This window comes from Bradyrhizobium sp. CCGUVB4N, from assembly GCF_024199945.1.
Lineage (GTDB): Bacteria > Pseudomonadota > Alphaproteobacteria > Rhizobiales > Xanthobacteraceae > Bradyrhizobium.
Window position 1 is genome coordinate 57,672 of record NZ_JANADP010000001.1, and the last position, 57,436, is coordinate 115,107.

51 protein-coding genes and 1 tRNA gene (2 of these 52 only partly in view) are annotated in these 57,436 nt (G+C 65.1%); 28 read left to right on the top strand and 24 right to left on the bottom strand.

Translation table 11 applies throughout. The features are described from left to right. The 3 genes from truB to pnp all read left to right on the top strand — a co-directional run. On the top strand, positions 1-979 hold the 3' portion of the coding sequence (gene truB / locus NLM31_RS00245; RefSeq protein WP_254127155.1) for a tRNA pseudouridine(55) synthase TruB. Its footprint begins 140 nt before the window's first position; the window shows 979 of its 1,119 coding nt (coding positions 141-1,119); the start codon falls outside the window, past its left edge; it ends in the stop codon at positions 977-979. 2 nt (positions 980-981) lie between these two features. Beyond that, positions 982-1,251, top strand: a complete 270-nt coding sequence (gene rpsO, locus NLM31_RS00250) for a 30S ribosomal protein S15 (protein ID WP_018644188.1) — start codon at positions 982-984, stop codon at positions 1,249-1,251. A gap of 378 nt (positions 1,252-1,629) precedes the next feature. After that, on the top strand, positions 1,630-3,792 hold the full coding sequence (gene pnp, locus NLM31_RS00255) for a polyribonucleotide nucleotidyltransferase (protein WP_254191140.1): 2,163 nt from the start codon (positions 1,630-1,632) through the stop codon (positions 3,790-3,792). Between the two features lie 113 nt (positions 3,793-3,905). On the opposite strand, the gene katG is transcribed toward pnp, so the two are convergent. Then, a complete protein-coding gene (katG, locus tag NLM31_RS00260) occupies positions 3,906-6,065 on the bottom strand; it encodes a catalase/peroxidase HPI (RefSeq protein ID WP_254191141.1) in 2,160 nt (719 codons plus the stop codon). A gap of 114 nt (positions 6,066-6,179) precedes the next feature. Here katG and NLM31_RS00265 point away from each other — a divergent pair, with 114 nt between their 5' ends. The 3 genes from NLM31_RS00265 (at position 6,180) to NLM31_RS00275 (ending at position 8,313) form a co-directional block, all read left to right on the top strand. Beyond that, complete coding sequence (locus NLM31_RS00265) at positions 6,180-7,106, top strand: hydrogen peroxide-inducible genes activator (RefSeq protein WP_254127161.1); 927 nt, start codon at positions 6,180-6,182, stop codon at positions 7,104-7,106. A gap of 7 nt (positions 7,107-7,113) precedes the next feature. After that, the gene (locus NLM31_RS00270; protein WP_254127164.1) at positions 7,114-7,572 is read left to right on the top strand and encodes a GNAT family N-acetyltransferase; all 459 of its coding nucleotides are present in this window, start codon (positions 7,114-7,116) and stop codon (positions 7,570-7,572) included. A 144-nt stretch (positions 7,573-7,716) separates the two neighbouring features. Beyond that, entirely contained in the window at positions 7,717-8,313 is a 597-nt protein-coding gene (locus tag NLM31_RS00275; protein WP_254127166.1) for a glutathione S-transferase family protein, read from the top strand. Between the two features lie 113 nt (positions 8,314-8,426). Here the strand turns inward: NLM31_RS00275 and fabI are convergent, their stop codons facing one another. The 3 genes from fabI to fabA form a co-directional block, all read right to left on the bottom strand. Further along, positions 8,427-9,227, bottom strand: a complete 801-nt coding sequence (fabI, locus tag NLM31_RS00280) for an enoyl-ACP reductase FabI (protein WP_254127168.1) — start codon at positions 9,225-9,227, stop codon at positions 8,427-8,429. Between the two features lie 174 nt (positions 9,228-9,401). Continuing rightward, positions 9,402-10,625: a beta-ketoacyl-ACP synthase I gene (gene fabB / locus NLM31_RS00285; protein ID WP_254127170.1), complete on the bottom strand. Its 1,224-nt coding sequence runs from the start codon at positions 10,623-10,625 to the stop codon at positions 9,402-9,404. A gap of 40 nt (positions 10,626-10,665) precedes the next feature. Continuing rightward, positions 10,666-11,187 carry a bifunctional 3-hydroxydecanoyl-ACP dehydratase/trans-2-decenoyl-ACP isomerase gene (gene fabA / locus NLM31_RS00290; RefSeq protein WP_254135172.1) on the bottom strand — a complete coding sequence of 174 codons (522 nt, stop codon included), beginning with the start codon at positions 11,185-11,187 and terminating at the stop codon, positions 10,666-10,668. 346 nt (positions 11,188-11,533) lie between these two features. On the opposite strand from fabA, the gene irrA reads away from it, so the two are divergent. Beyond that, positions 11,534-12,025 (top strand): iron response transcriptional regulator IrrA, encoded by a 492-nt coding sequence (gene irrA, locus NLM31_RS00295; protein ID WP_283047396.1) that lies wholly within the window; start codon positions 11,534-11,536, stop codon positions 12,023-12,025. 68 nt (positions 12,026-12,093) lie between these two features. On the opposite strand, the gene NLM31_RS00300 is transcribed toward irrA, so the two are convergent. After that, entirely contained in the window at positions 12,094-12,624 is a 531-nt protein-coding gene (locus NLM31_RS00300; protein WP_254191142.1) for an SH3 domain-containing protein, read from the bottom strand. Positions 12,625-12,939: 315 nt separating this feature from the next. On the opposite strand from NLM31_RS00300, the gene NLM31_RS00305 reads away from it, so the two are divergent. After that, a complete protein-coding gene (locus NLM31_RS00305; protein ID WP_254191143.1) occupies positions 12,940-13,941 on the top strand; it encodes a D-glycerate dehydrogenase in 1,002 nt (333 codons plus the stop codon). 135 nt (positions 13,942-14,076) lie between these two features. Here the strand turns inward: NLM31_RS00305 and NLM31_RS00310 are convergent, their stop codons facing one another. After that, on the bottom strand, positions 14,077-14,988 hold the full coding sequence (locus tag NLM31_RS00310) for a LysR family transcriptional regulator (RefSeq protein WP_254191144.1): 912 nt from the start codon (positions 14,986-14,988) through the stop codon (positions 14,077-14,079). Between the two features lie 117 nt (positions 14,989-15,105). On the opposite strand from NLM31_RS00310, the gene NLM31_RS00315 reads away from it, so the two are divergent. Then, entirely contained in the window at positions 15,106-16,113 is a 1,008-nt protein-coding gene (locus NLM31_RS00315) for an aldo/keto reductase (RefSeq protein WP_254191145.1), read from the top strand. A gap of 6 nt (positions 16,114-16,119) precedes the next feature. Here the strand turns inward: NLM31_RS00315 and NLM31_RS00320 are convergent, their stop codons facing one another. Beyond that, positions 16,120-16,923 (bottom strand): molybdopterin-synthase adenylyltransferase MoeB, encoded by an 804-nt coding sequence (locus tag NLM31_RS00320; RefSeq protein ID WP_254191146.1) that lies wholly within the window; start codon positions 16,921-16,923, stop codon positions 16,120-16,122. A gap of 214 nt (positions 16,924-17,137) precedes the next feature. Here NLM31_RS00320 and NLM31_RS00325 point away from each other — a divergent pair, with 214 nt between their 5' ends. Beyond that, positions 17,138-18,499: a serine protease gene (locus NLM31_RS00325; protein WP_254127182.1), complete on the top strand. Its 1,362-nt coding sequence runs from the start codon at positions 17,138-17,140 to the stop codon at positions 18,497-18,499. A gap of 162 nt (positions 18,500-18,661) precedes the next feature. Here the strand turns inward: NLM31_RS00325 and ggt are convergent, their stop codons facing one another. After that, positions 18,662-20,329, bottom strand: coding sequence for a gamma-glutamyltransferase (ggt, locus tag NLM31_RS00330; RefSeq protein WP_254191147.1), 1,668 nt, complete (start codon positions 20,327-20,329; stop codon positions 18,662-18,664). A gap of 243 nt (positions 20,330-20,572) precedes the next feature. Here ggt and NLM31_RS00335 point away from each other — a divergent pair, with 243 nt between their 5' ends. Then, positions 20,573-21,310, top strand: a complete 738-nt coding sequence (locus tag NLM31_RS00335) for a ParA family protein (protein ID WP_254127186.1) — start codon at positions 20,573-20,575, stop codon at positions 21,308-21,310. Between the two features lie 309 nt (positions 21,311-21,619). Here NLM31_RS00335 and NLM31_RS00340 read toward each other — a convergent pair whose 3' ends face one another. Together NLM31_RS00340 and mutM are read right to left on the bottom strand one after the other, a co-directional pair. Continuing rightward, entirely contained in the window at positions 21,620-22,177 is a 558-nt protein-coding gene (locus tag NLM31_RS00340) for a GNAT family N-acetyltransferase (protein WP_254127188.1), read from the bottom strand. 6 nt (positions 22,178-22,183) lie between these two features. After that, positions 22,184-23,065, bottom strand: a complete 882-nt coding sequence (gene mutM, locus NLM31_RS00345; RefSeq protein WP_254127192.1) for a bifunctional DNA-formamidopyrimidine glycosylase/DNA-(apurinic or apyrimidinic site) lyase — start codon at positions 23,063-23,065, stop codon at positions 22,184-22,186. Positions 23,066-23,146: 81 nt separating this feature from the next. On the opposite strand from mutM, the gene ubiE reads away from it, so the two are divergent. From ubiE to trxA, 11 genes are all read left to right on the top strand, one after another. Further along, positions 23,147-23,908 carry a bifunctional demethylmenaquinone methyltransferase/2-methoxy-6-polyprenyl-1,4-benzoquinol methylase UbiE gene (gene ubiE / locus NLM31_RS00350; RefSeq protein ID WP_254127194.1) on the top strand — a complete coding sequence of 254 codons (762 nt, stop codon included), beginning with the start codon at positions 23,147-23,149 and terminating at the stop codon, positions 23,906-23,908. Continuing rightward, positions 23,905-25,479 (top strand): 2-polyprenylphenol 6-hydroxylase, encoded by a 1,575-nt coding sequence (gene ubiB, locus NLM31_RS00355; protein WP_254127202.1) that lies wholly within the window; start codon positions 23,905-23,907, stop codon positions 25,477-25,479. The genes ubiE and ubiB overlap by 4 nt, the downstream gene beginning before the upstream one ends. Before the next feature lie 71 nt (positions 25,480-25,550). After that, positions 25,551-26,999: a bifunctional phosphopantothenoylcysteine decarboxylase/phosphopantothenate--cysteine ligase CoaBC gene (gene coaBC, locus NLM31_RS00360; protein WP_254191148.1), complete on the top strand. Its 1,449-nt coding sequence runs from the start codon at positions 25,551-25,553 to the stop codon at positions 26,997-26,999. Next, positions 26,996-27,454 (top strand): dUTP diphosphatase, encoded by a 459-nt coding sequence (gene dut / locus NLM31_RS00365; RefSeq protein WP_254127207.1) that lies wholly within the window; start codon positions 26,996-26,998, stop codon positions 27,452-27,454. The genes coaBC and dut overlap by 4 nt, the downstream gene beginning before the upstream one ends. A 404-nt stretch (positions 27,455-27,858) precedes the next feature. Then, complete coding sequence (locus NLM31_RS00370; protein ID WP_254127209.1) at positions 27,859-30,363, top strand: PAS domain-containing sensor histidine kinase; 2,505 nt, start codon at positions 27,859-27,861, stop codon at positions 30,361-30,363. Further along, positions 30,360-31,880 (top strand): tRNA (adenosine(37)-N6)-threonylcarbamoyltransferase complex ATPase subunit type 1 TsaE, encoded by a 1,521-nt coding sequence (tsaE, locus tag NLM31_RS00375; RefSeq protein ID WP_254127211.1) that lies wholly within the window; start codon positions 30,360-30,362, stop codon positions 31,878-31,880. Before NLM31_RS00370 ends, tsaE begins: the two co-directional genes overlap by 4 nt. 87 nt (positions 31,881-31,967) lie before the next feature. Further along, on the top strand, positions 31,968-32,282 hold the full coding sequence (locus NLM31_RS00380) for a PilZ domain-containing protein (protein ID WP_254127213.1): 315 nt from the start codon (positions 31,968-31,970) through the stop codon (positions 32,280-32,282). 126 nt (positions 32,283-32,408) lie between these two features. Further along, entirely contained in the window at positions 32,409-33,131 is a 723-nt protein-coding gene (locus NLM31_RS00385; RefSeq protein ID WP_254191149.1) for a nucleotidyltransferase family protein, read from the top strand. Between the two features lie 242 nt (positions 33,132-33,373). Beyond that, the gene (gene addB, locus NLM31_RS00390) at positions 33,374-36,520 is read left to right on the top strand and encodes a double-strand break repair protein AddB (RefSeq protein WP_254127217.1); all 3,147 of its coding nucleotides are present in this window, start codon (positions 33,374-33,376) and stop codon (positions 36,518-36,520) included. Continuing rightward, positions 36,514-40,023: a double-strand break repair helicase AddA gene (addA, locus tag NLM31_RS00395; RefSeq protein ID WP_254191150.1), complete on the top strand. Its 3,510-nt coding sequence runs from the start codon at positions 36,514-36,516 to the stop codon at positions 40,021-40,023. The genes addB and addA overlap by 7 nt, the downstream gene beginning before the upstream one ends. A 69-nt stretch (positions 40,024-40,092) precedes the next feature. Then, positions 40,093-40,413 (top strand): thioredoxin, encoded by a 321-nt coding sequence (gene trxA, locus NLM31_RS00400; protein ID WP_007598398.1) that lies wholly within the window; start codon positions 40,093-40,095, stop codon positions 40,411-40,413. Between the two features lie 81 nt (positions 40,414-40,494). On the opposite strand, the gene NLM31_RS00405 is transcribed toward trxA, so the two are convergent. The 13 genes from NLM31_RS00405 to aroA all read right to left on the bottom strand — a co-directional run bounded on the left by NLM31_RS00405 (position 40,495) and on the right by aroA (position 53,079). Then, the gene (locus NLM31_RS00405; RefSeq protein WP_254127221.1) at positions 40,495-40,908 is read right to left on the bottom strand and encodes an SRPBCC family protein; all 414 of its coding nucleotides are present in this window, start codon (positions 40,906-40,908) and stop codon (positions 40,495-40,497) included. 60 nt (positions 40,909-40,968) lie between these two features. Further along, the gene (locus NLM31_RS00410) at positions 40,969-41,709 is read right to left on the bottom strand and encodes a metallophosphoesterase (protein ID WP_254127223.1); all 741 of its coding nucleotides are present in this window, start codon (positions 41,707-41,709) and stop codon (positions 40,969-40,971) included. Positions 41,710-41,844: 135 nt separating this feature from the next. Continuing rightward, positions 41,845-43,188, bottom strand: coding sequence for a Mur ligase family protein (locus tag NLM31_RS00415; RefSeq protein ID WP_254127225.1), 1,344 nt, complete (start codon positions 43,186-43,188; stop codon positions 41,845-41,847). Beyond that, positions 43,185-44,126 carry an acetyl-CoA carboxylase, carboxyltransferase subunit beta gene (gene accD, locus NLM31_RS00420; RefSeq protein ID WP_254127227.1) on the bottom strand — a complete coding sequence of 314 codons (942 nt, stop codon included), beginning with the start codon at positions 44,124-44,126 and terminating at the stop codon, positions 43,185-43,187. The genes NLM31_RS00415 and accD overlap by 4 nt, the downstream gene beginning before the upstream one ends. A 110-nt stretch (positions 44,127-44,236) precedes the next feature. Continuing rightward, entirely contained in the window at positions 44,237-45,073 is an 837-nt protein-coding gene (gene trpA / locus NLM31_RS00425) for a tryptophan synthase subunit alpha (RefSeq protein WP_254127230.1), read from the bottom strand. Next, complete coding sequence (gene trpB, locus NLM31_RS00430; protein WP_254127232.1) at positions 45,070-46,287, bottom strand: tryptophan synthase subunit beta; 1,218 nt, start codon at positions 46,285-46,287, stop codon at positions 45,070-45,072. The genes trpA and trpB overlap by 4 nt, the downstream gene beginning before the upstream one ends. Continuing rightward, entirely contained in the window at positions 46,284-46,943 is a 660-nt protein-coding gene (locus tag NLM31_RS00435; protein ID WP_254127241.1) for a phosphoribosylanthranilate isomerase, read from the bottom strand. Before NLM31_RS00435 ends, trpB begins: the two co-directional genes overlap by 4 nt. Before the next feature lie 65 nt (positions 46,944-47,008). Next, on the bottom strand, positions 47,009-47,401 hold the full coding sequence (locus tag NLM31_RS00440) for a lipopolysaccharide assembly protein LapA domain-containing protein (protein ID WP_254127243.1): 393 nt from the start codon (positions 47,399-47,401) through the stop codon (positions 47,009-47,011). Positions 47,402-47,472: 71 nt separating this feature from the next. Beyond that, positions 47,473-47,778, bottom strand: coding sequence for an integration host factor subunit beta (locus NLM31_RS00445; RefSeq protein WP_007598410.1), 306 nt, complete (start codon positions 47,776-47,778; stop codon positions 47,473-47,475). A 183-nt stretch (positions 47,779-47,961) separates the two neighbouring features. Next, positions 47,962-48,942, bottom strand: coding sequence for a signal peptide peptidase SppA (gene sppA / locus NLM31_RS00450; protein WP_254127245.1), 981 nt, complete (start codon positions 48,940-48,942; stop codon positions 47,962-47,964). Between the two features lie 191 nt (positions 48,943-49,133). Further along, complete coding sequence (gene rpsA, locus NLM31_RS00455) at positions 49,134-50,840, bottom strand: 30S ribosomal protein S1 (protein WP_254127247.1); 1,707 nt, start codon at positions 50,838-50,840, stop codon at positions 49,134-49,136. Between the two features lie 266 nt (positions 50,841-51,106). Beyond that, positions 51,107-51,745, bottom strand: a complete 639-nt coding sequence (cmk, locus tag NLM31_RS00460) for a (d)CMP kinase (RefSeq protein WP_254127249.1) — start codon at positions 51,743-51,745, stop codon at positions 51,107-51,109. Next, positions 51,742-53,079, bottom strand: coding sequence for a 3-phosphoshikimate 1-carboxyvinyltransferase (gene aroA / locus NLM31_RS00465; protein WP_254127251.1), 1,338 nt, complete (start codon positions 53,077-53,079; stop codon positions 51,742-51,744). Before aroA ends, cmk begins: the two co-directional genes overlap by 4 nt. 159 nt (positions 53,080-53,238) lie before the next feature. Between aroA and NLM31_RS00470 the strand changes: the two genes are divergently transcribed. The 3 genes from NLM31_RS00470 to NLM31_RS00480 all read left to right on the top strand — a co-directional run bounded on the left by NLM31_RS00470 (position 53,239) and on the right by NLM31_RS00480 (position 54,195). Next, positions 53,239-53,646 (top strand): TIGR02300 family protein, encoded by a 408-nt coding sequence (locus tag NLM31_RS00470; protein WP_234682465.1) that lies wholly within the window; start codon positions 53,239-53,241, stop codon positions 53,644-53,646. 91 nt (positions 53,647-53,737) lie between these two features. Further along, positions 53,738-53,813, top strand: a tRNA-Ala gene (locus NLM31_RS00475). Between the two features lie 139 nt (positions 53,814-53,952). Then, complete coding sequence (locus NLM31_RS00480; RefSeq protein WP_254191151.1) at positions 53,953-54,195, top strand: GIY-YIG nuclease family protein; 243 nt, start codon at positions 53,953-53,955, stop codon at positions 54,193-54,195. Between the two features lie 9 nt (positions 54,196-54,204). Here the strand turns inward: NLM31_RS00480 and NLM31_RS00485 are convergent, their stop codons facing one another. Further along, entirely contained in the window at positions 54,205-54,663 is a 459-nt protein-coding gene (locus NLM31_RS00485; RefSeq protein WP_254191152.1) for a MarR family winged helix-turn-helix transcriptional regulator, read from the bottom strand. A gap of 157 nt (positions 54,664-54,820) precedes the next feature. Here NLM31_RS00485 and NLM31_RS00490 point away from each other — a divergent pair, with 157 nt between their 5' ends. The 3 genes from NLM31_RS00490 to ugpB form a co-directional block, all read left to right on the top strand. Next, complete coding sequence (locus NLM31_RS00490; protein WP_254127257.1) at positions 54,821-55,246, top strand: organic hydroperoxide resistance protein; 426 nt, start codon at positions 54,821-54,823, stop codon at positions 55,244-55,246. Positions 55,247-55,420: 174 nt separating this feature from the next. Continuing rightward, positions 55,421-56,623: a CaiB/BaiF CoA-transferase family protein gene (locus tag NLM31_RS00495; protein ID WP_254127259.1), complete on the top strand. Its 1,203-nt coding sequence runs from the start codon at positions 55,421-55,423 to the stop codon at positions 56,621-56,623. 232 nt (positions 56,624-56,855) lie between these two features. Continuing rightward, positions 56,856-57,436, top strand: partial view of a sn-glycerol-3-phosphate ABC transporter substrate-binding protein UgpB gene (gene ugpB, locus NLM31_RS00500; RefSeq protein WP_254127261.1) — the 5' end (the start) only. Its footprint extends 736 nt past the window's final position; 581 of the gene's 1,317 nt are visible here — the first part of the coding sequence; it begins with the start codon at positions 56,856-56,858; its stop codon lies beyond the right edge, outside the window.

Here is a 57,436-nt window from a genome sequence, read left to right on the forward strand (position 1 = left end):
GGGCAAGCAGAAGGGCAATCAGCCGCGCCGCGACCGGCGCGACGTGCACGGCTGGGTCGTGCTCGACAAGCCGATCGGGATGACCTCGACGCAGGCCGTTGCCGTGCTCAAGCGTCTGTTCAACGCCAAGCGTGCGGGCCACGCCGGCACGCTCGACCCGCTCGCCTCGGGCGGCCTGCCGATTGCGCTCGGCGAAGCCACCAAGACGGTTCCCTTCGTCATGGACGGCCGCAAGCGCTACCGCTTCACGGTGTGCTGGGGCGCGGAGCGCGACACCGACGACATCGAAGGCCAGGTCACTGCGACCTCGGACCAGCGCCCGACCCGCGAGGCCATCGAAGCCCTGCTGCCCCGTTTCACCGGGGTGATCGAGCAGGTTCCGCCGCGCTATTCGGCGATCAAGGTCCAGGGCGAGCGGGCCTATGACCTCGCACGCGACGGCGAGGTCGTGGAGCTGGCGCCCCGCCCGGTCGAGATTCATCATTTAACCCTTGTAGATCAACCAGATAACGACCGAGCCGTGTTCGAGGCCGAATGCGGCAAGGGAACCTATGTCAGGGCATTGGCCCGCGATATGGGCCGGATTCTCGGCACTTTCGGCCATATCTGCGCGCTGCGGCGGACCCTGGTCGGCCCATTTGGCGAAAATGACATGATTCCGCTGGATCAGCTGGAGGCTTTGTGCGATAGAGCCGCGTCCGGTGAGGGAAGCCTCGCCGACGCGCTGATGCCCGTTGAGACCGCGCTGGACGACATCCCGGCACTGGCCGTCACTCGGGCTGATGCGGCAAGGCTCCACCGGGGCCAGGCCGTTTTGTTGCGCGGACGGGATGCGCCCACAAGTAGCGGCACAGTCTATGTCACGGTAGCAGGCCGTCTTTTGGCGCTTGCTGAAGTCGGCAACGGCGAAATCATCCCCAAGCGTGTGTTCAACCTGACCGGCTTGACTGCCTCAACCGGTCGCAACGAGAGAAATTGACGATGTCGATTGCCGCAGAACGTAAAGCGGAAGTCATCAAGACGAATGCCACCAAAGCCGGCGACACCGGCTCGCCGGAGGTTCAGGTCGCGATCCTGTCGGAACGCATCAACAACCTGACCAACCATTTCAAGACCCACGTGAAGGACAACCATTCGCGTCGTGGCCTCTTGAAGCTGGTCTCGACCCGCCGCTCGCTCCTCGACTACCTCAAGAAGCGGGACGAAGCGCGGTACAAGGCGCTGCTCGAGAAGCACAACATTCGTCGTTAAGAGCTCTTGCGCGCGCCACCGGCGCGCGTTTTTGCGCGTGAGTTCGAGCCAAAGCGTTTGCTTTTAGGTTTTTGATCGAGGCTCACGCGTGCGTCCGGTGCGGGCCAATGATGCTTCGCATCCGGGGCATGATCAGCGAAGACCGCGGTTCGGTGTTCGCGTTCGTGCTGACTGACAGTCCAGCAGCAATCCGGCGGCTGGGCGCAACGGGCAAGGTGCCCGTATGACCCCGAAAGGATGGACGCCATCCGACATCCAAAAACCATGGCAGGATCGCAGGACGCTGATCGCCCGCTCCGATCAGCGTCCTGCAATCTTGACATGGTTTTTGTTTTTCGAGCCGTCCCTTCTTTCGAGAACCCATGAAAGAAGACCTCTATGTTCAATAAGCATTCAGTCGAGATCGACTGGGGCGGACGCCCTCTCAAGCTCGAAACCGGCAAGATCGCTCGCCAGGCCGACGGCGCCGTCATCGCCACCTATGGCGAGACCGTGGTGCTCGCCACCGTCGTCGCCGCGAAGGCGCCGCGTGAAGGCGTCGACTTCCTGCCGCTGACCGTCGACTACCAGGAAAAGACCTACGCTGCCGGCCGCATTCCCGGCGGCTATTTCAAGCGCGAAGGCCGTCCGACCGAGAAGGAGACGCTGGTCTCCCGCCTGATCGACCGTCCGATCCGTCCGCTGTTCGTCGACGGCTGGCGCAACGAGACCCAGGTGATCGCCACCGTGCTGTCGCACGACATGGAGAACGACCCTGATATCGTCGCGCTGGTGGCCTCCTCGGCCGCGCTGACCCTGTCCGGCGCGCCCTTCAAGGGCCCAATCGGCGCCGCCCGCGTCGGCTTCGCCAATGACGAGTTTATCCTCAACCCGACGCTCGACGAGATGGTCGACACCCAGCTCGACCTGGTCGTCGCCGGCACCGCCGACGCCGTCCTGATGGTGGAATCGGAAGCCAAGGAGCTGAACGAAGACATCATGCTCGGCGCCGTGATGTTCGGTCACCGCCACTTCCAGCCGGTCATCAACGCGATCATCGAGCTCGCCGAGAAGGCCGCCAAGGAGCCGCGCGAAGTCACCGTCATCGACAATGCCGCGCTCGAGAAGGAAATGCTCGGCCTCGTCGAGCAGGAGCTGCGCTCCGCCTACGCCATTCCGGTCAAGCAGGATCGCTACGCCGCGGTCGGCAAGGTCAAGGAAAAGGTGATCGCCCACTATTTCCCCGAAGGGCAGGAGCCGAAATACGACAAGCTGCGCATCAGCGCGGTGTTCAAGGAGCTCGAGGCGAAGATCGTTCGCTGGAACATCCTCGACACCGGCAAGCGCATCGACGGCCGTGACAGCAAGACCGTTCGCAACATCGTCGCCGAAGTCGGCGTGCTGCCCCGCGCTCACGGTTCGGCGCTGTTCACCCGCGGCGAGACCCAGGCGATGGTCGTGACCACGCTCGGCACCGGCGAGGACGAGCAGTACATCGACGCGCTGTCGGGAACGTACAAAGAGACGTTCCTGCTGCACTACAACTTCCCTCCCTACTCGGTCGGTGAGACCGGTCGCCTCGGCGGCACCAAGCGCCGCGAGATCGGCCACGGCAAGCTCGCCTGGCGCGCGATCCATCCGGTGCTGCCGCCGCATCACGAGTTCCCCTACACCACGCGCGTGGTGTCGGAGATCACCGAATCGAACGGTTCGTCCTCGATGGCTTCGGTCTGCGGCGCTTCGCTCGCGCTGATGGATGCCGGCGTGCCGTTGAAGCGGCCGACCGCGGGCATCGCGATGGGCCTGATCCTCGAAGACAAGCGCTTCGCGGTTCTCTCGGACATCCTCGGTGACGAAGACCATCTCGGCGACATGGACTTCAAGGTCGCCGGCACGGAAGCGGGCATCACCTCGCTCCAGATGGACATCAAGATCGAGGGCATCACCGAAGAGATCATGAAGGTCGCCCTGGCCCAGGCCAAGGACGGACGCATCCACATCCTCGGCGAGATGGCCAAGGCGCTGACCAACGCCCGCGCCGAGCTCGGCGAATACGCGCCGCGCATCGAGACCTTCAAGATCGCCACCGACAAGATCCGCGAAGTGATCGGCACCGGCGGCAAGGTGATCCGCGAGATCGTCGAGAAGACCGGCGCCAAGGTCAACATCGAGGACGACGGCACCGTGAAGGTCGCCTCCTCCGACGGCGAGGCGATGAAGGCCGCGATCAAGTGGATCAAGTCGATCGCGTCCGATCCGGAAGTCGGCCAGATCTATGACGGCACCGTCGTCAAGGTGATGGAGTTCGGCGCCTTCGTGAACTTCTTCGGCTCCAAGGACGGTCTCGTCCACATCAGCCAGCTCGCCTCGGCGCGCGTGCAGAAGACCTCCGACGTCGTCAAGGAAGGCGACAAGGTCAAGGTCAAGCTGCTCGGCTTCGACGATCGCGGCAAGACCCGCCTGTCGATGAAGGTCGTCGACCAGACCACCGGCGAAGACCTCGAAGGCAAGGACAAGGGCGGCGAGGGCGAGAAGGCCCCGCGCGAAGCGGCCGGCGAGTAATCGCTCCGCGACCCCAAAACACGAAGGGCGGCCTCGCGGCCGCCCTTTTTGTTTGTGTTCAAATCTGTCCGCTTGGCTCTTCACCTCTCCCCAGCGGGGAGAGGTGTTAAACCTCAGGCCGTGAGGTCGAACCGGTCGAGGTTCATCACCTTGGTCCAGGCCTTGGCGAAGTCCTGCACGAACTGCTGCTTGGAATCCGACGAGGCATAGACCTCGGCGAAGGCGCGGAGCTGCGAGTGCGAGCCGAAGATCAGATCGGCGCGCGTGCCGGTCCACTTCACCGCATTGGTCTTGCGGTCACGGGCCTCGTAGGAGCCGTCGGCAACCGGCGTCCACTGCGTGCTCATGTCGAGCAGGTTGACGAAGTAGTCGTTGGAGAGCGTGCCCACCTTGGCGGTGAAGACACCGGCTTTCGAACCGTTCGCATTGGCACCGAGCACGCGCAGGCCGCCGACGAGCACCGTCAATTCGGGGCCCGAGAGCTTCAGAAGCTGCGCGCGATCGACGAGCGCCTCTTCCTGCTTCAGGAATTGATGCTTCTTGCTGACATAGTTGCGGAAGCCGTCGGCCCGCGGCTCCAGCGGTGCGAAGGAGGCGGCATCGGTCTGCTCCTGCGAAGCATCCATGCGGCCCGGCGTGAAGCCAACCTTCACATCGACGCCGGCATCCTTCGCAGCCTTCTCGACCGCGGCAGAACCGCCGAGGACGATCAGGTCGGCGAGCGAGACCTTCTTCGCGCCCGCGTTGAAGTCCTTCTGGATCGCTTCGAGCTTGCCGAGCACCTTGGAGAGCTGGGCCGGCTGGTTCACTTCCCAGTCCTTCTGCGGAGCAAGACGGATGCGCGCACCGTTGGCGCCGCCGCGCTTGTCCGAGCCGCGGAACGTCGAGGCCGACGCCCAGGCGGTCGAGACCAGCTCCGACACCGAGAGGCCCGAAGCCAGGATCTTGGTCTTCAGCGCAGCGATGTCCTGATCGCTGACGACCTCGTGGTTCAACGCCGGAATCGGATCCTGCCAGATCAGCGTCTCCTTCGGCACCAGCGGGCCGAGGTAACGCACGATCGGACCCATGTCGCGGTGCGTGAGCTTGAACCAGGCGCGGGCGAAGGCGTCCGCGAACTGATCGGGGTTTTCGAGGAAGCGGCGCGAGATCTTCTCATAGGCCGGATCCATGCGCAGCGACAGGTCGGTCGTCAGCATCGTCGGGCGATGCTTCTTCGACTTGTCGAACGGATCCGGAATGATCGCGTCGGCACCCTTGGCGGTCCACTGGTTCGCACCGCCCGGGCTCTTCGTCAGCTCCCATTCGTAGTTGAACAGGTTCTCGAAGAAGTTGTTGCTCCACTTCGTCGGCGTCGTCGTCCAGGTCACCTCGAGACCGCTGGTGATGGAATCACCGGCCAGACCCGACGCGTGCTTGCTCTTCCAGCCGAGGCCCTGATCTTCCAGCGCGCCCGCTTCCGGCTCCGGACCGACCAGCGACGGATCGCCCGCGCCATGGGTCTTGCCGAAGGAGTGGCCGCCCGCGATCAGCGCGACGGTCTCTTCGTCGTTCATCGCCATGCGGAAGAAGGTCTCGCGGATGTCCTTGGCCGCGGCGACCGGATCCGGCTTGCCGTTCGGACCTTCCGGGTTGACGTAGATGAGGCCCATCTGCACGGCGCCGAGCGGCTCGGCGAGCTGGCGTTCGCCGCTGTAGCGCTCATCGCCCAGCCACGTGCCTTCGGGACCCCAATAGAGCTCTTCCGGCTCCCAAACGTCGGCGCGACCACCGGCGAAACCGAAGGTCTTGAAGCCCATCGACTCCAGCGCGACGTTGCCGGCGAGCACCATCAGATCGGCCCAGGAAATCTTGCGGCCGTATTTCTGCTTGATCGGCCAGAGCAGCCGGCGCGCCTTGTCGAGGTTGGCGTTGTCGGGCCAGCTGTTGAGCGGAGCGAAACGCTGCTGACCGGCACCGGCGCCGCCACGACCGTCGGTGATGCGGTAGGTGCCCGCGCTGTGCCAGGCCATGCGGATCATGAGGCCGCCATAGTGACCGAAGTCGGCCGGCCACCATTCCTGCGAATCCGTCATCAGGGCGGTCAGGTCCTTGATGACCGCGTTCAGGTCGAGCGTCTTGAATTCCTTGGCATAGTCGAACGCCTCGCCCATCGGATCGGACAGGCCTGAATTCTTGTGCAGCATGTCGATGCTGAGATTGGTGGGCCACCAGTCGCGGTTCACCGGCGTGGGTTTTCCGCCCGAAAACGGGCACTTCGATGAGTCGTCCATGAATACCTCCTCTGGTGGCGTCGAACTCGCGCCTTTGACCAGGTAGAACCACTCTAAGCGTCGCCTTCGATCAGGGGAAGTTGACTTTAATGATCGCTGCGATAGGTTTTTCTGATGATCAATCTGACGCTGCGCCAGCTGCGATATTTCGACGCGCTGGCGCGTCATGGCCATTTCGGCCGCGCCGCGGAGGCCTGTTCCATCTCGCAGCCCGCGCTGTCGATGCAGATCAAGGAACTGGAGGAGGCGCTCGGCGGGCTGCTGCTGGAGCGCAGTGCGCGTCAGGTCGCGCTGACCCGGTTCGGCGAGGAACTCGCGCAGCGCGTCCGCGACATCCTGCGCTCGGTCGATGAGCTCGGCGATTTCGCCCGCGCCTCGCAGGACCGTTTTGCCGGCCGTCTGCGCATCGGCATGATCCCGACGATCGCGCCTTATCTCTTGCCCAAGATCACCAAGAACCTCACGCGCATGCATCCGGAGCTCGACATCCGCGTGCGCGAGACGATGACGCCGCGGCTGATCCAGGAACTGGTCGAAGGCCGGCTCGACACCGCCATCGTCGCGCTGCCGGTCTCCGAACCCTCGCTCACCGAGGTCGCCCTGTTCGAGGAAAAATTCCTGCTGGTACGTCCGGGCACGGATGCGGGCACCCCAGCGCCGTCGCGCGAGATGATGCGGGAGATGCGGCTGCTGCTGTTAGAGGAGGGCCATTGTTTCCGCGACCAGGCCCTATCGTTCTGCAACATGCAATCAGCGCCGCCGCGCGAGATGCTTGATGCGAATTCGCTGTCGACATTGGTCCAGATGGTCAGCGCCGGCATCGGCGTGACCCTGATCCCGGAGATGGCGGTGTCGGTGGAAACGCGATCGGCCTCGGTCTCGCTGTCGCGATTCCGCGACCCCGAGCCCTCGCGCACCATCGGCATGGTCTGGCGCAAGACCAGCCCGCTGGCGCGGCAGCTGCTCCAGATCTCCGAGGTGGTGTGCCTGTCGGCCGGCAAGGCGCGCCCGCGGCAGGCCACGCGCAACCAGAGGGCTTGAGGCACCAATGTCCGATCCGATCATTCGTCCCGCTCGCAGTGAGGAATATGACGAGATCGGACGCGTCTGGATGGAAAGCTGGGTCTCGACCGGGCTCGCCGAGGCGAGCGAATTCCTGCTGGCAAACCTGCGCGCGCGCATCCGCCGCGAGATCGAGGACGGCTGGAGCCTGTTCGTCGCCGACGACAACGGCACCATCGCCGCAATGCTCGCGCTGCATCTGCCAAAGCTCTATCTCGATATGCTGTTCGTCGGCCCCGCCTATCAGGGGCAATCGCTCGGGCGGAAGCTGCTCGCCTTTACGCGCACGCAGATGCCGGATGAAATGTATCTGCGCTGCATTCGCGAGAACGAGAAGGCGTGGCGCTGGTACGAACGCGAGGGCTTTGTGTTCGAGAAGGAAGAGCTCGAGCCATCGAACGGCTTCATGATGAAATACTACCGGTGGAAGCGGCCCAGTTCGTGAAAACACTGTCGTCAACCTAGCGCGTTGACCAAGATGTCGGCTTCCGGGCGTGGCATTCGCCTAGACGTAGTGCGTTGCGATTTCGGGGCGAACACGCAATGAATGAGCCCTCACCCGCCTCTCGCCCACGGAAGGTTCCCCGCCATGATCAAGCTCTATTGGTCGCCCCGCTCGCGCTCGTTCTCGACGCTCTGGCTGATGGAAGAGAGCGGACTACCCTATGAGCGCGTGCTGACCGATATCTCGACGGGCGCGCAGAAGGCGCCGGACTATCTGAAGGTCAATCCGATGGGCAAGGTGCCGGCGCTCAGCGACGGCGACGCCGCGCTCGGTGAAGCCGCCGCGATTTGCGCCTATATCGCCGACCGATATCCCGAGACGAAGCTCGCGCCTGGTGTGACCGATCCGCGCCGCGCACGCTATCTGCAATGGCTGTTCTTCTCGCCGAGCTGCATCGAGCCCGCGATCATCCAGATCTTCACCAAGATCGAGGTACCGACCTCGACCGCCGCCTGGGGCAGCGCGACACAGGTGTTCGACGTGCTGGAAGCGGCGCTCGACAAGGGCCCGTGGATTCTCGGCGAGGACTTTTCCGCGGCCGACATCACGATCGGCGCGGGCCTGAACTTTGCGGTGCGCCTGTTCAAGATGGTGCCGACGCGCCCGGCCTTCGACGCCTACATCGCGCGCTGCATGGCGCGGCCGGCGTTCCAGCGCGCGGAGAAGATCGCGGCGGGTTAGACCAACTGTCGTAGGGTGGGCAAAGGCGCAACGCGCCCTGCCCACGTTCTGTGCGCAATGATTGAGAAATGGTGGGCACGTCGCTTGCGCTCCTTTGCCCACCCTGCGGAGTTCTACTCCGGGGCCTTCAAATCGTCCGGTCGCGGCATCAGGACGATGTTGTAGCCGGAATCGACATAGTGGATTTCGCCGGTCACGCCGCCGGAGAGATCCGACAACAGATACAGCGCCGAGCCGCCGAGCTCATCGAGCGTGACGCCGCGGCGGAGCGGCGAGTGCTTCTGCATGAACGCGAACATCGCGCGCGCTTCGCCGATGCCGGAGCCGGCGAGCGTGCGGATCGGGCCCGCCGAGATCGCGTTGACGCGGATGCCGCGCGGTCCGAAATCGGAGGCGAGATAGCGCACTGAAGCTTCCAGTGCCGCCTTGGCCACGCCCATCACGTTGTAGTTCGGCATCGAGCGCTCGGAGGCGCCGAAGGTCAGCGTGATCATGCTGCCGCCGTCCGTCATCAGATCGGCCGCACGCTTTGCCACCTCCGTGAACGAGAAACAGGAGATCACCATGGTACGCGAAAAATTCTCGCGGCTGGTGTCGGCGTAGCGGCCCTTCAGCTCGTTCTTGTCGGCAAAGCCGATCGCGTGGATGACGAAGTCGAGCTTGCCCCATTTTTCGCGCAGCACGTCGAAGGTGGCATCGACGCTGGCGATGTCCTCGACGTCACAGGGGAGCACGAGTTCGACACCGAGAGATTCCGCCAGCGGCTTGACGCGCTTGCCGAGCGCTTCGCCCTGGAAGGTGAAGGCGAGCTCGGCGCCGTGAGCATGCAGCATCTTCGCCATGCCCCAGGCGATCGAATGATCATTGGCGATGCCCATGATCAGACCGCGCTTGCCTTGCATCAAACCTTCCATGTCTCAATTACTCTCCGCTCTCCGTTACCCGGGCATAGCCGTCTGAAGGACGGCGTCGCTTCGCTCGCCTATGTCCCGGGCATCCGCGTTCTGTCGAAGCCAGTAGCCAACACGTGGATGGCCGGGACGAGCCCGGCCATGACGAAAACTACCAGCAATTCCGCAACAACGTCGTCACACATCCAGCCGGCTGAACACCAGCGTGGCGTTGGTGCCGCCGAAGCCGAACGAGTTCGACAGCACGGTGCCGATTTTGACGTTGTCGATCCGCTTGCGCACGATCGGCATGTCGGCAAACACAGGATCGAGCTCCTGGATGTGCGCGCTCTCGCAGATGAAGCCGTTGTTCATCATCAGCAGCGAGTAGATCGCCTCCTGCACGCCGGTCGCGCCGAGCGAGTGGCCGGTCAGCGCCTTGGTGGCCGAGATCGGCGGGCACTTCTCGCCGGCGCCGAACACGCGGCGGAGCGCGTCGATTTCCGGCGGATCGCCTGCCGGCGTCGAGGTGGCGTGCGGGTTGATGTAGTCGACCTTGGTCTTCACCGTCGACATCGCCATGCGCATGCAGCGCTCGGCGCCTTCACCCGACGGCGCGACCATGTCGTAGCCGTCCGAGGTCGCGCCATAGCCGACGATCTCGCCGTAGATGCGTGCGCCGCGCGCCTTGGCGTGCTCGAGCTCTTCCAGCACGAGGACCCCCGCGCCACCGGCGATGACAAAACCGTCGCGATTGAGGTCGTAGGGCCGCGAAGCGGTGGCGGGCGTGTCGTTGTATTTCGAGGACATCGCGCCCATGGCGTCGAACAGCACCGACAGCGACCAGTCGAGCTCCTCGCAACCGCCGGCGAAGACGACGTCCTGCTTGCCGATCTGGATCGTCTCGTAGGCGTTGCCGACGCAGTGGTTCGACGTCGCGCAGGCAGAGGAGATCGAATAGTTCACGCCCTTGATCTTGAACCAGGTCGCGAGCGTCGCCGATGCCGTGGACGACATCGCCTTCGGCACGGCGAACGGACCGACGCGCTTCGGTCCCTTGGTGCGGGTGATGTCGGCGGACTCGACGATGGTGCGCGCCGAGGGACCGCCGGAGCCCATGATGATGCCGGTGCGGATGTTGGAGACCTCGTCAGGCGACAGACCGGAGTCCTGGATCGCCTGCTCCATCGCAACATGATTCCACGCCGCGCCCTGGCCGAGGAAGCGCATCGCGCGGCGGTCGACCACCGTCGAAGGATCGAGCGTCGGCGCGCCCGCGACCTGCGACCGGAAGCCGAGCTCGGCGTATTTCTCAGCCCGCGAAATGCCCGACTTCGCCTCGTGAAGGCTCGAAAGCACTTCCTGGGTGTTGTTTCCGATCGACGAGACGATACCCATCCCGGTGACCACAACCCGCCTCATGACAGCCTCGCCTCTATCGTTGTCTTCTTGATGATGCGCGTTAGCCCAGGTTCACGCCCTGCTTGAACAGGCCGACCTTCAGATCCTTGGCGCGATAAATAATCTGGTCGTCGACCGAAAGCCATCCGTCGGCAATGCCGAGCACAAGCTTTGAACGCATCACGCGTTTGATATCGACGTTGTACACAACCTTGCGGGCCTCGGGCAGCACCTGGCCGCTGAACTTCAATTCGTTCAGGCCGAGCGCGCGGCCACGGCCTTCGCCTCCGGTCCAGCCCAGATAAAAGCCGACCATTTGCCACAGCGCATCGAGGCCGAGGCAGCCGGGCATCACGGGGTCGTTCTTGAAGTGGCAGCCGAAGAACCAGAGGTCGGGTTTCACGTCGAGCTCGGCGCGCACCACGCCCTTGCCGAACTCGCCGCCATTGTCGCTGATTTCCGTGATGCGATCGAACATGAGCATCGGCGGCAGCGGCAGCTGGGCATTGCCCGGGCCGAACATCTCACCGCGGGCACATGCCAGCAGATCTTCGTATTCGTAACCATTGCGCCTGTTCAGCATGCGGAAGCCTCTGTTTGAACCCCGATTGAGCGGCGTTTCTGGCAAAAATGGGCCCCGTTTCGTTCGGAATGCAACGCCAATTGCCATCGTCAGGCGCAAATCCGAGCCGGATGGACTGCCGGCCGGGCCTCAATGCCCGGCTGCGCCAAAATCGGTTAAGCGGAACCGCGCGCTCTCTAACACAGGCCTTTCGGGTGGCAAAGCGGTCCCATGAAGGTAAAATGACGGTGGCGCGGCCCGGTTCCTCGGCTGATTAGAACCACTCTAGTTGCGAGAAACTTGCATCTGCATCTATCTGTCCATATATTGCAGATAGATAGTGTTCACGCGTGCCCGAATTCTGGAAATGAGCGAAAACAACGCCACCCATCACGACGAGGACGCCCAGGTGGCGGCCCTTCTGTCTGGCCGTCAGCCGGCCTTGACCGGCTGCCCTTGGCACGACGTCAATGAAATGCTCCAGTCCGCCGGCCTGCGCCCCACGCGCCAGCGCATGGCTCTCGGGTGGCTGCTGTTCGGCAAGGGTGCGCGCCACCTCACGGCCGAAATGCTCTACGAGGAAGCGACGCTGGCCAAGGTCCCGGTCTCGCTCGCGACCGTCTATAACACGCTGAACCAGCTGACCGATGCCGGCCTGCTGCGTCAGGTCAGCGTCGACGGTACCAAGACCTATTTCGATACCAACGTCACCACGCACCACCATTATTACCTCGAGAACAGCCACGAGCTGGTCGATATCGAGGATCCGCATCTGGCGCTGTCCAAGATGCCGGAGGTGCCGGAAGGTTACGAGATCGCGCGCATCGACATGGTCGTGCGCCTGCGCAAGAAGCGCTGAGGTCGTCCTCAGCTGCTGATCTGATCGTCATGGCCGGGCTTCGTCCCGGCCATTGTCGTTTCAGGCCGTCAGTTCACCTGCTCGTCCGCATAGACGCCCCAGAGGCGCTCCTGCTGGATCCAGCCGTCAAAGCCGTTGCCGGTGACGTGGCACCAGCTTGTGGTGCACTTTTTCACGGTCGTGACGACGCCGGCCTGGAGTTTCGCGGCCACCGCACTGTCGGGATCGGCGCGGTCATAGATCGGCGCGAGGTCGTCCTTGTTCTTCATGGTGACCACCGCAGTGCGGCGGCCCGACAGCAGCGAATGATAGACCCAGCCCTCGGCGCCCTCGGAATCGCGCACGCGGCGCCAGTTCTCGAACTCGGCGGTGATTTCGACCGGCAGACCGGAACGGGTGTAGACCCAGGCCACGTCATTGTCCTTGGTCGGGCCAGCGCGGACGTTGACGTGATCGGATTTGAGGCTGACATAGCGCGGCACCGGAAGGCCGCTGGCCGTCTGGGGCGTGGTGTCCTTGGCCGAGTGCCCGGGGCTGACCGAAGCGCTCAACCAGGTGCAAACGAGCGCCATCACCGAACAAAAACGCCCCAACGCCATCAACCCGTCTCCTGTCGAGGAACCGGCTCAACCGGGCCCTCACCCCAAACTCCAAACATTGCCGCGCAATCCCCTCTCCCGCCCCATGCGGGGTGCTCCTGAAGCCAACTTGTCTTGGCCCGGCCTTCTGCTAGAGAGGACGGACATCTGAACAACCAGTTTGCCCCGATTTTCCGGCCGGAAAGTAGGGGAACAGCTTGAAGGAAACGCCGGGGACGACACGGCCAAGGCAGTGTCGAACAACCGGGTTAATGAGGCCTCAACAGCGAGCCTTTGGCGACAAAGGCGGCCTGCAACGCCTCATGAGGGCAGGACATGTCGGTGAAGAAAAAGCCCCTCGTCGTGGTGACGCGCAAGCTTCCGGACTCGATCGAGACCCGGATGCGCGAACTGTTCGACGCACGCATCAATCTCGACGACACACCGATGTCGGCCGAGCAGATTGCGGAAGCCGCCCGCACCGCCGACATCCTGGTTCCGACGGTCACCGATCACATCAGCGCCGACATCGTTAATCAGCCCGACTGCAAAGTGAAGCTGATCGCCAATTTCGGCAACGGCGTCGACAATATCGACGTCGAGGCTGCGCATGCCCGCGGCATCACCGTCACCAACACGCCGAAGGTTCTGACCGAAGACACCGCCGACATGACCATGGCGCTGATCCTGGCCGTGCCGCGCCGGATGATCGAGGGCGCCTCGGTGCTGACGGAGGGAAAACCCTGGGCGGGCTGGTCACCGACCTGGATGCTCGGCCACCGCATCGGCGGCAAGCGCCTCGGCATCATCGGCATGGGCCGCATCGGCCAGGCGGTCGCGCGCCGCGCCCGCGCGTTCGGCCTGCAGATCCACTATCACAACCGCCGTCCCGTCGCGCCGAAGATCGCCGAAGAGCTTGGTGCGACCTATTGGGAAAGCCTCGACCAGATGCTGGCGCGGATGGACATCATCTCGGTGAACTGTCCGCACACGCCGGCGACCTATCACCTGCTCTCGGCGCGCCGGCTGAAGCTGATCCGCAAGGACGCCTACATCGTCAACACCGCGCGCGGTGAAGTCACCGACGAGGACACGCTGATCAAGCTGATCGAAGGTGGCGAGATCGGCGGCGCCGGCCTCGACGTCTATGAGCACGAGCCGGCGATCAATCCCAAGCTGGTGCGGCTTGCGAAGGCCGGCAAGGTGACGCTGATGCCGCATATGGGCTCGGCCACGATCGAAGGCCGCGTCGAGATGGGCGAGAAGGTGATCATCAACATCCGCACCTTCCTCGACGCCCACAAGCCGCCGGATCGCGTGCTGCCGAGCATGCTGTGAAGTAGCTTTACTGCGCAGCAAGCCCTCGCTCCTCATCCTGAGGAGCGCGGAACGCGCGTCTCGAAGGATGGCCGCGGGCGAGAGTTCGGCCTGCATGGTTCGAGACGGCGCTTCGCGCCTCCTCACCATGAGGGTCTAAGAGCGCAGCCCATTTCGCTTGCGCCAATCCGCGACGAAATCGATGAAGGCACGTAGCGCCGGCGGCACCTGGCGCCGGCTGGGATAATACAGGAACGGACCCGGGAACGGCTCGCACCAATCTTCCATCAGGCTGACGAGTGCGCCGGACTTGACGGCATCGCCGACATAGCCATTGAGGCTGGCCCAGATGCCGGCGCCGCCAAGCGCGGCACGCATCGCAAGACCCATGTTCGTCGAAATCAGTTTTGCCGGCGGATCGACCTTCACGATCTGGCCGGCCTTTTCGAATTCCCAATCATGCATGACGCCGCTCGAATAGCGCGCGCGAATGCAATCATGATCGAGCAGATCTTTCGGATGTTTTGGCCTGCCACGCCGCGCGACATAATCGGGCGATGCGACGACGACATAGTGCTGCGGGCCGCTGAGCGGGATCGCCACCATGTCCTGCGCGAGATGCTCGCCATAGCGCACGCCGGCATCGTAGCCGCCGCTGACGATGTCGACGAAGCCGCTCTCGGAGACGATATCGAGATCGACCTGCGGATGGGCCTGCAGGAACGGAACGACCATCGGCGCCAACACGAGATCAACCGCCGGCGGCGGCGCATTGATCCGCAAACGGCCCGAGGCGACCTCGCGCAGGCCCCGCACCTGATCCAGGGCATCGCCGACGTCGCGCAGCGCCGGCGCCACCCGCGATAGCAACAGCTCGCCCGCCTCGGTCAGCGCGACACTGCGGGTGGTGCGGTTCATCAGGCGGACGCCGAGGCGCTCCTCCAGATCCCGCAATCGCTGGCTAAGGCTCGACACCGACAAGCGAATTTCGACCGCCGCGCGCCGGAAATTACGGGTGCGGGCGACCGCCACGAAGGCGTCGAGATCGCGCAGGTCGGGATCAGCCATTGTTCGCCAATGTGAACAAGCTATTCCGCATTGTCCAGCTTATCGCGGCAATCGACCAGGCGCATATCTGGCGTCGTCACGCGGCGCCATCGGCCGCCGCTCTTGAGGAGAGCCATCATGGAACAGCGCAAACTCGGTTCGACCGGCCCCAACGTCTCAGCCCTCGGCCTCGGCTGCATGGGCATGTCGGAGGTCTACGGCCCCGCCGATCGCGGCGAGGCCATCGCCACGGTTCATGCCGCGATCGATGCAGGGATCACACTGCTCGACACCGGCGATTTCTACGCCATGGGTCACAACGAGATGCTGCTGCGCGAAGCACTGGCGAACGTGCCGCGCGAAAAAGTGCAGATCAGCGTGAAGTATGGCGCGCTGCGCGGGCCCGCCGGTGATTTCATCGGCATGGACACGCGGCCGGCCGCGACCAAGAATTTTCTGGCCTATTCATTGCCACGCCTCGGCACCGACTACATCGACGTCTACCGGCCGGCGCGGCTCGATCCCAGCATTCCGATCGAGGAGACGATCGGTGGTCTCGCCGATCTCGTGAAGGCTGGCTACGTCAGGCATATCGGCCTGTCCGAGGTCGGCTCCGACACCATCCGCCGCGCGCACGCGGTGCATCCGATCGTCGATCTCCAGATCGAATATTCGCTGATCGAGCGCGGCATTGAGCGCGACATCCTGGAAACCTGCCGTGAGCTCGGCATCGCCATCACCGCCTATGGTGTGCTGGCGCGCGGCCTCATCAGCGGTCATTGGTCGAAAGAATCAGGCAAGACCGGCCGCGACTACCGGCTGATGACGCCGCGCTTTCAGGGCGCGAACCTCGTCGCCAATCTCGCGCTGGTGGAACAGCTGCGGACGATCGCCGGCGAGATCGGTGCAACGCCGGCGCAGGTCGCAATCGCCTGGGTCGCAGCCCAGGGCAGGGAGATCGTGCCGCTGGTCGGCGCGCGCACCCGCAATCGCCTCAGCGAAGCGCTTGGATCGACCACGGTGACGTTGACGCCGGCGCATCTGGCCGCACTGGCAAAGGCCTTCCCGCCGAATGTCGCCGCCGGCACGCGCTATGCGGCCGAGCAGATGGCGCATCTCGACAGCGAGAAGCCGGCCAGCAAGTAACGGCGATCAGGTGCGATGGGCGCTGAGATCGGTGATCACAGGCCCGTCGCCATTGAGCGGATTGGCCGGATCGCGCGCGTAACGCAGCGTCTCGAAGCGCATCGCGCGCGCATCGATCATCAGGAGGCGACCGACCAGGCCGTCACCGAAGCCGACGATCTCGCGGATCGCCTCCAGCGCCATCATCGAGCCCATCACGCCCGCAAGCGCGCCCATGACGCCGGCCTCGGCGCAGGCCGGCACGGTGCCGGGCGGCGGCGCCTCCGGGAACAGGCAGCGATAGGTCGGGTTGAATTCGCCCTGCTCGTTCGTCTCATGCGCGCGGATGGTGGTGAGCGAGCCGTCGAAGGTGCCGAGCGCCGCGGTGATCAGCGGCCGCTTCGCGAAGAAGCAGGCATCCGAGACCAGATAGCGCGTCGAGAAATTGTCGGACCCATCGAGCACGAGGTCATAGTCACCGATCAGCGAGAGCGCATTGTCGGCATTGAGCCAGGTGGCATGGCCGACGAAGCGGACATGCGGATTGAGCGCCGCAATCCGCTCGGCCGCGCTCTCGACCTTGTGCCGGCCGATGTCGGGCGTCGTGTGGATCACCTGGCGCTGGAGATTCGACAGCGACACGACGTCGTCATCGACCACGCCGAGCGTTCCGATACCGGCGGCAGCCAGATACATCAGAGCCGGCGCGCCGAGCCCGCCTGCGCCGATCACCAGCGCAGAGGCGCGCTTCAGCGCGGCCTGGCCAGGGCCGCCGACGTCGCGCAGCACGATATGGCGGGCATAGCGTTCGAGTTCGTCCGGGCTCAGCATCGTCGTACGTTCCTCTCCACCCTCATGGTGAGGAGGCGCGCAGCGCCGTCTCGAACCATGCAGGCCCCGCTGCGGTAGCCCGGCCTTCATCCTTGGAGACGCCGCTTCGCGGCTTCTCAGGATGAGGGTCAACACCTGAACCACCTCAACATTGTTCGCGACCAACGAGATGTGCTTCAATGGCAGCGCGTTCAATGGGCTGGCTGGATTTGTCATGAGATCGATGCTTGCGGCAACACTGATGTTGGCGTCTGCCACAGGCGCCGGCGCCCAGATGACGACGCCACAGGTCCCCGGCACCAAGCCGAAAGTGGTCCAGACCGTTCCGATCAGGCCGCCCGCCCTGCAAACGCCGTCGGAAACCGCGGACGGGATGGCGCAGGCCGAGCGGCTGTCGCTCCAGTCCGACCTCGCATGGGTCGGCGAATATAACGGCGCCATCACCGGCGACGTCAGCTCGCGCATGGTCGACGCCATCAAGGGGTACCAGAAGGCCAAGGGCGGCAAGCCCACCGGCGTGCTCAATCCGCAGGAGCGCGCCGCGCTCGCCGAAACCGCACGGCGCAAGCAGGACAGCGTCGGCTGGAAAATCGTGACAGAAATGACCAGCGGTGCGCGGCTCGGCATTCCCTCGAAGCTGGTGCCGCAGCAGGCCACGGACGCCAACGGCTCGAAATGGAGCTCGCCGACCGGAACGGTGCAGGTGCTGCTCAGCCGCCGCAAGGAGGCGAACCCGACGACCGCAAAACTCGCGGACGCCGAGAAGAAGGAGCCGGCCGGACGCAAGGTCGACTACACCGTGGTGAAGCCTGACTTCTTCGTGCTGTCGGGATTGCAGGGCCTGAAGAAGTTTTACGTGCGCGGCACCTTCAAGGGCGACGAAGTCCGCATCATGACGATCTTGTACGACCAGGCGACCGAGAACACGGTCGAGCCGGTCGTGATCGCGATGTCGAGCGCGTTCAACGCGTTTCCAACGGGACCGCAAGCCGGACCGCCACCACGCAAGACCGTCGAATACGGCACCGGCATCGTCGTCAGCGACGACGGCGCGATTCTGGCCGACCGTCTCGTCACCGATAGTTGCCTCGCGATCACCATCGGCGGCTACGGCAATGCCGATCGTCTCGCCGAGGACAAGGAACACGATCTCGCACTGCTGCACATCTATGGCGCGCGCGGCCTAAAGCCGCTCAGCCTCGCGACCGGCGCAGCGAAGACGAGCGTCGATGTCGTCGGCATCGCCGATCCGCAGAGCCAAGGCGGCGCGACCGGTGTGTCGAGCGTCAAGGGCGCGCTGGCATCGCTTGGCGGCGGCGATTCTGTGCTGTCCCCACCACCCGCCGTCGGCTTCTCCGGCAGCCCGGCCATCGACGGCGACGGCAAGTTTGCAGGCGTCGCACTGCTGAAGCCGGCGATGGTCGCAGGACCTGCAGCATCCGTGCCCGCGTCGCAATCGGTCATGGTCGCTGCGGAGACGGTGCGCGATTTCCTGAAGGCGAACGCCGTCACCGCCAACGGCACGTCGACCGATGCGAAAGCCGCCGTCGTGCGCGTGATCTGCGTGCGGAAGTAAGCCGGGCGACAATCACAACTCTCGTGTCCCGGACGCGGTGCGGCATGAAATGCCGCTCCGCTGAGCCGGGACCCATGCATTCACAAATTCCGTTCGTCCGGCTTTCTGGGCCCCGGCTCTGCAGCGCACCGCTGCGTGATGCGCTGCGTCCGGGACACGAGACTAGGCGAGCCTGAACCTGATCCCGGCCTTCGCGAGCCCGCCCGAAATCCCGACCGGCGTGCCATCGGCGCGCCAGCAGGCCGCACCGGTCATGGTGCCGTCATCGTGGAAGGCGATGCCGTTCATGCCGCCGGCGACCGTGGCAACGGGCTGCACCTGGTGGCCGAGCGCTGCAAGCCTGGTTCGCACGGCCTGCTCCACCTCCAGCGCATTGCCCTCGGTCCAGACCCGCGGCGCTTCGACCGCTTCCTGCAGGCTCATGCCATGGTCGATCAGATTGACCAGCGCCTGCATCGCGCTCGGGAAGATGCGCTTGCCGCCGGGCAAGCCGAGCGCGTAGCGCAGCTTGCCGTCGCGGAGCGCCATCATCGGCGACATCGAGGTCGTCACACGCTTGCCAGGCGCGAGCGATAACGCATGGCCGGGGCGCGGATCGAACAGGTTCATGTAATTGTTGGCGATGGCCCCCAGCCCCGGGATCATGATCTTGGCGCCGAACAGATTGTTGATGGTCTGCGTGGTCGCGACCACGTTGCCGAAACTATCCGCCGCCGTCATGTGCGTGGTGTGCGCGCTTTCGAGCTGAGTCACGCCCGCGCCAAAAGCCTGCGCCCGCGCCGGATCGATCGTGCGGCGGCGCTCCTCCGCATAGGCCTTTGACGTCAGCTTCTCCACGGGCACGCCGACATAGTCAGGGTCGCCGCTGGCGGCGGCGCGGTCGGCGAAGGCGATCTTCAGGACCTCGGCCAGGCAATGGATGGTCTCCGGTGTGCCGAAGCCGAGGCCACCGATGTCGTAGCCTTCAAGGATGTTCAGCATCTGCGCTATATGCACGCCGGAGGCGGCTGGCGGCGGCGGCCCGAAAATGGTCCAGCCGCGATAGTCGGCGCGGATCGGCCGCCGCTCGACAGTCTTGTAGTTGGTCAGATCGTTGCGGCGGATGAAGCCGCCGGCTTTCTCCATGTAGTCGGCGAGGATGTCGCCGAGCGGCCCCTCGTAGAGAGCCTTCTCTCCGTGGTCGGCGATGTAACGCAGCGTCTCGGCATATTCAGCCTGTACGACGCGCTCGCCGACCTTCAAGGGCTCTCCGTCAGGCAGAAAAATCGCCGCGATCGGCTTGTCCTTGCGCATCGCGGCGGCGCTCTCGCTGATGCATTCGTGCAAGTAAGGCGTCGCCGCATAGCCGCGCGCGGCGTGCTTGATCGCGGGCTGCATGACGTCGGCGAGCGACATGGTGCCGAACCTTTGCTGCGTCTCGCACCAGGCTTTCAGCGAGCCCGGCGTGGCGACGGCCTTCGGGCCATTGAGGTTCTCGTTGCCGACGGTGTCGAACACGTCATGGGCCGAGCCCGGCCTGGAGGTGTAGGTGGTGTCGCGCACCGAAGCGGGCACCGTGCTCTGGCCGTCGATGAAGCGGTGGCTGCCGTCGGCCAGCCGGATATGCGCCATGCCGCCGCCGATGATGCCGACCATCATCGGCTCGACCACGGTCAGCGTGAACAGGGTCGCGATCGCGGCATCGACGGCGTTGCCGCCGGCCGCGAGCATCTCGGCCCCGGCGCTGGAGGCCAGGGGATGGTTGCTCACCACCATGCCGCGGCTCGAGACCGCCGGCATCTTCTGGCATTCAAAGGTGGTTGCCGTCCGGTCGCGCCAATTGCCGCTCATCCCACTCACCCTTCCGATGCAAGGCGGCGAGCACACCATGCGCGCGATAATGGGTCCAGTGTTGGTACGGATTGGCTGGCATTCCCGATTCTGCCATCATTGTTACCGTTGATTCGGACATCCGCGGTCCCCTTTGGATCGGGCAGGGCACGTCCTGAGCGAGAAGAGCTCAGCATCGAGAAGCGATGCACGTTCGCGTGGCGTTACTCCCAGACCCTGGCAATCCAAAGGAATCCTCTTCCAATGCATACGATCGTACTGGCCACCCAAAAGGGCGGCAGCGGCAAGAGCACGCTTGCCATCGGCCTCGCGCTGGCTGCCAAGCAGGCCGGCTTCACCGTTCGCCTGATCGAGACCGACCCGCAGGGCACCCTGTCGAACTGGGCCCGCCGCCGCAACAACGACGATGTCGTCGTCGAGCCGATCTATCACGCCGCCGATTTCGAGCCGCGGCTAAAGATGCTGGCCGGGAGCGGCCTCCAGCTCGCAATCGTCGACACCGCGGCCGGCCTCAGCGCCGTGACCACCGCTGCGATCCGCTATTCCGACCTCTGCCTGATCCCGGCCCGCCCCAGCGTCGCCGACATCGAGGCCACCGTCTCCACCCTCAGCGTCGCGCGCGCCTGGAAGCGTCCCTACAGCTTCGTGCTGAACCAGACGCCGATCCGCGGCCAGCGCATCGACAACTCCGCCAACGCGCTCGGCGAGGAAGCCGCGCTCGATCTCACCGAGGTGCTCGCGCGCCCCATGATCGTGATGCGCAACGACCACCAGGACTCACTCGCCTCGGGCCTCGCCGTCAGCGAGTTCGCGCCGAACGGCAAGTCGACCGAGGAAATCCGCGGCCTCTGGCGCTGGGTCGAGACCCGTCTCGACCTCTCCGCCGGCAGTCTGCTGATCGATCAGGTCATGTCGGCGGCGAACGGAATGCTGCATGCCGCGGCCGAGATTTCGGCGGACGAAACTGTTCTGGCGTCCTGAGCGGGGCGATCGCTCAAGGCCCGGACGGGCTCTTCGCCATCCAGTGAATGAGCCCAGGCGACGAAGCAATCCGACCACCAGCCCGGCCGGATTGCTTCGCGTCGCGTTTTGTTGAAAACAACCCCATGCACAGTAGAACCGCTCGCGGCCGAGCTATCCCGGCGGCGGCGCGTAGACGTTTGAATCATCGGGGAAAACGGAGCTACGCCAGCTTTCGTAGCCCGGATGGAGCGCAGCCCAATCCGGGGCACCTGCATCCGCCGCGCGAAGATCCCGGATTTCGCTGCGCTCCATCCGGGCTACGGCACTTCAATCAAGCCGCCGGCCGAGCCAGGCCTCACGCCGCACGATCCACTTCTCCGACTTCGTCTGCCCATCGTGATGCGCAAGCTCGATGAGGCCGACGAATTCCGCGCCGGTCTTCTGCTTGACCCGGCGCGAGCCTTCGTTGGTCGCGGCGTTGCAGACGTAGAAATGATCGAGGCCGAGCGTGAGAAAAGCGAAATCGTTCATCGCGGCGATCGCCTCCGTCATCAATCCCCGTCGCCAGTAAGGCTCGGCCAACCAGAAACCGCGATTGCCTTTCAGACCTTTGGCGCGAGGCCGCAGATGAATAATTCCGATCGCCTCGCCATCGCTGCCCTTCAGCACCAGCACCCAGAGATGGATCTCCTCGCCGGCTGCGATCTTGTCGAGCTGTGTTCTGACGAATGTCTCCGCACCATCGGCAGGATATGGCCAGGGCACGACAGTCGAGAGATGCCGGATGATATTCCAATTGTCGAAATGACGCTGGATCGCCGGCGCGTCCGACATTGCGAGCGGGCGCAGGATCAGGCGTTCGGTCTCAAGCTGCGGCGTCGGCATGACCTGCTACTTCTGGCACTTCGGACACCAGAAGGTCGAACGGCCGTTCTGGGTGAAGCGCTTGATCGTGCCGCCACAGCGCGGGGTGGCGCATTTCTCATCCTCGCGATCGTAGACCTTGAACGAGTGCTGGAAATAGCCGAGCTCGCCCGAGGTCTGGCGATGGTCGCGCAATGACGAGCCGCCGGCCTTGATGGCGTCGTTCAGCACGGTGTGGATGGCGCCGACCAATCGCTTCGCATGATCCGTCGCCTCGCCCTTCTTGGTCGACAGGGTCGCTGCGATCCGGCGCGGCGACAGATGCGAGCGGTGCAGGGCTTCGCAGACATAGATGTTGCCGAGGCCGGCCACGACGCGCTGGTCGAGCAGCGCGGCCTTCAGGCTGGTGGTCTTGTCCTGGCAGGAGCGCGCCAGCATCGCGGCATCGAACGCATTGCCGAGCGGCTCGGGGCCAAGGTCGCGCAGCAGCGGCTCGTCGTCGAGTGCGTTGCGCGCGATCACTTTCATGTAACCGAAGCGGCGCGGATCATTGAAGACGATGTCGGCGCCCGAGGACATCCGAAACAGCACGTGGTCGTGCGCGGAATCCTTACCCTTGGGATAGTGAAACTCGCCGGGCGCGGCCTCGTTGTCCGGCTTGATGACGCGGAACGAGCCCGACATGCCCAGATGCATCAGCAGCACGTCGCCGGAGGCGAGATCGGCCATGAGATATTTTGCACGGCGGCCGAGGCCCGTGACGACCTGTCCCTGGAGCCGGGCCACGAAGTCCGGCTGGAACGGAAAGCGCAAATCGGGCCGGCGGGCCTCCGCAACGACGATTTTCGCACCCTCCATGACGGGCTGAAGGCCGCGGCGGACAGTCTCGACTTCGGGCAATTCAGGCATGGTCAGGCATTCACCTTATGAGGGCGGTGTGATAGCGCCATTGCGGCGGCCGCGCTATGGTCGGCGCCGTGGAGTAGAGTAATGGATCGGCCGGGCGAAACCACGCATTTTGGCTTCAAAGACGTTCCCCTGGGGGACAAGCAGACGCTGGTGAACGATGTGTTTCACAGCGTGGCGTCGCGCTATGACCTGATGAACGATTTGATGTCCGGTGGCCTGCACCGGGTCTGGAAGGACATCATGATCAACGCACTCGCCCCGCCCCGCGGCGACCGGCCGTTTGCGTTGCTCGACGTCGCCGGCGGCACCGGCGACATCTCGTTCCGGGCCGCCAAGGCGGCAGGTCCGGGCTTCCATGCCACCGTCTGCGACATCAATTCCGACATGCTGGCGGTGGGCCGCGAGCGCGCCGCCAAGCGCCATCTCGAAACCCAGGTCGATTTCGTCGAGGGCAATGCCGAAGCGCTCGCCTTCGCCGACCGCAGCTTCGATGCATATACGATCGCTTTCGGCATCCGCAACGTGCCCCAGATCGACAAGGCCCTGCGCGAGGCCTATCGCGTGTTGAAACCCGGCAGCCGCTTCCTGTGCCTGGAATTCTCCACCGTCGAGATGCCCGGCCTCGACAAGATCTATGATCTGTTCTCGTTCAAGGTGATCCCGCCGCTCGGCCGCATGGTCACGGGCGACGCCGAATCCTACCAGTATCTCGTCGAGTCGATCCGCAAGTTTCCGAAGCCGAATGCGTTCGCCGACATGATCCGCGACGCCGGCTTTTCCCGCGTCAGCTTTCAGACCCTGACCGGCGGCATCGTCGCACTGCATTCGGGCTGGCGTTTGTGATTTCTGCCATCACCCACATTTCGCGCCTGATCCGCGCCGCGTTCGTCTTTGCGCGCGAGGGCGTGTTCGGCTCCGTCGATCCGAGCCTGGTGCCGCCGCCCGGACAGCTCGCGCTGAAGCTTGCGCGTATCGTCGAGCGGCGCGGCCCGAAGGATAGTCCGCGCTTGTCGCGCGCACTGACCCGGATGGGCCCGGCCTATCTCAAGCTCGGACAATTTTTGGCGACACGGCCCGACGTCGTCGGCGTCGGAATGGCGCGCGACCTCGAAAGCCTGCAGGACCGCCTGCCGCCATTCTCGCAGGCCGAAGCAGAAGCTGCGATCGCAACGTCGCTGGAACGGCCGCTCAAGGACGTGTTCGTGAGCTTCGGCCCGCCAGTCGCGGCTGCCTCGATCGCGCAGGTGCATCGCGGCGAGATCGAGCGCGATGGCATGCGCAAGCCGGTCGCGGTCAAGGTGCTCAGGCCGAACGTGTCCGCGCGCTTCCGCCGCGATCTTTCCGACTTTTTCTACGTCGCGCACAAGGCCGAGGCCTACTCGGCCGAAGCGCGACGGCTCCGCCTGATCGAAGTCATCAACACGATGTCCCGCTCGGTCGCGATGGAGATGGATCTGCGGCTGGAGGCGGCTGCGCTGTCGGAGATGGCGGAGAACACGCAGAACGATCCCGACTTCCGCGTCCCGACCGTCGACTGGGACCGCACCACACACAACGTGCTGACGATGGAGTGGATCGACGGCATCGCGCTGAACGACCACAAGCGCCTCGCGGAAGCGCAGGTCGATCTGCCCGATCTCGGCCGCAAGGTGATCCAGAGCTTCCTGCGCCACGCGCTGCGCGACGGCTTCTTCCACGCCGACATGCATCCGGGCAATCTGTTCCTGGACGACGCCGGCCGCCTCGTCGCGGTCGATTTCGGCATCATGGGCCGGCTCGGCATGAAGGAGCGGCGCTTCCTCGCGGAAATCCTGCTCGGCTTCATCACGCGCGATTACCGCCGCGTCGCCGAGGTGCATTTCGAGGCGGGCTATGTGCCCGCGCATCATTCGGTCGAAAATTTTGCGCAAGCCATCCGCGCCATCGGCGAGCCCATTCATAACCGCACCGCCGAGGAAATCTCGATGGCGCGGCTATTGACGCTGCTGCTCGAGGTCACCGGCCTGTTCGACATGACGACGCGGCCCGAGCTGATCCTGCTGCAAAAGACCATGGTGGTGGTCGAGGGCGTGGCGCGCGGTTTCGATCCCAAGCTCGACATCTGGAAGGTCGCCGATCCCGTGGTGCGCGAATGGATCGAGCGCAATCTCGGGCCGATCGGCCGGGTTCAGAGTGCGCTGGCCGGCGGCGGCGACCTCACCAAAGTGCTGATGCGCCTGCCTGACATCGCCCAGCGCTCGGTCGCGGTGCTGGAGCAGCTCGAGACCATGACGCGGGAGGGCCTTCGGCTGTCGCCGGAGAGCATCGCCGCGATGGGGCGCAGCGAGGGCCGCAAGAACCGCTGGCGCACCGTGGCGCTCTGGATCATCGCCGCGACCTTCATCGGCATCCTGATCGCCGTCCGGAATCTGTGATTGCCAAAAGCGTGATTGCACTGCAATCACACGAGTGATAGCATCGCTATCATCCCGTGCTGGAGGGCGTCATGGCAAGCCTGACCATCCGTAAGCTCGACGACACCGTCAAAGCCTATTTGCGGCTGCGCTCGGCCAGAAACCGCAGATCGGTCGAGGAAGAGGTCCGGGTCATCCTGCGGGAGCTGATCGAGGGCCGCGAGGAGCCGCTGACGCCGTTTGCGGTACCGCCCGAAGCGTCACCTGCAGCCGCGTCAGCCCGCACCAGCGCCGTCCCCGAGGCCAGCATCACCCTGATTATCGGCGGCGGGATCGCGGCGTTCAAATCGCTCGACCTGATCCGCAGGCTGAAGGAGCGGCGCATCGAGGTCCGCTGCGTGCTGACCAAGGCGGCAGAGCAGTTCGTCACGCCGCTCTCGGTCAGCGCCCTCTCCCATGAGCGCGTCTACACCGACTTGTTCGATCCCCAGAGCGAGTTCGACGCCGGCCATATCCGCCTCGCGCGCGACTGCGATCTGATCGTGGTGGCGCCGGCGACCGCCGATTTGATGGCGAAGATGGCCAACGGCCATGCCGATGACCTCGCCAGCGCCATCCTGCTCGCGACCAACCGCAAGGTGCTGCTGGCGCCCGCGATGAATCCGCTGATGTGGAACAACCCGGCAACCCGCCGCAACGTCGCGCAGCTTCAGCGCGACGGCATCCTGCTGGTCGGTCCCAACTCCGGCGAAATGGCCGAAGCGGGCGAAGCCGGGGTCGGACGCATGTCGGAAGCCATCGAGATCGCCACTGCTGCCGAGAAACTGCTGCGGCCGCCGGTGCCGCGGCCGCTCGCCGGCAAGCGCGTGCTGATCACGGCGGGTCCGACCCACGAGCCGATCGATCCGGTGCGCTACATCGCCAACCGTTCCTCCGGCAAGCAAGGGTTTGCGATTGCCGCCGCCGCGCAAGCTGCCGGCGCCGAGGTGATTTTGGTCAGCGGCCCGGTGGACCTCGACGATCCCGCCGGCGTGACGGTGAAGCATGTGGAATCGGCGCGGCAGATGCTGGAGCAGGTGCAGGCTGCACTTCCCGCCGACATCGCGATCTTTGCCGCCGCCGTCGCCGACTGGCGCGTCGCCAATGAAGGCGAGCAGAAGCTGAAGAAGACTTCGGCCGGCATGCCGCCGCTTCAACTGGTCGAGAATCCCGACATCCTCGCCACGATCTCCAAGCTCACGGACAAGCGTCCGCCGCTGGTGATCGGCTTTGCCGCCGAGACCGAGCATCTCATCGACAACGCCAAGACGAAGCTCGCCCGCAAGGGCTGCGACTGGATCGTCGCCAACGACGTCTCGCCCGCCACCGGCGTGATGGGCGGCGATCGCAACACCGTGCACCTCATCAGCAAGAATGCTGAGAACAACGGCGAGATCATTGTTGATTCCTGGCCGGTGATGACCAAGGAACAGGTCGCCATCGAACTGGTCGCGCATATCGCCAAAAGCGTGACCGACAAATCCCTGGAGCCGGCATCTTGAGCACGAAGGTCACCGTCGAACTGCAGCAACTGGCCCACGCCGAAGGCCTGCCGCTGCCGGCCTACCAGACCGCGGACGCCGCCGGCCTCGATTTGATGGCGGCGGTGGCGGACAGCGAGCCGATGACGCTCGCGCCCGGCCAATATGCGCTGGTGCCGACGGGGCTTGCGATTGCGCTGCCGCCCGGGCACGAGGCCCAGGTGCGGCCACGCTCGGGGCTTGCGGCCAAGCACGGCATCACCGTGCTGAATTCGCCCGGCACGATCGACGCCGACTACCGCGGCGAGATCAAGGTGATCCTGATCAACCACGGCGCCGCGTCGTTCGTGATCAAGCGCGGCGAGCGCATTGCGCAGATGGTGATCGCACCAATGGTCCAGGCCGCCTTGGTTCCCGTGACCACGCTGTCGTCGACCGATCGCGGCGCCGGCGGCTTCGGGTCGACGGGCCGCTGAGCCGACAACAAAGGTCTCTCCGTTCCCTCCCCCCTTGTGGGGGAGGGGGGGTGCCGCACGGGGATTCTTTCCGTCGTCCTCTCAACCGCGATGCATCATCAACAAATGAGCACCTTTTCCTTGGCTACCCCTCTCCCTAACCCTCCCCCACAAGGGGGGAGGGAACGCACCTTCATTGGAGCGCCAATCGAGTCTCATCTCTTCACCCGCTAACACGCGGCAATCTCAACCGAATCACCCGCAGAATTACGTGCGACTGGAACTCAACGCCCCGCATTTTTTTGGGACCGCCTTTGCGTTCACGGTCTGGACTCTTACCGGTGGAGTCGCGGTGGGGGTATTGTCGTTTGATTCGCGCGCGACGGGGGTTGCCGCGCGTCAATTCGTGCGGTCTTGGGGCAACTATGTCAGGCGTGATCGTGTCGATGCGTCGGACGCTGTTGTCGTGCACTTCGTTGGTGCGCAACGGCTTGTTGGGAGGCGCTCTCGCAGCGCTGCTGCCGGCTGCGCCGGCTGAGGCCGCCGACCTCGTCGACACACTCTCGATATTGCTGGACTTCAACCGGCAGGAACTCGCGGTGCTGGCCACCGCGCTGGCTCTGCTCGGCTTCTCGGTCGTGGCCGCGATCCTGCTGATGCGCACACGCGTCGGCAAGGCCAAGACCGAGGCGGCGTTGCGCGCGCGAATCAGGGACCTCCAGCTGCAAACCGACCGTTTCGGCGCGCTGCTGTTTGCCGAGCCGCAGATCCTGATCTCCTGGCCGGCCGGCGACGATCGCGCGCAGATCTCGGGCGACATCGCGATGGTGCTGCCGCGCGATTCGTCGCCGCAGCGCGTGCTCGCCTTCGGAACCTGGCTGCCGCCGGAACCGGCGCTGCAGATGGATCACGCCGTCGATGCGCTGCGCGAGCGCGGTGACGGCTTCCAGCTTACGCTGACGACCGCCAACGGCCACACGCTGGAAGCGATCGGCCGCGCCATCGGCGGCCAGGCCATTGTCCGGATTCGCGAACTCTCCGGCCTGCGGCGCGAACTGGCCGAGACCCATCTGCGCTACCGGGCACTCGCCGACGAAACCGAGATGCTGCGCGGCTTCGCCGCCGCCGCGCCGTGGCCGATCTGGGCCAAGGGCGAGAACGGCGCGCTGACCTTCGCCAATCCGGCCTATGTGCGCGCGACCGAAGCGACCAGCATCATTGACGCCCAGGCACGCAAGCTCGAGCTGCTCGACAGCGCCGACCGCACCGCCATGGAGCGGGGCCTGAAAGACGCAGCTCACTTCACCTCGCGGCTGCCGATCGTGATCGGCGGCGAGCGGCGCATGTACGACGTGCGGGCCGTCAATGTCGGCCATGGCAGCGTCGGCGTCGCGATCGACGCGAGCGAAGCCGATGCGCTGAGCGCGGCCCTGGTGCGGATGGCTGAGGCGCATCGCCGCACGCTCGATCAGCTCTCTTCCGGCGTGGCCGTGTTCGACGGCCAGCGCCGGCTCGCCTTCTACAACGATTCCTACCGGCGGCTGTGGGATCTCGATCGCACCTTCCTCGACGCCCATCCCGATGATTCCAGCGTGCTCGACCAGCTCCGCGCCGCGCGCAAATTGCAGGAGCAGCCGGACTTCCGCGCCTGGAAGGCCAAGCTGCACGAGGCCTATCGCGCGGTCGAGGCGGCCAAGGACACCTGGTACCTGCCCGACGGCCGCGCGCTGTCCGTCGTCACCACGCCGAATCCCGAAGGCGGCGTCACCTATCTGTTCGACGACGTCACCGAGAGCCTCGAGCTCGCCCGCCGCTTCGACGGCATGATCCGGGTCCAGCGCGAGACGCTGGACAGCCTCGCCGAGGGCGTTGCCGTGTTCGGCAGCAACGGCAGGGCGCAGCTGTTCAATCCGGCCTTCCTGCGGATGTGGAAGCTGTCGAACGATGCCATGCGCGAGGAGCCGCATATCCAGACCGTCGAGGGCTGGTGCCATCAGCTGTTCGACGATCCCGTGGTCTGGCGCCAGATCCGCGAAGCCATCACCTCGATCGAGAACCGCGCCGACGTGCCGCTCAAGCTCGAGCGCAAGGACGGCAGCGTGCTCGACGGCATGATCCGTCCGATGCATGACGGCGCGACCATGCTGACCTTCCTCGACATCACCGACACCGAGAATGTCGAGCGCGCGCTGCGCGAGCGCAACGAGGCGCTGGAGACCGCCGACCAGATGAAGGTGGATTTCGTCCACCACGTCTCCTACGAGCTGCGCTCGCCGCTCACCACCATCATCGGCTTCGCGCATTTCCTCAGCGATCCCTCGACCGGACCGCTGACGCCGAAGCAGGCCGAATATCTCGACTACGTCACCAAATCGACCAATGCGCTGCTGGCGCTGACCAACAACATCCTGGATCTCGCCACCATCGACGCCGGCGCCATGAAGCTGGAGCTCGGCCCGGTCGATGTCAGCAAGACCATCGAGCTCGCCGCCGAAGGTATCCAGGACCGGCTCGCCACCGACCGCATCCGTCTCAAGGTCGAGATCGCGCCCGATGTCGGCAGCTTCGTCGGCGACGAGAAGCGCGTGGTGCAGGTGCTCTACAATCTGCTTGCCAACGCCGTCGGCTTCTCGCCGCAGGATTCCACCGTCGGGATCAGCGCGCGCCGCACCGAGCGCAGCGTGGTCTTTATTGTGACAGATTCCGGACCTGGAATACCCGCCGACATGAAGGACAAGGTGTTCAACTGGTTCGAAAGCCGCTCGCAGGGCTCGCGTCATCGCGGCGCCGGGCTCGGGCTTTCGCTGGTGCGCTCCTTCGTCGAGCTGCATGGCGGCAAGGTGCAGGTGGATTCGGTCGTGGGCAAAGGCACGGTCGTGATCTGCGACTTCCCGACCGACCAGGCGGCGCATCGCGACGCCGCCGAATGACAGAACCGACCACATTCTCCGTCGCGCTTCATAACGAGACGGCCACCGCGCAATTGATGGCCGACCTCGCGCTGCTGATCGGTCCCGGCGATACCATCACCCTCACCGGTGATCTCGGCGCCGGCAAGACAGCAGCCGCCCGCAGCCTGATCCGCTACCTCGCCGGCGACGACGAGCTGGAAGTGCCGAGCCCGACCTTCACGCTGGTGCAGGCCTATGAGCTGCCGGCATTTGCGGTGATGCATGCCGACCTCTATCGCGTCGAGGATGAGAGCGAGCTCGAGGAGATCGGGCTGTCGCCGCTGCCGGAGGCGACGCTGGTGCTGATCGAATGGCCCGAGCGCGCGCCCTCGGCCATGCCCGCGGACCGCATCGACATCGCGCTGACGCATCGTCCCGCACTGGGATCGAATGCGCGCGCCGCCGACGTCACGGGGTATGGCAGGAGCGCAGCGACCGTTGCTCGGTTGAAGACGTTGCGCCAATTCCTCGATGCGTCCGGCTATCTCGACGCAGGCCGCAGGCACATGGCCGGCGACGCCTCGACGCGTTCCTACGCACGGCTGGTCCGCGACGATGGTGTCGTCATTCTCATGAACTCGCCGCAGCGCCCCGATGGTGCAGCGATCTACAACGGCAAATCCTACAGTGCCGTGGTGCATCTTGCGGAGAACATCAAGCCATTCGTCGCTATCGACGAAGGTTTGCGCGCGGTCGGAATCTCGGCACCGAAGATCCACCATATCGATCTCGACCACGGCTTCCTGATCTCGGAAGACCTTGGCAGCGAAGGCGTGATCGAAGGCGATCCGCCCCGGCCGATCACCGAGCGCTATGAAGCCGCGACCGACGTGCTGGCCGTGCTGCATGGCAAGGCACTGCCGGAAACGTTGCCGGTGGACGGGCAAACCCATGCCATTCCCGCCTGGGACACCGAGGCATTGCTGATTGAAATCGGCTTGATGCCGGAATGGTATCTGCCCGATCGCAATGCGCCGTTGAGCGAAGAGAAGCGCGCGGAATTCTTTGCGATGTGGCGCGAGCTGCTGAAGAAGCCGCTGGCCGCGCCAAAAACCTGGATCATCCGCGACTACCATTCGCCGAATCTGATCTGGCTCGCGGACCGCACAGGCATGGCGCGCGTCGGGGTGATCGACTTCCAGGACACCGTGCTCGGACCGCGCTCCTACGACGTGGTGTCGCTGCTGCAGGACGCCCGCATCGACGTGCCCGAAGCCCTCGAGCTGACGCTGCTGTCGCGCTACATCAAGGCGCGCCGCGCTGAGGATGCGAGCTTCGATCCGGCCGGCTTTGCCGAGCTCTATGCCATCATGTCGGCGCAGCGCAACACGCGCCTGCTCGGCACTTTTGCGCGACTCAACCGCCGCGACGGCAAGCCGCATTATCTGCGTCACCAGCCGCGGATCTGGACCTATCTGCAGCGTTCGCTGGCGCATCCGGCCCTCGCGCATTTGCGCGAATGGTATCTCGCTAACGTCCCGCCGCCCCAATCCTGAGCTGGAACCGATTTACCGGCTGTTAGCCATCGCGCCGGTATCATCGCCCGCAGGCCGCCGGAGAAATAGGGGCTGGAGCAAGGGCAGATGGCGGTCAAGACGGACCATCGCGGCAATAGTCGGGTTGTTTTCGAACGCGGAATTCCGGCCCAGATGATGGGGATCGACGGCACCTGGCGGCGCGAATGCACCATGGAGGACGTCTCCGAAAGCGGCGCCAAGCTGACGATCGACGGCTCGGTCGAAGGTCTGCATCTGAAGGAATTTTTTCTCGTCCTGTCGTCCACCGGCCTGGCGTACCGGCGCTGCGAACTGGCCTGGGTCAATGGCGATCAGATCGGGGTCAATTTTCTCAAGCTCGGCGACAAGAAGAAAGCGCGTTCCACAGCCGCCGGGGCGTGAGAGCAACACACGTCGTACAACCGTCACGGCGGGTGGCTAAGGCCGTTGAGATGCGGTGCAGCTGACCGGGGCTCGTGCTAGGCTTGCCGCGAACGTAGAGATTCCAGAGGTTCGAGAAAGCGAAGGATGTCCGTCAAACCGACCAAATCCATGGTGCTCGCCGCAGGGTTCGGCCTGCGCATGCGTCCGCTGACGGATAAGATGCCGAAGCCGATGGTGCCCGTGGCCGGCCAGCCGCTGCTCGACCACGTGCTCGACAAGCTCGCCTCGGCCGGCGTGACCGAGGCGGTGGTCAACGTGCATTATCTGCCCGACCAGATCATCGAGCACACCGCGACGCGCCAACATCCGCGCGTGACCATCTCGGACGAGCGCGACCAGGTGCTCGGCACCGGCGGCGGCGTGGTCAAGGCGCTGCCGCTGCTCGGCGATGCGCCGTTCTACCACGTCAATTCCGACACGCTGTGGATCGACGGCGTGCGCTCCAATCTGACGCGGCTTGCCGAAAATTTCGATCCCGAGCGCATGGACATCCTGCTGCTGATGGCGCCCACCGCGACCAGCATCGGCTATAGCGGCCGCGGCGATTACGGCATGCTGCCCGACGGCGCACTGCGCAAGCGCAAGGAAAAGGAGATCGTCCCGTTCGTCTATGCGGGCGCGGCGATCCTGTCGCCGACGATCTTCGCCGATGCGCCCGAGGGCGAATTCTCGCTGACGAAAATGTTCGACCGTGCCAACGAGCAGGAGCGCCTGTTCGGCCTGCGCCTCGATGGCGTCTGGATGCATGTCGGCACGCCGGATGCGGTCCACGCCGCGGAAGAGGCGTTTTTGGAGAGCGTGGCGTAGGCCGCGCTACTCTTGTCCCGGACGCGGTGCGGCGCGAAGTGCCGCTCCGCAGAGCCGGGACCCACACTGTCCTTCGCGGAACGAAGTAACTGGGCCCCGGCTCAGCGGCGCATCACTGCGTGCTGCGCCGCGTCCGGGGCACGAGCGTGGTGCCAGACGAACAGCGGGGACGATTCCTCCCCGCCCCATGACCAATCCAGCCTGCGTCCCTATATTGCCGTGATCCCCGAATCAGGCAGCCCATGCGCGTTTTCAGCGTTCCCCTCTCAGTTCCGTTCCTGCGCACCATCGTCACGGCCCTGCTCGACGGCCGGCTGGTCGATGGATTCGAGGCGCGCAAGGAACCGGCGCGACTCGCGGACGCCACGCTGTACCTGCCGACGCGGCGCGCCATGCGCGTGGTCCGCGAGATCTTCCTCGACGAGATGAAGGCGGACGCGGTGGTGCTGCCGCGCATCGTCGCGCTCGGCGACATCGACGAGGACGAGCTCGCCTTCGCAGATGAAGGTGAACAGCAATTTTCCGGCGCAACGCCGCTCGAGATTCCACCACGGCTCGGCGAGCTCGAACGCCGCTTGACGCTGGCCCAGCTCGTCGCCGCCTGGGCCAAGGGCCCGGTGCTGGCGCCGCTGGTGGTCGGAGGGCCCGCCTCGACACTGGCGCTGGCCGGCGACCTCGCCCGCCTGATCGACGACATGGTCACGCGCGGTGTCGACTGGAGCGCGCTCGACGGGCTCGTGCCGGATATGCTCGATCGCTACTGGCAGCATTCGCTCGAATTCCTGCGTATCGCCCGCATCGCCTGGCCGAGCCATCTCGCCGAGATCAACCGCATCGAGCCGGCGGCGCGGCGCGATCTCCTGATCGCGGCCGAAGCAAAGCGGCTGACCGCGCATCCGCATGGACCCGTGATCGCGGCCGGCTCGACCGGTTCGATGCCGGCCACCGCGAAGTTCCTGCATGCGGTCGCGGCGCTGCCGCACGGCGCCGTCGTGCTGCCGGGTCTCGATACCGATCTCGATGACGAGGCCTGGCGCAGCATCGGCGGCAGCAGGGACCTGCTGGGCATCACCGAGAATCCTACCTCGAACCATCCGCAATATGCGATGCATGCGCTGCTGGATCGCTTCGGCATCAAGCGCAGCGACGTCGAGATCCTTCATCCGCCGGCCGAAGGTGGCCGCGATCTGCTCGCATCCGAATCGATGCGGCCCTCCGCCAAGACGGAGGTCTGGCACGACCGGCTGAAGCAGCCTGATGTTGCCGCGAAGATCGCCGGCGGCATGAGGAACCTTGCCGTCGTCGAAGCCCCCAATCCGGAAATGGAGGCGCTCGCGATCGCCATTGCGATGCGCGAGGCGCGGCATCTCGACAAGTCGGCGGCACTGGTGACGCCCGATCGCGCGCTGGCGCGGCGGGTGATGGCGGCGCTGACGCGATGGGATCTCGCTTTTGACGATTCCGGCGGCGACGTGCTGATGGAAACCTCCGCCGGCGTCTTTGCCCGGCTGGCAGCCGAGGCTGCGACCAGGGGATTGGAGCCGCCGACGCTGCTGGCGATGCTGAAGCATCCGCTGTGCCGGCTCGGCCGGCCGCCTGGCGCATGGAAGACGGCGATCGAGGGATTGGAGCTTGCCGTGTTGCGCGGCACGCGCCCGCCTTCGGGCACGGGCGGGCTGCTGCGCGAATTCAATCGCTTTCGCGAGGAGCTGGCAAAGCTGTGGCGCAGCGAAGTCTCCGCGTTGCACCACGCCGAACCCCGCGCGCGCCTCAAGCCGGAAGACCTCGATCGCATCCAGGCCCTGATCGATGCGTTGCAGAAAGCCCTGGCGCCGATCGAGAGCCTGGCGTCATCGAAACCGTTTGACTTCGCCGAGCTCGCGCATCGCCATCGCGAGATCATGATCGAGCTGTCGCGCGACGAACTGGGCATTCCGCTCGCCTTCGAGGAGCGTGAAGGCCTCGCGCTCGCCGGCGCCTTCGACGATCTCCTGCGCGGCGGCACGACCAGCGGATTGATGGTGACGCTGCCGGACTATGCCGACTTGTTCCAGACCGCGTTCGGCGATCGCGCGGTGCGGCGGCGCGACAAGCCCGGCGCGCGCCTGCAGATCTACGGCCCGCTGGAATCGCGCCTGATGCAGACCGACCGCGTCATCATCGGCGGGCTCATTGAGGGCGTCTGGCCGCCCGCGCCGCGGATCGATCCCTGGCTCAGCCGCCCGATGCGGCACGAGCTTGGTCTCGATCTGCCGGAGCGGCGCATCGGCCTCTCCGCGCACGACTTCGCGCAGCTACTCGGGGGCGACGAGGTGATCCTCACCCATTCCGCCAAAGCCGGCGGCGCACCGGCGGTGGCGTCGCGCTTCCTGCATCGGCTAGAGGCGGTCGCGGGCGACGAGCTCTGGAAGGCTGCGATTCGCGCCGGCGAGAAATACGTGCAGTTCGCGGGCGCGCTGGACCAGCCCACCCAAGTCACGCCGATCAAGCAGCCGGAGCCGCGACCGCCGCGCGCGACGCGGCCGCTGAAGATGTCGGTGACCGCGATCGAGGATTGGCTGCGCGATCCCTACACGATCTACGCCAAACACATCCTGCGGCTGGACGCGCTCGATCCGGTCGACATGCCGCTCTCGGCCGCCGACCGCGGCTCGGCGATCCACGATGCGCTCGGCGAGTTCACCGAGACCTACGCCGCACAGCTCCCGCCGGATCCCGCGCGGGTCTTGCGCGCGATCGGCGAAAAGTATTTTGCCCCGCTGATGGAGCGGCCCGAGGCGCGGGCGCTGTGGTGGCCGCGCTTCCAGCGCATCGCGCGCTGGTTCGGCGAATGGGAGACGGTACGGCGCGACGCGATCGAGGCCATCACCGCGGAGACCCGTGGCGAGATCTCGATCCGGCTCGACAACGAGCGCAGCTTCCACCTCTCCGCCCGCGCCGACCGCATCGAGCGGCGCCAGGGCGGCGGCTACGCCATCCTCGACTACAAGACCGGCCAGCCGCCCACGGGCAAGCAGGTCCGCATGGGCCTGTCGCCGCAACTCACCTTGGAAGCCGCGATCCTGCGTGAGGGCGGCTTTCCCGACATCGACGCCGGCGCGTCCGTGAGCCAGCTCGTCTATGTCCGCCTCAGCGGCAACAATCCGCCGGGCGAGGAGCGCATTCTCGAGCTCAAGTACAAGCAGGGCGACGAGCCGCAACCGCCGGACACGGCCGCCGCGGAAGCGCGCGCCAAGCTGGAGGCGCTGATCCGCGCCTTCGACGACGAGAACCAGCCCTACACCTCGCTGAACCTGCCGATGTGGACCAACCGCTACGGTGCCTATGACGATCTCGCCCGGATCAAGGAATGGTCCGCGGCTGGCGGCCTGGGGATCGAGGAATGGTAAAGGTGCCGCGCCCCATCCCGGATGAAGTGCGTGCCCGGCAGGCGCGTGCATCGGACCCGACCGCGTCGGCGTTCGTGTCGGCCAATGCCGGCTCGGGCAAGACTCACGTGCTGGTGCAGCGCGTGATCCGTCTGCTGCTCTCGGGCGTGCCGCCGGAAAAGATCCTCTGCATCACCTTCACCAAGGCCGCTGCCGCCAACATGGCCGAGCGCGTGTTCACCACGCTTGGCCATTGGGTGACGCTCGACGACACCGGGCTCGACGCCGCGATCCGCGCCGTCGGCATCCCGCATCCGGATCGAAAACTGCGCCGCGAAGCGCGAAAACTGTTCGCCTGCGCGCTGGAGACGCCGGGCGGATTGAAAGTGCAGACCATCCACGCGCTCTGTACCCGCCTGCTCCAGCAGTTTCCGTTCGAGGCCAACGTGCCGGCGCGTTTCGCCGTGATGGACGACCGCGACCAGACCGACATGATGGAGCGCGCCAATCTGAAAGTATTTTTGGAGGCCGCGCGCGATCCTGACAGCGTCACCGGCCGTGCGTTGCTGACCGCGATGGCGAGCGCCGCCGACGTCACCTTCAAGGAAGTGATCCGCGAGGCCTGCCTGAGCCGCGATCACTTCATGGCCTGGACCGATGAGGCCGGGAACGCCGGCACGGCAGCCGAGCAGATGGCGACCGTGCTGGGCGTCGATGCCGGCGATCGCATCGAGGACGTCGAGACCGAGATTCTCGATGGCCCGTTCCTGCCCCGCTCGCGCTGGGACGACATCGCTTTCGCACTGGAGGATGGCAGCAAGTCCGACAACGACCAGGCCGGTCGCCTTCGTGAGGCGAAGGTGTTTTCCGGCGCGGCGCAGGTCGATGCCTATCTCGGCGTTTTTCTCACCGACGAAAAACTGCCGCGCAAGGCCGTGCTGACCAAGAAGTTCGGCGAGCAAAATCCGTCCGTCGCGCGCCTGTTCGAGAACGAGGCGCTTCGCCTAGGTGGATTGATCGAGAAGCGCCGCGCGGTGACCATGCGCGACCGCACCGCGGCGCTCCTGCACATCGCCACAGCCGCCGCCGCAAACTACCGCCGCGAGAAGCAGGAACGCGGGCTGCTCGACTACGACGACCTCATCGACAAGACGCTGGCGATGCTCAACCGCATCTCCGCAGGCTGGGTGCATTACAAGCTCGACCGCGGCGTCGATCACGTCCTGATCGACGAGGCCCAGGACACCAGCCCGCGGCAATGGGACATCGTCGCGCACATCATCTCGGAATTCACGGCCGGTGAAGGCGCGCGCGAGGGGTTGAACCGCACGGTCTTCGCCGTCGGCGACGAGAAGCAGTCGATCTTCTCGTTCCAGGGTGCGGCTCCCCACGAATTCGACGCACGCCGGCGCGAGCTGCACCGCAAGTTCACCGCGGCCGGGCTGAAATTCGATCCGGTCGCCTTCACCTATTCGTTCCGTTCGGGCGCTGCGATCCTGCATTCGGTCGACCACGTCTTCCGCGATCCCCAGATCTACAAGAGCATCCATTCGGTCGAGATCGGTCATCCCCTGCACAATGCGCTCGCCGATGCCGGCCCGAGCGTGATCGAGCTGTGGGATCTTGCCGAGGCCGATGACCGGCAGGAGATCGAGGGCTGGCGCGCGCCGTTCGACGGCGTCGCCGTCACCAGTCCCGAGGTCAAGCTCGCCCGCCGCATCCAGACCGAGATCAAGCGGCTGGTCGAGAGCGGCACGCTGACGGGGCACGAGGGCGAGCGCCGTCCGCTGCGCTACGGCGACATGCTGATCCTGGTGCGCCGGCGCGGCAACGCGTTCGACGCGGTGATCCAGGCGCTGAAGCACGCCAACGTTCCCGTCGCCGGTGCCGACCGGCTTAAGTTGACCGAGCACATCGCGATCATCGATCTGATGAATCTCGCGGATGCGCTGCTGCTGCCGCAGGACGATCTCGCGCTGGCGGTGGCGCTGAAGAGCCCGCTGTTCGGTCTCGACGACGACGATCTGTTCCAGCTCGCGCATGGCCGCAAGGGATCACTGCGCCGCGCGCTCGGCGAACAGGCGCCGACAAGCGAGAAGTTCGCGACAGTGCTGCGACGCCTCGAAGCCTGCGAGATCCGTGCGCGCGAGGAGACGCCGTTCGCCTTCTATGCCTGGCTGCTCGGCGGTGACGGCGGCCGCGCGCGCATGTTGCGCCGGCTCGGCCATGAGGCCAACGACGCGCTCGACGAATTTCTGGAACTGGCGCTGAATTGCGAGCGCAAGGCACCGGCTTCGCTGCAGGGCTTCATGGCCTGGCTGCGCTCGGCAGACACCGAGGTGAAGCGCGACATGGAAATCACCCGCGACGAGGTGCGGGTGATGACGGTGCACGGCGCCAAGGGCCTGGAAGCGTCGGTCGTGTTCATGGTCGACACCACGTCGTCGCCCGCGGACTCGCAACGGGTCCGGCTGATTCACGTGCCGCGGGGCAATGGCGGCGAGGTCGTGGTCTGGGCCGGGCGCAAGGCGGACGATCCCAAGCCCGTCGCCGATGCCCGCAAGGCGATGCTGGAGGAGACCGAGGACGAATATCGCCGCCTGCTCTATGTCGCGATGACGCGCGCGGCGGATCGGCTGATCGTCGGCGGCTGCCTGCCCGGCAACATGCGGACGGTCCGCAAGCTGAGCTGGTACGACCTGATCGACACCGGGCTCACCGGCTCCGGCCTGGACAAGCAGACGATCGAGACGCCGCTCGGCAAGGTGACCCGATTCGCCCGTCCCGAGGATGTCGCGGCGCTGGGCACACCGGCGACCAGCGTGGACCAGACGATCACCCTGCCCGACTGGCTGCGGATGCCGGTGCCGCGTGAGAGCCTCGACGGCGATCCGGTGCGCCCCTCCGGCCAGCCGGCCGAGGAAGGCCGGGCGGTGCGATCAGGCGAATCGGTCCAGTCGCGCGCATTGGCGCTCCAGCGCGGCACGCTGGTGCACCGGCTGCTGCAGTCCCTGCCCGACATCGCCACCGAGCGCCGGCGTGAGGCCGCGCTTGGCTTCATGACCCGCAATGCCGGCGACTGGTCCGAAGCCGACCGCGTGTTGCTGGCCGACAAGGTGCTCGGTTTGATCGCCGAACCACGCTTTGTCCCGGTGTTTACCGAGGGCAGCCGGGCGGAGGTCGCCATCGTCGGGAAACTCGACCGGCCGGGCCGCCCGCCGGCGCTGGTGTCGGGGCAGATCGACCGGCTGGTGGTTCGCCCAGACGAGGTTTTGATCGTTGATTTCAAGACCAACCAGACCGCCCCGAAAAGCGCCGCGGAAGCCCCCGCCGCCTATGTCCGGCAGCTTGCGCTGTACCGGGCGGTGCTGACGCGGCTTTATCCCCAAAAGCCGATCCGCGCCGTCCTGCTCTGGACCGAGGCCCTTGAATATATGGAGATTTCAGCCCCCGCGCTGGACGCGGCGCTGGCATCCCTTCATGTCGGCGTGAGCGTCCTTGACCCGGCAAGGGGCCGTTCATAGGTTGAGGCCATGATCCCGGGCGCGATTCCACGTCGCGCCGATTCTCTTTCAAACGAGTGAGGTACTCCAATGGCCGTTGGCAAGGTTTCCGATACCGATTTCGAAGCCGAAGTGCTCAAGGCGAACGGTCCGGTCGTCGTCGATTTCTGGGCCGAATGGTGCGGCCCCTGCCGCATGATCGCACCCGCCCTCGATGAGATCGCCGGCGCGATGGGCGACAAGGTCAAGATCGTCAAGCTCAACGTCGACGAGAGCCCGAAGACCGCGTCGAAGTATGGCGTGATGTCGATCCCCACCCTGATGATCTTCAAGGGCGGCGAGATGGCCTCCCGCCAGGTCGGCGCGGCGCCGAAGGCGAAGCTCCAGCAGTGGATCACCTCGGCGGTCTGATCCACCTCGCGACACGATGATTTTCGAAAACGGCCGGCCAATCGCCGGCCGTTTTATTTTGTCCGTGGCTCGGCGAGCGACCTATTTCTGCTCCGCGAGCTTCGCCAGGCTTGCGAGAACCTCGGGAAAATCTGCGGAAACAGCCGGACCGATGTCGGAGGCCTCCGGGCCTTGCGCATCAACGGCGTAAATGATTCGCGTGCGCGCCGATCCGAGCGGCTCGATGCGATGGGCGACCTTGATGACGAGATCGCCGACCCGCGTTTCGTCGACGAAGTGGACGTTCTCGCGCACATCGATGAGTTGCGACCGCAGCGCCTCCTCACCGGGCGGCTTCATCGTGAACCAGGTGCCGGCCGCGAATGGCCCGTCAATGTCGATCTGCTCGATGCCCGCGTTCCAGTTTTTCCAGCCAGGTACGTCGCAAAAAATGCTCCAGATCGTCTCTGGGGTTGCCGACGTCTCGATGGCATATTCGGTTCGCCAGGCATCCATCACGCGTTCCCCCCTTGATATCGACGAATATAGCAAGGGTAGCACGGATGGAGCGCGGCGCTACTTGATCCACCCCGTTGCCAGCGCGTTCGCGAGCTCCGGCTGATTGTTGCGGCGGGCGAGCGCGGCCATCGTTTCATGATCATAGGCGATCTGGCGGAACGTCACCCGCCAGGCGGCGTCGACGAACTCGAGGATCGCATAGCGCGCGTGGGGCGTGCCGGCTTCGACCAGATGCGGGAACGGATGCACGTCGCGATAGCCGGGGCTGCCGACGCTGCCGGGATTGACGATCAGGCGGCCGTCGCGAAGCTGCACGGCGCGGGCAAGATGCGTGTGGGCGCAGAGGATCAGCGGCTGCGTCACGCCTTGCGCAAACGGCTCGATCCGGTCGAGCGGCGACAGCGCCACCGTGCCGTCGGGAAGCACGGTGTCGAGCCAGTAGATCTCGTCATCCTCGGGCGTGGCGTGGCAGAGAAAGACCTGATCGCGAAACACCCGCGTCATCGGCTGCGCGCGCAGCCAGTCGAGCTGCGCCGCAGTGAGCTGCGCATGCGCGGGACGGTCCCACGAACCCATCTTCTCCGGGGGACGATCGAGCAGATAGCGGTCGTGATTTCCGAGCACATGCACGGCGTCGAGCTTCATCAGGATCTCGATGGTGCGCCGTGCATCGAGCGGACCGCTGAGCATGTCACCGAGATTGACGATGTCGGAGATGCCTTGCGCGCGGATGTCGGCAAGAACCGCCTCCAGCGCGAGATAGTTTCCGTGGACGTCGGCAATCGCGGCAAAACGCATTGTTGGTCTCTCCTGCCCCGGACGCAGCGCAGCGCTTCTTCAGCGGTGCGCTGCAGAGCCGGGGCCCATGTGGTGGCACTCTGGGTCCCGGCTCTGCGCTCCGCTTTGCTGCGCTTGTCCGGGACACGAGACCATCTATGCAGGAGGCGTGCCGTTGAGCCCCAGCACATGGCCGGCGAGATAGAGCGAGCCGGTGATGAGGATGCGCGGCGGCACCTCGTAGGCGAGCTTCGACAGAGCGCACAGCGCCGCCTCGATGCCGGGGGCGATCTCCACGCGCATGCCGAGGCTGCGGACCGCGTCCGCGAGACGATCCACCGGCATCGCGTTCTCGGTGTCCGGAATCGGCACCGCAATGATGTGGCGGGTGAGGCCTGCGAAATTGGCCAGAAACGCCTGCGCATCCTTGTTGGCCATCATGCCGGCGATGACGACCAGCGGCCGCGACACCCGCTCCTCGAGGTCGCCGAGCGCGGCAGCCGCGACGCGGCCGCCTTCGGCATTGTGCCCGCCGTCGAGCCAGATCTCGCTGCCTCGCGGCGCGAGAGCGAGCAGTTCGCCCGAGGTGAGACGCTGCATCCGTGCCGGCCATTCGGCACCGACGATGCCGGCCTCGAACGCTGCGTGGTTGACCTTGAACGTCGGAATCGCCCGCAGCGTCGCGATCGCAAGACCGGCATTGTCGAACTGGTGGCGGCCGAACAGCCGCGGCGCCGCGAGATCCATCAGGCCGCGCTCGTCGGAATAGACCAGACGCCCATGCTCGACATTGACGTGCCAGCTTTCATTCGCGGCAAACAGCGGCGCGCGCATGCGCTTGGCCTGCGCCTCGATCACCGCCATCGCTTCCGGCAACTGCTCCGCGCACACCACGGGCACGCCGTGCTTGATGATCGCGGCCTTCTCGCCGGCGATCGATGCCAGGGTATCACCGAGGAAATCCATGTGGTCCATGCTGACAGGCGTGATCACGCAGGCCGCGGGCGTATCGACCACATTGGTCGAATCGAGCCGGCCGCCGAGGCCGACTTCGAGCAGCACCGCGTCGGCAGGATTTTGCGCGAACAGGTGGAAGGCGGCCGCGGTCTTCAGCTCAAAGACGGTCGCAGGCTCGCCGGCATTGACGCGCTCGACCTCTTCCAACGCCGCGCGCAATTCGTCGTCAGAGACGAGCACGCCACCACCGGCGCGGCCGAGGCGAAAACATTCGTTGATGCGGACGAGATAAGGCGAGGTGTAGGCGTGGACGCGCAGGCCGGCGGCCTCCAGCGTGGCGCGCAAGTATGCGACCGTCGAGCCCTTGCCGTTGGTGCCGGCGACATGGATCACCGGCGGCAGCTTGCGTTCGGGATGACCGAGCCGCTCGAGCAGGCGATGCATCCGCTCGAGCCCGAGATCGATGCGCTTCTGATGCAGGGCCGACAGCCGCCCGATCAATTCACCGAGCGGCGGCTTTGCACTGTCAGCGGAGGCGTTCACGCGTGGGGCGCTGCCGGCGCCGTCTCGGGAGCCGATACGATCTGTGCCGGGCTGACGACTGGCTGCACCGATTTCGACGCCCCTTCCTGCGCCGGCGCCCTGGTCAGCAGGCGGCAGAGCCGCGCCAAGGTCGGACGCAGCTCGTGGCGATGCACGACCATGTCGACCATGCCGTGCTCTTTCAGATATTCGGCGCGCTGGAAACCTTCCGGCAGCTTCTCGCGGATGGTCTGCTCGATCACGCGTGCACCGGCAAAGCCGATCAGCGCGCCGGGCTCGGCGATCTGCACGTCGCCGAGCATCGCATAGGATGCGGTGACGCCGCCGGTGGTCGGGTTGGTCAGCACGACGATGTAGGGCTGTTTTGCCTCACGCAGCATCTGCACCGCGACGGTGGTGCGCGGCATCTGCATCAGCGACAGGATGCCTTCCTGCATGCGCGCGCCGCCGGATGCCGCAAACACGATGAACGGCGATTTCTTCTCGACCGCAAGCTCGAGCCCGCGCACGAGGGCTTCACCGGCAGCCATGCCGAGCGAGCCACCCATGAAATCGAAGTCCTGCACGGCGACGACGACGCCGGCGCCTTCGAGCTTGCCGTAGCCGACCTTGACCGCATCGTTCAGATTGGTGCGCGCCCGCGCATCCTTGATGCGGTCGGCATACTTCTTCTCGTCGCGAAACTTCAGCGGATCCGGCGTGACCTCGGGCAGGGCAACATCGAACCAGGTTTCGTTGTCGAAGATCGACTTCAACCGCGCCACCGCGCCCATGCGCATGTGATAGTTCGAGCCGGGGATGACGAACTGATTGGCCTCGACGTCCTTGTAGAACACAAGCTGTCCGGAATCCGGGCACTTGATCCACAGATTCTCCGGCGTCTCCCGCCGCAGCATGTTGCGGATCTTCGGCCGGACCACATTGGTAAGCCAGTTCATGGTTTGCTCCGATGTGCGAGCCCGCAGGGGATCGCCTGAAGAGATATATGGCGGCCGGGCCTTTACCCGGCAAGCGGCCGTGTCACCCGCCCGAGCAGCGGAATTATGGCCTACTCGGCCGCCTGTTTCGCACCCTTGACGCCCTGGGCCAAGGCGGCCGTCAGCTCGGCCACGGCATTAACGGTTTTGGCGGTTGCGCGCCCCTCGGCATCGAGACTGTTCTTGAGCGCATCGACCAGCGCGGTGCCGACCACCGAACCATCGGCCTTCTCGGCAATGGCGCGCGCCGCTTCCGGCGTACGGATGCCAAAACCAACGCAGATCGGCAGCTTGGTGTGCCGCTTGATGCGCGCGACGGCTTCCCCGACGACATTCGCGTCCGCGGCCGCAGCGCCGGTGATGCCGGCGATGGAGACGTAATAGACAAAGCCTGACGTGTTCGCGAGCACCGCAGGCAGGCGCTTGTCGTCGGTGGTCGGGGTCGCCAAGCGAATGAAGTTCAGCCCCGCCTTCAGCGCGGGAATGCAGAGCTCGTCGTCTTCCTCCGGCGGCAGATCGACGATGATGAGGCCGTCGACGCCGGCCGTCTTGGCATCAGCCAAGAACTTGTCGACGCCGTAAATGTAGATCGGATTGTAATAGCCCATCAGCACGAGCGGCGTGGCGTTGTCGGCCTTACGGAAGTCGCGCACGAGATCGAGCGTCTTCTTCAAGGTCATGCCGACCTTGAGCGCGCGGAGCCCGGCGGCCTGGATCGAGGGACCATCCGCCATCGGATCGGTGAAGGGAATGCCGAGCTCGATGACGTCGGCGCCTGATGTCGAGAGCGCCTTGACGATCTCGAGCGACGTCGCCGGATCGGGGTCGCCGGCCATCACATAGGTGACGAAGGCCGCGCGGCCCTGCTTCTTCAGCTCGGCGAAACGGGTGTCGATACGCGTGGTCACTTGCTCTTGCCCTTCAGGATGTCGCCGACCTGCGGGACGTCCTTGTCGCCGCGGCCGGAGAGATTGACGACCATCAGGTGGTCTTTCGGTCGCTTCGGCGCGAGCTCCATCACCTTGGCGATGGCGTGCGCGGGCTCGAGTGCGGGAATGATGCCTTCGAGCTTCGAGAGCAGCTGGAACGCGGCGAGCGCCTCGTCATCGGTCGCGGAGAGATAATTGACGCGGCCGATCTCATGCAGCCAGGAATGCTCCGGGCCGATGCCGGGATAGTCGAGGCCGGCCGAGATCGAATGCGCGTCCTGGATCTGGCCGTCGGCATCCATCAAGAGATAGGTGCGGTTGCCGTGCAGCACGCCGGGGCGGCCGCCCGCGATCGAGGCTGCATGCAGCTGCGTGAGCCCGTGGCCCGCGGCTTCGACGCCGAAGATTTCGACGGAGGGATCGTCGAGGAACGGATGGAACAGGCCCATCGCGTTCGAGCCGCCGCCGATGCAGGCGACCAGCGAATCCGGCAGGCGGCCTTCGACCTCCTGCATCTGCGTCTTGGTCTCGTTGCCGATGATCGACTGGAAGTCCCGCACCAGCGTCGGATAGGGATGCGGCCCCGCCACCGTGCCGATGCAATAGAACGTGTTGTGCACGTTGGTGACCCAATCGCGCAGCGCCTCGTTCATCGCGTCCTTCAGCGTGCGCGTGCCCGACTGCACCGGATGCACCGTTGCGCCCAGCATCTCCATGCGGATCACGTTGGGCTGCTGCCGCTCGACGTCGACGGCGCCCATATAGACCACGCATTCGAGGCCGAAGCGCGCGCACAGCGTCGCCGTGGCGACGCCATGCTGGCCGGCGCCGGTCTCGGCGATGATGCGCTTCTTGCCCATGCGCCGCGCCAGCATGATCTGGCCGAGCACGTTGTTCACCTTGTGCGAGCCGGTGTGGTTGAGCTCTTCGCGCTTGAGATAGATCTTGGCGCCGCCGAGATGTTCGGTGAGACGTTCGGCGAAATAGAGCGGCGAGGGCCGGCCGACATAGTTCTTGAGATAGCCGTTCATCTCGGCCTGGAAGGCCGGATCGGCCTTGGCCGCGGTGTAGGCCTTCTCCAGATCGAGGATCAGCGGCATCAGGGTTTCGGCGACGAAGCGTCCGCCGAAAATGCCGAAATGGCCGCGCTCGTCGGGCCCGCTGCGATAGGAATTTGGTTTGGCGATGTTCATCGAACGCTCAACTCTTGAGTGGCGCGCGCGGCGCGAATGAAGGCCTTCATCAGCTCGGGGTCCTTGACGCCGGGCGTGCTCTCGACACCGGAGGACACATCGACGCCGCCGGCGCCGGTGACGCGAAGGGCTTCGGCGACGTTGTCGGCGTGAAGTCCGCCCGAGACCATGTAGGGCAGTTTGAGATCGAGATTTTCGAGCAGGTGCCAGTCGAAGGGGGCACCGAGACCGCCAGGCCGCGTCGCATCCTTCGGCGCGCGTGCGTCGAACAGGATGCGGTCGGCGACCGCGGCATAGCCGGGCAGCACGGCGAGATCACCAGCGGTTGCGACCGGCACCGCCTTCATCACCGGGCGGCCGAATTTCTGCTTGATGTCGCGCAGCCGCGCCACGCTTTCCTTGCCGTGGAGCTGAAAAATGTCCGGCGACAGCGCGTCCATGATGTTGTCGAGCGTGGCATCGTCGGCATCGACCGTGAGCGCGACCTTGAGCGCGCGCTGCTTCGCCTGGCGGCCGAGGTCGCGCCCCGTCTCCAGCGAGACATGCCGCGGCGACGGCGGAAAGAACACGAACCCCACCATGTCGGCGCCCGCGTCGAGCGCGACGTCGAGCGTCTCACGCGTGGACAGACCGCAGATTTTGACGAGCAGGGACATGGTCTCAAAGCGGGTGAAGGCCGCAAGCGGCGGCCGGAAAACAGGGTTTTCGGTCGGGGCCGCTTCTACAACGTCGCGCGCTGCTTGTCTCGCCCGATGGCCCCGTAAAGGCCGACCCCGGAGGGCACCGGAAGGTGCCGGGGCTCGGGCTTGGCCGGGGCCGTCTGGGCCCGCAGATCGGCCAGCTCGACCCGGGCGGCCCGTGCATCCGCCTCATGGCGGCGCGCGGCACGGCGCCAGTGCCGCTGGCCGAACCAGACGGCGCAACCGCCGGCGATGACGCCCACGGCAGCGACCAGGATCAGCAGCAGGAACAGCGGCAGCGTGATCGACAGGGCCGGATCGGCCGCCATAAAGGGATCGAAGGAGACGGTGACGAAGTGCCGGTTGGCGACCGCAAAGGTCACCAGGATCAGGGCCAGCGGAATCAGGATCAGCGCGGTCAGGAACTTTCGCATCGCGAGCGCCCGTCTTGAATCAAGCTTGCTGCCGCATCATGCGGCCATCAGGTAAAACCCGGACGACAGCGCTAGTCCGGTGCGCCCGGATCCGGATGATCGCGGTTGAGCCGCTCGCGCATTTCCTTGCCGGTCTTGAAGAACGGAACGCTCTTCTGATCGACGGGGACATGGGCGCCGGTGCGCGGATTGCGGCCGGCGCGTGCGGGGCGATGCTTGACCGAGAAGGCACCAAAACCGCGCAGCTCGACGCGGTCGCCGCGTGCGAGTGCTGCGACGATTTCCTCGAGAATCGCATTCACAATGTTCTCGACATCCCGCTGGTACAGATGCGGGTTGTGCTCGGCGATACGCTGAACAAGTTCGGATTTGATCATCGAGGAATAGGACCCGGAAGCGTGCGGATGACCATTTCCGTGAAAATACTGTGATCTGTCAAGACGCTAAATGAAGGTTGAGCGTCGTGAAAATGCGTGACATTTGCCGAAAAAGCGGGCTGCACCGCTACCCGCGGGACGGGAAAAAGCTCTCGAGCTCGCGTTGTTCCCACTTATTCCCGGTCAATTCGACGCAGCCGGCTGCCACAGGGCCAGCATCCCGTCCAAGCCGACGCGATCGACCGCCTGCACGACGCCGGTTTGCGCGATTTGGTGCGCAATCGCGCTGAATCCAAGCGCTTCCAGCGTGACGGAGGCGGCTGTCTTGAGGAACGGCAGGTCGCCAAAGCGCGGCTCGAGCTTGTAATCGCGCACCGAAAGACCCTTCTTGACGCCCTTCTGCTCCTCGAGCCAAGTCACGGCGGTTTTCTCGTCACCGAGCTGATCGATCAGCTTGAGATCGATCGCCTGGCGGCCGGTAAAGACGCGGCCATCGACCACTTTTTCGAGCTGCGTGTCATCCATGCCACGCCGCTGCTTCACCAGATCCTTGAACCAGGCATAGGAATCCTTCACCAGCGCGTCCAGCGCGGCCCGGGCCTCGGGGCTGGTCGGCTCAAAACCGTTGGGGGCGGCCTTCAGCGGCGTGGACTTCACTTCCTCGACCTTGACGCCGATCGTCTTCAGAAGCTCCGAGACGTTGGGAAACTGGAACAGCACGCCGATCGAGCCCACCAGCGAGCTCTGCTGCGCGATGATGTGGTCGCTCGCAATCGCAGTGATGTAGCCGCCCGATGCCGCAAGACCCTCGACCACGACGACCAGCGGCTTCTTTGCCTTCAGGCGCGTCAGGGAATCGTAGAGCTGCTCGGAGCCGGCGGTGGTGCCGCCCGGCGAGTTGATGTGAACGATCACAGCGGCGGCCTGCGAATTCTCCAGCCGCTCCAGCGCCCGCGTCCGCTCGGCATCGCTGCGGATCAGACCGTCGATCTGCACGCGCGCGATCGCGCCGGCGGAGGCGAAGGTGCCGCGCGCGCCCGGCGTCGCGACCAGCGCAAAGCCCGCGATCGCAGCGATCGCGATCAGCGCGGCCACCACGCGCCAGAACGTCAGCTTGCGGCGGATCCTGCGGCGATCGACGATGATGTCAGAATCGAGCGACATCGGAATATCTCCAAATGAAGGGCCGCTGGCGTTGTGCCGTCACAACGTGACCAATGGCTTGTCTGGATACATCAATTGCGGCGCAATTTGAAGAAAACAAGGCTGTGAGCGGGGTACCGGGGACGACGACGGCAACAAAAAAGCCCCGGCTCGCGCCGGGGCTCTGATGTCTGCAAAAGCAAGCGTTTCGCTTACTTGCTGTCGCGGTTCTTGAGCGCGGTGCCCAGGATGTCGCCGAGCGTCGCACCCGAATCCGAGGAGCCGTACTGCGCGATGGCTTCCTTCTCTTCGGCGACTTCGAGCGCCTTGATCGACACCTGGACCTTGCGGGCCTTCTTGTCGAACTGGATCACGCGGGCATCGACCTTCTCGCCGACGGCGAAGCGTTCGGCGCGCTGGTCGTTGCGGTCACGCGCGAGCTCCGAGCGCTTGATGAAGGTCGAGAAGTCGGTACCGGCGATCTTCACCTCGATACCGCTTTCCTTCACTTCGAGCACTTCGCAGGTCACGACCGCGCCCTTCTTGACATCGCCCGGCTCGGCGAAGGGGTCGCCTTCGAGCTGCTTGATGCCGAGCGAGATACGCTCCTTCTCGACGTCCACATCGAGCACCACGGCCTTCACCATGTCGCCCTTCTTGTAGTTGTCGATCACCTGCTCGCCCGGAAGCTTCCAGTCGAGGTCGGAGAGATGGACCATGCCGTCGACGTCGCCCTCGAGGCCCAGGAACAGACCGAACTCGGTCTTGTTCTTGACTTCGCCCTCGACCACCGAACCGGTCGGGTGACCTTCGACGAAGACCTCCCACGGGTTGCGCATGGTCTGCTTGAGGCCGAGCGAGATGCGGCGCTTGACGGAATCGACTTCCAGCACCTGCACATCGACTTCCTGCGAGGTCGACACGATCTTGCCGGGGTGCATGTTCTTCTTGGTCCACGACATCTCGGAGACGTGGATCAGGCCTTCGATGCCCGGCTCGAGCTCGACGAACGCACCGTAGTCGGTGATGTTGGTGACACGGCCGGTGAAGCGGGCACCCAGCGGGTACTTGGCTTCGATGCCCTGCCACGGATCGTCCAGCAGCTGCTTCATGCCCAGCGAGATGCGGTGCGTCTCGTGGTTGATCTTGATGATCTTGACCTTCACGGTCTGGCCGATCGAGAGCACCTCGGTCGGGTGGTTGACGCGGCGCCACGCGATGTCGGTGACGTGCAGCAGGCCGTCGATGCCGCCGAGGTCAACGAACGCACCGTAATCGGTGATGTTCTTGACCACGCCGTCGATGACCTGACCCTCTTCGAGGTTCTGCACCAGCTCCTGACGCTGCTCGGCGCGGGTCTCTTCGAGAACCGTGCGGCGGGAGACGACGATGTTGCCGCGGCGGCGGTCCATCTTGAGGATCTGGAACGGCTGCGCGTTGTTCATCAGCGGCGCAACGTCGCGGATCGGACGGATGTCGACCTGCGAGCGCGGCAGGAAGGCAACGGCACCGTCGAGGTCGACGGTGAAGCCGCCCTTGACCTGGTTGAAGATGACGCCCGTGACCTTCTCGTTGTTCTGGAACGCCTTCTCCAGCTTGCCCCAGCTCTCCTCGCGGCGCGCCTTGTCGCGCGACAGCACGGCTTCGCCGAGGGCGTTCTCGATGCGATCGAGGAACACTTCCACCTCGTCGCCAACCTTGATCTCGCTCTCACGGCCGGGGCCGGAAAATTCGCGCAGCGCAACGCGGCCTTCGGTCTTCAGGCCGACGTCGATGACGGCCATGTCCTTTTCAATTGCAACCACCTTGCCCTTGACGACCGAGCTCTCCTGCAGGTTGCCACCTGCGAAGGACTCGTCGAGCATCGCGGCGAAATCGTCACGCGACGGGCTATAGGTATCAGCGGAAGTCGAAGCCATTTGTTCTCCAGTTGCGGATGTCTTGCCGGCCGTTGGGTTGTTGGGCGTATCGGACGCGCAGTGTCGGAAGGTCCACAAAACCTTCGAGCGACCGCTCGTTGCTCCGGTTTTGCGACCGGAACAGCGGAAGCGGGCCGGCTGGGCCCGCACGTTCGATACGTGAAAATCTGTTGTCCGGAGCCTGGATCGCGTCGGCCCCAAACAGGGACCGAGAGTATCGACCTCAAAGAGCGGGAGCGGGCGCTTCCTCCAATGACGGCAGCGGCTTAACCCCGCGACCGGCCCGCTCGGACGGCCTCGATAATGTCGATGGCGGCCCGGACGCCGCCTTCTATATCCAGTTGGGAGTTATCTAGCAAGTAAGCATCCGCGGCCGGTTTCAAAGGCGCAATCGGCCTGTTCTTGTCCCGCTCGTCGCGCTGGATGATGTCGGCGAGCACCGCCGCCTCATCCGCCTCCTCGCCCCTGGCCCTCGCCTCCATGGTGCGGCGGCGGGCGCGGACTTTCGGGTCGGCCACGACGAAAATCTTCACGTCGGCGTCGGGGCAGATCACGGTTCCAATGTCGCGGCCGTCCAGGACGGCACCGGGCGGACCGGCGGCGAATTGCCGCTGGAAAGTGAGCAGGACCTCGCGAACCCGGGGGATTGCCGAAACGATCGAAGCGCCCTCGCCGGCCGTCTGGGTCTTGAGGGCGGGATTGCCGAACTTTTCGGGATCGAGTTCCAGCGCGGCCTGCACCGCAGCCGCCTCGTCCCGGAGATCATGACCGGACTGCATCAGGGCGTAGGCGACCGCACGATAGATCACGCCGGTATCGAGGTGACGATAGCCATAGTGATGGGCGAGGCGCTTGCCGAGCGTGCCCTTGCCCGAGGCCGCGGGTCCATCGATGGCGATGATCATGAAAACTCGGCCCCCAGCGACCGCATCATCGGAATGAAGTCCGGGAAACTGGTGGCGATGAAGCCGGTGTCGTCGACGGTCACCGGCTGATCGGACGCGCAGCCCATCACCAGCGCGGACATCGCGATACGGTGGTCCATATGCGTGGCGACAGTGCCGCCGCCGGGCACATGGCCACGGCCCTCGACGATCAGGTCGTCGCCGGAGACGGTGACCTTCACGCCGTTGACGCGGAGCATGTCCGCGGTGGCCTCGAGCCGGTCGGATTCCTTGACGCGTAGTTCCTGCAGGCCGCGCATGATGGTCGTGCCTTCGGCGAAGGACGCCGCGACCGCCAGCACGAGATATTCGTCGATCATCGAGGGCGCGCGTTCCGGCGGCACCTCGACGCCACGCAGTTTCGACGCGCGCACGCGCAACTGCGCCATCGGTTCACCGGCGTCACCGCGCACGTCGCTTTCCTCGATCGAAGCGCCCATCTCGCGCAGCGTCGTGAAAAGGCCGGTGCGCAGCGGGTTGGTCATCACGTCCGACAGAACGACATCGGAGCCTTCGACGATCAGTGCCGCGACGACCGGAAAGGCCGCTGAGGACGGATCGGCGGGCACGATGACGGTCGCGCCATGCAGCTCGGGCTGGCCGACCAGCGTGATGCGGCGGCCGTGAGCGCCCTCGGCCACCGAGGTGATATCCGCGCCAAAATGCTTCAGCATCAGTTCGGTGTGGTCGCGGCTGGCCTCGTTCTCGATCACCGTCGTGGTGCCCGGCGCAGACAAGCCCGCCAGCAGCACCGCCGATTTGATCTGGGCCGAGGCAACCGGGGTCTTGTAGGTGATCGGCAGCGGATCGCGCGCGCCATGGACGGTCAGCGGCAGCCGGCCGCCCTCGGCTGCAGAAGCAACCTTGGCGCCCATCTTTTCCAAGGGATCGAGGATCCGGCGCATCGGGCGGCTGCGCAGCGAGGCATCGCCGTCAAAAATCGCCGAGATCGGGCAGCCGGCGACGGCGCCCATCACGAGCCGGCAGCCGGTGCCGGAGTTGCCGAAATCCAGCGCGGCCTTGGGCTGCGCAAAGCCTCCGACGCCGACGCCCTGCACTTTCCAGGCGAAATCGCCGGTGCGTTCGACCTTGGCGCCGAGCGCCTGCATCGATTTGGCGGTGTTGAGGACGTCCTCGCCCTCGAGAAGGCCCGTAATGCGGGTTTCGCCGACCGCGAGCGCGCCCAGGATGAGGGCCCGGTGCGAGATCGACTTGTCCCCGGGCACCCGTACTTTCCCGGTCAGGGGGCCGCTCGAGCGCGACTTCAGCGGCGTCGGCTTGTCGGAATGGGTCAAGATTGTGTCCTTGGATGCGCCTCAGAGGCTCGCGGGCACCTACCACATGGTCTCCCCGCCGTCACGAGCATGTCTTTCTCTCGTAATGCGCTATTGACAGCGGGCCGCCAACTAGCCAAGTGAAACACCGCTTTTCAGACATCCCAGGATTCCTCTGCCGTGGCCAAGTCCGAACTCGGAACCAAACGTATTTGCCCGACCACGGGCAAGAAGTTCTACGACCTCAACAAGAATCCGGTGATCTCGCCCTATACCGGCGAGGTTGTGCCGATCGCGCCCGTGGCGCCGGCCCGCGCGACCCGCGGCGCCGAAGCTCGTCATGCGGCTGCCGCGGATACCACGCCGGAGCCGGCAGAGGTCGAAGAGGTCTCGCTCGAGGAGGCCGATGCCGAAGAGAACACCGGCAAGGTGAAGGCCGTCGTCCCCGAATCCGAGGATGATATCGAGGTCGACGAGACCCTCGATGACGACGATGACGATGATTCGACCTTCATTGCCGACGAAGAAGAGGGCGATGAGGACGTTACCGACATCATTGGTGATGTCGGAGGTGATGAAGAGACTTGAGATCAGTCCTGATCTGTGAAAAAGGGTGCACCGCGCGAGTCGGAAGGCTCGCCGGTCGGGAGTGATCCCCCAGGATCATCCCAAGAGTTAAGGGGCCATAGCTCAGCTGGGAGAGCGCTTGCATGGCATGCAAGAGGTCGGCGGTTCGATCCCGCCTGGCTCCACCACGCTTCGCCCTTCGGGCTACGCGTGGCGCAGCCGCGCAGAGCCTGAAGGCCGAAGCGTGGTGTCCGGCGAAGCCCGCAGGGCGAAGACGGACTGACAATTGGTTGGCTCGCTCACGATGACCCAGGCGATAGCCCGTCAATGTGGTACGTCTACATCATTCAAAGCATCCAATTTCCCGACCAGGAATACATCGGCGCCACGGAAGATCTGAAGCGACGACTGCCTGAACATGATGCCGGCAAATCCACCCACACGGCGAAGTTCAAGCCATGGAAGCTGGTCTGGTACTGCGCCTTCCCTGACAAGCTGAAAGCGCTGGCGTTCGAGAAATATCTCAAGTCGCACTCGGGTCGCGCCTTCTCGAAAAAGCGGCTCTGCTAGCTCCGCCCCCTACTCCCCAATCACCGCATTCAACCGATCCCTCAACGCAACGATCTCGTCCTTCATTGCGACCAGCTCCGACACGGAGCAGTCCGACGCGGCCAGGATCGACTGCGGGACGCTGCGCGCCTTGTCCTTGAGCGCGTGCCCCTGCGGCGTCAGCGCGATCAGGACCTGACGCTCGTCCTCGCTGGAGCGCGTGCGCTTGACGAGGTGCGCGGCCTCTAACCGCTTGAGCAGCGGCGTCAACGTGCCGGAATCAAGAAACAGCTTCTCGCCGATGTCCTTGAGCGGCACGTCGTCGCGCTCCCACAGCACCAGCATCACCAGATATTGCGGATAGGTCAGGCCAAGCCGGTCGAGCAGCGGCTTGTAGACGCGGTTAAAGGCATGCGCGGCCGAATAGACGGCGAAGCAGATCTGGTTGTCGAGACGTTGCGGATCCAGGGTCGATAATTTCCGGGCCATAGGGAATCTCACGAGATTGACCCGCATTGTGGGACCGGGCGGGGCGACATTCAATTGCGAACAATTAAATGTGAGGCATGCAAATTTCAATTGCGCACAATCTAATTGTTTGCGATATAGATTCCACCCCAACCCGAAGACCCCAAGGGAGACGAAAATGTCCGTGAACGTCCTCTACAAGACCAGCGCAAAAGCCACCGGTGGCCGTGACGGCCATGCCGCGACCCTCGACGGCGCACTCGACGTCAAGCTCACGACGCCGAAGGAGCTCGGCGGTGGCGGCGGCGCCGGCAACAATCCCGAGCAGCTGTTTGCGGCCGGCTATGCCGCCTGCTTCATCGGCGCGATGAAGTTCGTGTCCTCGCAGGGCGGACCGAAGGTTCCCGCCGACGCTTCCGTGACCTCGACCGTCGGCATCGGCCCGCGCTCGGCCGGCGGCTTCGGCCTCGACATCGATCTGGCCGTCTCGCTGCCGGGCCTGTCCCGCACCGAGGCCGAGGCGCTGGTCGAGAAGGCGCACCAGGTGTGCCCGTATTCCAACGCGACGCGCGGCAATGTCGACGTTCGCCTGACGGTCGTCTGATCTGACGGTGGATTGGCTGGCCCGGGATCCCCCTCGGGCCGGCCGCTTCCGCCTGATTTGCCATGCCGCGGGATTGCCGCCTGCGCTGCATGACCCTCTACGCGACAAGCCATTGCTGGCTTGAACGAACCTCGCTAGGCCTGTCGTCAACATCGACACAGGGGAAGCGAAGGCATGACTGAAGCCGCAACCGGCGCAATGAGCGGACTGCGCGTCATCGATCTCACGCGCGTGCTCGGCGGCCCCTACTGCACCCAGATTCTCGCCGACCACGGCGCCGACGTGATCAAGGTCGAGCCGCCCGCGGGCGACGAGGTGCGCGACTGGGGCCCTCCCTTCCACGACGACGACGCGGCCTATTTCGTCGGCATCAACCGCAACAAGCGCTCGATCGGGCTCGATCTGGCCTCCGAGGGCGGCCGTGTCGTGCTGCTCAAGATGCTGGAGACGGCCGACGTCCTGATCGAGAATTTCAAGCCGGGCACGCTGGAGAAATGGGGCATCGGCAACGATGTGCTTAGCAAGAAATATCCGCGTCTCGTGCATTGCCGGATCTGCGGCTTCGGCGCCGACGGCCCGCGTGGCGGCAATCCCGGCTATGACGCGATCATCCAGGCCATGACCGGCATGATCGCGGCGACCGGCTCGCCCGAGAGCGGCCCGATGCGGATCGGCGTGCCGCTGGTCGACATCACCACCGGGCTCTATGCGGCGATCGGCATCCTGATGGCACTGTCCGAGCGGCAGCGCTCCGGCAAGGGTCAGTTCCTGGAGACGACGCTGTACGAAACCGGCCTCGCCATCATGCATCCGCACACCGCGAATTATTTCATGCATGGCAAGCCGCCCGGCCTCACCGGCAACGAGCACCCGAACCTCGTGCCGTACGCGATCTTCCCGACCAAGACCGACAACATCTTCATCGGCGTCGGCAATGACGGCACCTTCCGTAAGCTCGCCAAGGAGATCGGCAAGCCCGAGCTCGGCACCGATCCGCGCTTTGCCCGCAACAAGGACCGCATCGCCAATCGCGACGCGCTGCGCGCCGAGCTTGCCGCGGTGTTCAGCCAGCACGAGGCCGAACCGCTGTGCAATCGCCTGCTGGCCGCAGGCCTGCCCGCAGGTCCCGTGCAGAAGATCGACCAGGCGTTGACCAACCCGCACACGATCGCGCGCGGCGATGTCATCGAGAAGGACTGGTACAAGGGCGTGGCCTCGCCGATCCGGCTCGATCGCAGCAAGCCGAGCCTGCGCCGCCTGCCGCCGAAGTTCAGCCAACACTCCCAGGAGGTGTTGGGTGAGTTCGGCTACTCAAAGGCGGAGATCGACGCGATGGTCGCGAACGGCGTCGTCTGCGGGCCCGAGCGCAAGCGCTAGGGCCCAGCCTCCGCGCATCCAACGGGTGATGCCGCACTGCGGCGCGGGCACATGTGTGCACCGCGAACGGAGGAGGCTGCCCGCGCCGTGTTCGCCTATTTGATGGCTTCCCTTTTCCAGCGCTTGCCGCTTTCGTTTCGGCCGCTTACACAGTCATGTGAACGTCATAAGGCGCTGCTAGCGCAAGCGCTTCTTTTTGACGGCCAAGAGAACGGCCAAGGGAGGTTACTTAATGGCTCTTCGACATTTTGGAGCGGCTGCCGCTGTTGCATTCGCGGTCGGCATGACGGCTTCGCCGGCGCTGGCCGTGACTGAAATCCAGTGGTGGCATGCGATGACGGGCGCGAACAACGACGTCATCGTCAAGCTCGCCAACGACTTCAATGCGTCGCAGAGCGACTACAAGGTCATCCCGACCTACAAGGGCAGCTATCCCGACACCATGAACGCAGGCATCGCCGCCTTCCGCGCCGGCAACGCCCCGCACATCATGCAGGTGTTCGAAGTCGGCACCGCGACCATGATGGCCGCGACCGGCGCCGTGAAGCCCGTCTACAAGCTGATGGCCGACGCCGGCGAGAAGTTCGATCCGAAGAACTATCTATCCGCGATCACCGGCTATTATTCGACCTCGAAGGGCGAGATGCTGTCCTTCCCCTTCAACTCGTCGTCGACCGTGATGTGGGTCAACCTCGACGAACTGAAAAAGGTCAACGCCGAGATCCCGAAGACCTGGCCCGAAGTGTTCGAGGTCGCCAAGAAGCTGCACGACAACGGTCATCCGACCTGCGGCTTCTCCAACTCCTGGGTCAC

Bases quoted from the DNA above. Each gene is read 5' to 3' on its own strand.
- trxA (WP_007598398.1), top strand. From the start codon at position 40,093: ATGGCCGTTGGCAAGGTTTCCGATACCGATTTCGAAGCCGAAGTGCTC.
- addB (WP_254127217.1), top strand. From the start codon at position 33,374: ATGCGCGTTTTCAGCGTTCCCCTCTCAGTTCCGTTCCTGCGCACCATC.
- addA (WP_254191150.1), top strand. From the start codon at position 36,514: ATGGTAAAGGTGCCGCGCCCCATCCCGGATGAAGTGCGTGCCCGGCAG.
- irrA (WP_283047396.1), top strand. From the start codon at position 11,534: ATGAGCGAAAACAACGCCACCCATCACGACGAGGACGCCCAGGTGGCG.
- fabI (WP_254127168.1), bottom strand. From the start codon at position 9,227: ATGGAAGGTTTGATGCAAGGCAAGCGCGGTCTGATCATGGGCATCGCC.
- NLM31_RS00435 (WP_254127241.1), bottom strand. From the start codon at position 46,943: ATGTCCCTGCTCGTCAAAATCTGCGGTCTGTCCACGCGTGAGACGCTC.
- NLM31_RS00325 (WP_254127182.1), top strand. From the start codon at position 17,138: ATGAGATCGATGCTTGCGGCAACACTGATGTTGGCGTCTGCCACAGGC.
- NLM31_RS00270 (WP_254127164.1), top strand. From the start codon at position 7,114: ATGTCCGATCCGATCATTCGTCCCGCTCGCAGTGAGGAATATGACGAG.
- NLM31_RS00440 (WP_254127243.1), bottom strand. From the start codon at position 47,401: ATGCGAAAGTTCCTGACCGCGCTGATCCTGATTCCGCTGGCCCTGATC.
- NLM31_RS00265 (WP_254127161.1), top strand. From the start codon at position 6,180: ATGATCAATCTGACGCTGCGCCAGCTGCGATATTTCGACGCGCTGGCG.
- NLM31_RS00335 (WP_254127186.1), top strand. From the start codon at position 20,573: ATGCATACGATCGTACTGGCCACCCAAAAGGGCGGCAGCGGCAAGAGC.
- NLM31_RS00315 (WP_254191145.1), top strand. From the start codon at position 15,106: ATGGAACAGCGCAAACTCGGTTCGACCGGCCCCAACGTCTCAGCCCTC.
- coaBC (WP_254191148.1), top strand. From the start codon at position 25,551: ATGGCAAGCCTGACCATCCGTAAGCTCGACGACACCGTCAAAGCCTAT.
- cmk (WP_254127249.1), bottom strand. From the start codon at position 51,745: ATGATCATCGCCATCGATGGACCCGCGGCCTCGGGCAAGGGCACGCTC.
- NLM31_RS00320 (WP_254191146.1), bottom strand. From the start codon at position 16,923: ATGCTGAGCCCGGACGAACTCGAACGCTATGCCCGCCATATCGTGCTG.
- NLM31_RS00410 (WP_254127223.1), bottom strand. From the start codon at position 41,709: ATGCGTTTTGCCGCGATTGCCGACGTCCACGGAAACTATCTCGCGCTG.
- rpsO (WP_018644188.1), top strand. From the start codon at position 982: ATGTCGATTGCCGCAGAACGTAAAGCGGAAGTCATCAAGACGAATGCC.
- mutM (WP_254127192.1), bottom strand. From the start codon at position 23,065: ATGCCTGAATTGCCCGAAGTCGAGACTGTCCGCCGCGGCCTTCAGCCC.
- NLM31_RS00340 (WP_254127188.1), bottom strand. From the start codon at position 22,177: ATGCCGACGCCGCAGCTTGAGACCGAACGCCTGATCCTGCGCCCGCTC.
- trpB (WP_254127232.1), bottom strand. From the start codon at position 46,287: ATGAACATCGCCAAACCAAATTCCTATCGCAGCGGGCCCGACGAGCGC.
- rpsA (WP_254127247.1), bottom strand. From the start codon at position 50,840: ATGGCTTCGACTTCCGCTGATACCTATAGCCCGTCGCGTGACGATTTC.
- NLM31_RS00445 (WP_007598410.1), bottom strand. From the start codon at position 47,778: ATGATCAAATCCGAACTTGTTCAGCGTATCGCCGAGCACAACCCGCAT.
- pnp (WP_254191140.1), top strand. From the start codon at position 1,630: ATGTTCAATAAGCATTCAGTCGAGATCGACTGGGGCGGACGCCCTCTC.
- NLM31_RS00495 (WP_254127259.1), top strand. From the start codon at position 55,421: ATGACTGAAGCCGCAACCGGCGCAATGAGCGGACTGCGCGTCATCGAT.
- NLM31_RS00275 (WP_254127166.1), top strand. From the start codon at position 7,717: ATGATCAAGCTCTATTGGTCGCCCCGCTCGCGCTCGTTCTCGACGCTC.
- NLM31_RS00300 (WP_254191142.1), bottom strand. From the start codon at position 12,624: ATGGCGTTGGGGCGTTTTTGTTCGGTGATGGCGCTCGTTTGCACCTGG.
- NLM31_RS00485 (WP_254191152.1), bottom strand. From the start codon at position 54,663: ATGGCCCGGAAATTATCGACCCTGGATCCGCAACGTCTCGACAACCAG.
- NLM31_RS00310 (WP_254191144.1), bottom strand. From the start codon at position 14,988: ATGGCTGATCCCGACCTGCGCGATCTCGACGCCTTCGTGGCGGTCGCC.
- NLM31_RS00480 (WP_254191151.1), top strand. From the start codon at position 53,953: ATGTGGTACGTCTACATCATTCAAAGCATCCAATTTCCCGACCAGGAA.
- fabA (WP_254135172.1), bottom strand. From the start codon at position 11,187: ATGCTGAACAGGCGCAATGGTTACGAATACGAAGATCTGCTGGCATGT.
- NLM31_RS00305 (WP_254191143.1), top strand. From the start codon at position 12,940: ATGTCGGTGAAGAAAAAGCCCCTCGTCGTGGTGACGCGCAAGCTTCCG.
- ubiE (WP_254127194.1), top strand. From the start codon at position 23,147: ATGGATCGGCCGGGCGAAACCACGCATTTTGGCTTCAAAGACGTTCCC.
- NLM31_RS00380 (WP_254127213.1), top strand. From the start codon at position 31,968: ATGGCGGTCAAGACGGACCATCGCGGCAATAGTCGGGTTGTTTTCGAA.
- NLM31_RS00490 (WP_254127257.1), top strand. From the start codon at position 54,821: ATGTCCGTGAACGTCCTCTACAAGACCAGCGCAAAAGCCACCGGTGGC.
- NLM31_RS00370 (WP_254127209.1), top strand. From the start codon at position 27,859: ATGTCAGGCGTGATCGTGTCGATGCGTCGGACGCTGTTGTCGTGCACT.
- ggt (WP_254191147.1), bottom strand. From the start codon at position 20,329: ATGAGCGGCAATTGGCGCGACCGGACGGCAACCACCTTTGAATGCCAG.
- NLM31_RS00385 (WP_254191149.1), top strand. From the start codon at position 32,409: ATGTCCGTCAAACCGACCAAATCCATGGTGCTCGCCGCAGGGTTCGGC.
- accD (WP_254127227.1), bottom strand. From the start codon at position 44,126: ATGAACTGGCTTACCAATGTGGTCCGGCCGAAGATCCGCAACATGCTG.
- katG (WP_254191141.1), bottom strand. From the start codon at position 6,065: ATGGACGACTCATCGAAGTGCCCGTTTTCGGGCGGAAAACCCACGCCG.
- NLM31_RS00405 (WP_254127221.1), bottom strand. From the start codon at position 40,908: ATGGATGCCTGGCGAACCGAATATGCCATCGAGACGTCGGCAACCCCA.
- tsaE (WP_254127211.1), top strand. From the start codon at position 30,360: ATGACAGAACCGACCACATTCTCCGTCGCGCTTCATAACGAGACGGCC.
- fabB (WP_254127170.1), bottom strand. From the start codon at position 10,625: ATGAGGCGGGTTGTGGTCACCGGGATGGGTATCGTCTCGTCGATCGGA.
- sppA (WP_254127245.1), bottom strand. From the start codon at position 48,942: ATGTCGCTCGATTCTGACATCATCGTCGATCGCCGCAGGATCCGCCGC.